The following is a 56,015-nucleotide window of genomic DNA, read 5'->3' as shown; positions in this document are numbered from 1 at the left end:
GCGCGCGCTCTTACTTCGGGGGAATATTTATTTGATTTGTTCATGGCTCCATCTTCTCAGATAGTGGAGCCTCCTCAAAACCCGGGGCGGTTCAATTGCGGATGCTGTTCGCCGCGCACGGCATCGGCTTGATCAAACTGGATGCCGAGAACCCGACAGAAAGTCAGGTCTTGATTCCGGCTCGCGAGCGCGACGAGATCGACTGGGATATGGCCAACCGGCTGGCAACCGAGAACCGGGACTTTCTGGATTACGTGAAGCTGGTGAAGCAGTTCTACCAGACTGGCGAGGCGCGCCCAATGGACTGGGATGTCCATGAGGAGAAGGATTGAAAGCCTATTCCAGATAATCGACGACGAGGGAGATTCATCATGCATCCAGCCAGTTATTCAGGGCAGATTAGGTATCCACCCCGAACAGAAGCTGCTGGCAACAGCAGTATTACCGCAGTGTTTTAAGCGCCTGCGCCCATTTGTACAGTTCATCCAGCAAGGTTGTCGCAGCACGGAGATGAGAATCAATTGGGATGAAGTGTTTGCTTTCATCAACGTGTGTGGAAACATTCTGGATGGTGACGGCTTCCACTATTGGCATGATTTTCAGGGTAGTCAGCGTTTGTTTCAGAATCTGGGCCGCACGCAATCCGCCTGATACACCGCCATAACTCACAATCCCAGCAGGTTTGTAATTCCATTCCTTGTAAACGTAGTTGAGCGCGTTGAGCAGTGAGGGCGGTGGGCCGAAATTGTATTCCGGAGTCACAAATACATAGGCATCAGCTGCGTGGACACTGACTGCCCAGTCTTTGGTATGCGCGTGCTGATATTGCTGGCGTACTGGGTGTTCCGGCTCGTTGTACACCGGCAGATTAAATTCCGCCAGGTCTACCGGTACCACGTCAAATTTGCCATGCTGGACAGCGGCTTCGCAGAACCATTGTGCGACATGAGGCCCGATGCGCCCGGGGCGAGTACTACAGGTGATAATGTTAAGTTTTAGAGCCATTGTTTTTCCTTGTTTTCAAACAGAAAATTCTGGAGATTTTCTGTCAGTCCTGCTCAATCCGGTAATTGGCAACCAACCGGAACTCACTGCCGGGCTGGATATGAACCCGGTCTGTCGCGGCATTGGTGGTTTCCACACAAATAAAACGCAGGTAATCATCATCTTCCAGATCTGCCATTTCTGTCGAGATCTTTGCCCAGGGATTCCACACAACGGCGGTTCTGTTCCCTTTAGAAGTGATGCGGATACGGCGTTTGCGAGCTGTATCGTGAATGATGAGATTGCTATCGACTGACTGGTAAATTCGGTCCACTTCCGCCTCAATGGTGACAGCACCGATCTGGTTTTTTTCCAGGTTATCGTGCACTTTATCAATATAGCGAGTGTTTTCCAGGCTGGATACATGTGTCTGCCGAATATCCCCCACGTTGAAGTAGGTATGAAAAGCCTGTGTGATCGTACATACTTGTGAGCCCGGATTGCGAGTGATCAGCTCCAGATTGAGCGTATCGCTAATGGTAATTTCCAGTCTCAAAATGAATGCGCGTGGCCAGATGGATCGTGTTTCTTCGGTATCGGTTGATCCCAGTACGATTCGAGTGCCGTTTTCCGGGGTTGTGGATGTTTCGATGACATCCCACATGCGATTGCGCATAAAACCATGTGCTGATCGCCCTTTACCTTCCGGATCCGGGCCAAACCATGGCCAGCAAATCGGCACACCGCCTTTGATTGCCTTGCCCTGTTGATAATAGGCGCGCTTGCTTAAAAACAGAAGATCGTCTTGCGCATGTATCGGCCGGAATGCAAGCACCTGTCCGCCGTAAATCGAGATCAGTGCATTGGCCTTTTCATTCTTGATATGAATAAAGGGTAAACCCCCTTCTCCCTCTTTAAAAACTACCTGCTCCCCAATTCCGTATTTTTGATTTAGTTGCTCGATATTCATTATTCTCCCGTTTAAAAATACAAAAAAGCTGTAACCATCGGTGTCAGGTCAAGTATTTGGTTGCAGCCAGTGGCGAATGATAAACTTAAACGGTTACTGCATAAATACAAAATGCCCGTCGTCTCTTATTCAAGGAACCATCATGGCCCACAATTTATTCAATAGCTTAAGTACGTTACCTCTATCTAACGGTGAAACAATCCAGTTTTATTCGCTTCCTGCGCTTGAAGCAGCCGGGCTGGGAACCATCTCGCGTTTGCCAGTTTCCATCCGGATCATACTGGAATCTATTTTGCGCAATTACGATGACAAGAAAATCACTGAGGCTCATGTCAAACAACTTGCTAGTTGGCAGCCAAGAGCAGAACGCACTCAGGAAATACCGTTTGTCGTGGCGCGTATCGTATTACAAGATTTCACCGGGATACCGTTGTTGGTTGATCTGGCCGCGATGCGCAGTGTAGCCAAGAGATTGGGAAAAAATCCGGAGTTGATCGAACCGCTAGTACCGGTAGATCTGGTGGTGGATCATTCAATTCAGATAGATTATTACGGTGATAGCCAAGCACTCGCACGGAACATGGAAATCGAATTCCAGCGCAATCGGGAACGCTACCAGTTCATTAAATGGGGTATGCAAGCATTCGATACATTCGGCGTGGTTCCTCCCGGAATTGGTATCGTGCATCAGGTCAATCTGGAATATCTTGCGCGTGGCGTACATCAAAAGGATGGATTTATTTATCCGGATACACTGGTTGGAACTGATTCACATACCACAATGATCAACGGTATTGGCGTGGTGGGATGGGGGGTGGGAGGAATCGAAGCCGAAGCGGGTATGCTTGGGCAACCGATCTATTTCCTGACGCCAGATGTAGTCGGCGTCAATCTAACAGGGCATCTGCAGGAGGGAGTTACCGCGACTGATCTAGTGCTGACAGTCACAGAAATGCTACGGAGAGCCAATGTAGTGGGCAAGTTTGTTGAATTTTTCGGTGAAGGTGTTACTTTGCTGAGTCTGCCGGATCGCGCCACGATTGCCAACATGGCTCCTGAATACGGTGCAACCATGGGCTTTTTTCCAGTAGATGATGCAACACTTGCCTATTTCCGATATACCGGTCGTACAGAAGAAGAAATCGATGCTTTCGAACGCTATTTCAAGGCGCAAGGGCTGTTCGGCATGCCACGCCATGGGGATATCGATTACAGCCAGGAGCTCGCCTTAGATCTAAGTACTATCACACCTTCATTGGCTGGGCCGAAGCGCCCGCAGGATCGCATTGCACTCAAAGATCTAAAATCTACTTTCACTGAATTATTCAGCAAACCTATCAAGGAAAATGGCTACGGCAAAGCGGCAGAAGTATTGGGAAATACTTATACCACCCGCGACAATCATGCACAATCCAACCTTTGCGTTGCACCCGACAGCAGTCAAAGTGAATCTGCATTACTACCTGGAAGTGCGCGCAATGTGGTCGAGATGGCCAATAACCGCCCTACCCCTCAAACTGCCACCAACGGCACACCGATCCAACCAATCGAGTTGCGCCACGGTGACATACTGATTGCTGCCATTACTTCCTGCACCAATACTTCCAATCCAAGTGTGCTAATTGCTGCCGGTTTACTGGCAAAAAAGGCAGTGGAAAAAGGCCTGGCAGTCAAAAAACATATCAAGACTTCACTTGCACCTGGATCACGTGTCGTTACAGAGTATCTTCGTACTGCCGGTTTGTTACCTTATCTTGAACAGCTCGGTTTTAACGTGGCCGGTTATGGTTGCACAACCTGTATCGGAAACTCAGGACCACTGCGAAAAGTGATCGAAGAAACCGTTGTCAAGGATGATCTGGTATGCGCAGCGGTATTATCCGGTAACCGCAATTTCGAGGCGAGGATTCACTCCAATATTCGCGCCAACTTTCTTGCATCTCCTCCACTGGTGGTGGCCTATGCTATTGCTGGAACGGTACTGAGGGATCCGACAAGCGAACCACTGGGAGAGGATAAAGATGGCAAACCTGTTTGGTTGCGCGATATCTGGCCAACTAACGTAGAAATCGAATCCATGATGAAATTTGCGACCCAGGCGGAAACTTTCCGTCGCTTATACAGTGATTTCACTCGGGATCATACACTTTGGAACGATATCACCTCGGCTACCGGTAAGTTGTATGACTGGCCGGATTCCACTTACATCGCCGAACCACCCTTTTTTGAAGATTTTTCCCTGGAAATAGATCAAACCAAGGCGCCAGATGCCATTCATGGCGCACGTACGCTGGCAATTCTCGGTAATTCAGTTACAACCGACCATATCAGCCCTGCCGGCGCCATCATGGAATCTTCGCCTGCAGGGCAATATTTACTGGCACATGGCGTTGCCCGGGCAGATTTCAATAGTTATGGCTCGCGTCGAGGGGATCATCGCGTCATGATGCGCGGCACATTTGCTAATGTGCGTATCAGAAATCTGATGGTGCCTGGCAGTGAAGGCAGCGTTACGTTGTACTATAACGATGGCGATCGTGACGGGAAGGAAATGAGTATCTTTGATGCAGCCATGCAGTATATTCAGGATGGCATACCAACCATAGTATTTGCCGGTAAAGAATATGGCGCTGGTTCAAGCCGTGATTGGGCAGCTAAAGGCCCACAATTGTTGGGCGTCAAAGCAGTAATCGCGGAGAGTTACGAACGTATCCACCGCAGCAACCTGATTGGCATGGGCGTGCTCCCGCTGCAATTCAAAGAAGGGGATAGCATGGCTTCTCTGGGTATTCAGGGCGATGAACGATTTGATATTCTGGGGCTGGGTGATCTTCAACCGCAACAAGAAATTACACTGGTCATTCACAGCCAGGATGGTTCGCGCCGGGAAGTCAGATTACGCAGCCGTATCGATACCGCGATTGAAGTGGATTACTACCGTCACGGCGGCATTTTGCAGTATGTGTTAAGAAAAACTTACGCGTAAATTGCTTTAAAACCAGTAGGTATCTCTACAGGATTTGATGTCCTGGGTATCCAGCCCTTTTTCCAGTGGGCCGGATACTTGATTCATGTACCAAGACATAAACCTATCCAATATTTAGAGCTACAAAACCAGAACAACCCGGTAGTCATTAACATTGGTGCGGGTTGGGCCGGTGACAATCAGATCATCCAGTTGGTCAAAGAAAGTCCAGGCATCATTGTCATCAAGCAATCTTACTGGATTAACGTCGGCCTGCTCTACTCGATTGAGGGTATCTGGTGTGATTACTGCACCGGCGTTGGTTCCGTTGCCGTCGATTCCGTCAGTATCGCAAGCCAATGCGTAAACTTCTTCCAGTCCATTGAGTGCGATGGCGAGCGAGAGCAGAAACTCGGCATTGCGCCCGCCCCTGCCAGAACCTGTTACCGTTACCGTGGTTTCTCCACCGGAAATCAAGGCTACAGGCGGTTTAAACGGGTTGCTGTAATGGCGTACTTCCCGTGCGATGGCCGCATGCATTTTGGCGATTTCCTTTGCCTCCCCGGTTACGGTGTCACCGAGAATCAGCGGTGTAATGCCTTGTGCACGAAAAAACTGTGCAGCCGCCGCGAGTGATTGCCGCGCCGTAGCGATTATCCGGTTTTTCACGTTCCTGAAAACCGGATCGCCTAGTTTGGGGGTTTCGTTACTGCCTGTATTGACATTTTTCTGCAGGATTCCCATGGTTTGCGGAGCAATGTTAATTGCATAACGCTCTATCAGTGCCAGCACATCCTGCCAGGTGGAGGGATCTGGCGCACAGGGTCCGGATGCGATGGAGGAAGGATCGTTATCGGTGACATCCGAGATGATCAGACTGTGTACCGATGCCCGGCTGGCGGCTGCCAATCTGCCACCCAGTACGACAGATAAATGCTTGCGCACGATATTGATTTCCTGGATTGCCGCGCCACAACGCAATAACTGGCGGGTAATTGATTTCAGTTCATCCAGCGTTACTCCGGGAATGGGCGCAGACAGCAGACTGGACCCCCCGCCACTGAACAGTCCCAGCAGCAGATCATTTGGCGTGAGTATGCGTGCCGATTCCAGCATGGCGCGGGCTGCCATTTCACCTTGTGTATCCGGTACCGGATGACTGGCCTCAATCACCATGATGTTGTTCGTCGCCAGACCATGACCATAAGGCGTCACCACAATCCCTTCCAGGGGATGATCTGCTGGCCAGTTCTCTTCCACTGCGCGCGCCATGGCGGCAGCCGCTTTGCCAGCACCAACCACCAGCGTGTTCCCGCGTGGCGGTTCAGGCAGATGACAAGGCACAATTTTCAGCGGATCAGCTGCATTAACAGCAGCATGAAAACTATCAAGCAGAAGTTCGCGCGGATTCATGAAGAGGTTTGGGTAGTACTGGAAAGCAATGGCTGGAGAAACTGTCCGGTAAAACTGCCAGGCATCGCTGCCACGGCTTCCGGTGTGCCCTCGGCGATGATTCTACCGCCTCCGGCACCACCTTCCGGACCAAGATCAATAATCCAGTCAGCCGTTTTAATAACGTCCAGATTATGTTCGATAATAACCACAGTATTCCCGTTATCACGCAGGCGGTGTAGCACTTTGAGCAACAGATCGATATCCTGAAAATGCAGACCAGTCGTCGGCTCATCCAGAATATAGAGTGTGCGGCCAGTATCACGTTTGGATAATTCCAGAGAAAGTTTAACGCGCTGCGCCTCACCACCAGATAGCGTGGTGGCAGATTGTCCCAGCGTGATATATCCCAGTCCCACATCCAGCAAGGTTTGCAGCTTGCGGGCAATCACCGGCACTGCTTCAAAAAATATATGTGCGTTTTCAACGGTCATTTGCAGAATTTCGTGGATATTTTTACCTTTGTATTGAATCTCCAATGTTTCCCGGTTGTAACGCTGTCCATGACACACATCGCAGGCAACATAAATATCCGGCAAAAAATGCATTTCCACCTTAATGACACCATCCCCCTGGCAGGCTTCACAGCGTCCGCCTTTGACATTAAACGAAAATCGGCCTGGCAGATAACCGCGTTCTCTGGCTTGCGGCACACCGGCGAATAATTCACGCACCGGGGTGAACAGGCCGGTGTAGGTGGCGGGATTGGAACGGGGAGTACGTCCGATCGGGCTTTGGTTGATATCAATCACCTTATCGAAAAAGCCCAGCCCATCAATTTCCCGGTAAGCCGCCGGGTCAGTCAAGCTGCCGTACAAATGCCGCGCCACAGCGCGATACAGCGTATCGTTAATCAAAGTGGATTTTCCCGAGCCTGAAACACCCGTCACACACACCAGCAGTCCGACCGGTAAATCAAGCGCAACCTGTTTGAGATTGTTACCACTTGCTCCGCGTATGATCAGTATTCTTTCCGGATCAGGAGGTGTACGCGCAGCTGGGATAGCAATGGCTAACTTTCCGGAAAGATACTGCCCGGTCAATGAGGCAGGATTTTCCTGAATCGCTGCGGGCGTGCCTTCTGCAACCACACGTCCACCATGTTCACCGGCGCCGGGGCCCATATCGACGACATGATCTGCCAGCAGGATGGCGTCCTGATCATGCTCCACCACGATAACGCTATTGCCGAGATCGCGTAGATGTTTGAGGGTTTCCAGTAAACGTTCATTATCACGCTGATGCAGACCAATCGAAGGTTCATCCAGCACATACATGACACCGGTCAAGCCAGAGCCGATCTGGCTGGCAAGGCGAATACGCTGCGCCTCTCCGCCGGAAAGCGTATCGGCGGATCGATTAAGTGAAAGATAGTCCAGCCCGACATTGTTGAGAAACTGCAGACGGCTGGATATTTCCTTGACAATACGCTCTGCGATGGCCTGCTTATGGCCTTCCAGCTTCATTTCATCAAAAAACTGTTTGGCCTGCCGCAGTGGCCAGGCACTGATTGCAAAAATTGTCTCACCATTCACTGTAACGTGGCGGGCTTCACGGCGCAGGCGTGTACCTTCACATTCCGGACAGACGCGCGCATTGATAAATTTGGCCAGCTCTTCGCGTACAGTTTGTGATTCAGTTTCCCGATAACGGCGCTCCAGGCTGGGGATAATGCCCTCGAACACATGCGTTTGCTGATTGGCTTTGCCTTGCTCATTGAAGTAAGTAAAGGTGACTTTTTCCTTGCCGGAACCATACAACACAACCTGTTGTGCAGCCTCACTCAATTGCTCGAATGGAACTTCAAGATTGAAGTGGTAATGCGTTGCCACTGCCTGCAACATCTGGAAATAGAACTGATTACGCCGATCCCAACTTTTGATAGCGCCTGTGGCCAGTGATAAATACGGAAAAGCCACCACCCGCGCCGGATCGAAAAAAGTGATCTGCCCCAGCCCGTCACAGCGATGACACGCACCAGCAGGATTATTGAAGGAAAATAGACGCGGTTCAAGCTCGGATAAGGCATAGCTACATACCGGACAACTGAATCTGGCAGAGAATAGGTATTCCTTACCGGTATCCATTTCTACCGCTATTGCCTTGCCTTCAGCATAGTGCAAGGCTGTTTCAAAAGATTCTGCTAAGCGCTGTTTGATCTCCAGTGAAATCTTGAGACGATCTATCACCACTTCGATCGTATGCTTCCTATTTTTCTGCAACTTCGGCAGGGCGTCGATATCATGCACTTCCCCATCCAGCCGGACGCGCACGAATCCTTGCGAACGCAGCTGATCAAACAATTCCAGCTGTTCGCCCTTGCGCCCGGTTATTACTGGTGAAAGAATCATCAACCGGGTATCTGCCGGCAATGCCAGTACCTGATCAACCATTTGCGAAACACTTTGTGCCGCCAGCGCAATGCCATGCTCCGGGCAATGCGGTTCTCCCGTTCGGGCAAACAGCAAGCGCAGATAATCATGTATTTCGGTGACTGTCCCCACGGTGGAACGCGGGTTGTGCGAAGTGGCTTTTTGCTCAATGGAAATGGCGGGTGATAACCCTTCGATCAGATCGACATCCGGTTTTTCCATCAATTGCAAAAACTGCCGTGCATACGCAGAAAGTGATTCAACATAACGCCGCTGGCCTTCCGCATACAGCGTATCGAAAGCCAGCGAAGATTTGCCGGAGCCGGATAGCCCTGTGATCACAATCAGCCGGTTGCGCGGCAGATCAAGGTCTACGTTTTTAAGATTATGTGTCCGTGCACCACGGATCCTGATGAATTCCATCGGCTACCTAAGAAAGAGTCAACCTGATAATATACCCAACTTCCCGCTTTTATCACAATTCACAATTACGCTTCATGTCCGCAACACCTGCATCCAGAACAGCAACCAAACTTCCTGAAAAAATGTCCCGGGTGGAGCTGCGCGCATCCATCAGTCTGGCAGGCGTCTATGCACTTCGCATGTTCGGTCTGTTCATTATTCTTCCGGTTTTTACTTTTTTCGCCAAAGATCTGCCAGGAGGAGACAGTTACACGCTGATCGGTATCGCGCTGGGTGCTTACGGATTGACGCAGGCGATTCTGCAGATTCCATTCGGCTGGCTGTCTGATCGCATCGGGCGCAAGCCGGTGGTGTATCTCGGCCTGATCCTGTTTGCCGTGGGCAGTTTTGTCGCAGCATCAGCAACCGATATTTACTGGGTTATTTTCGGGCGCGTCATCCAGGGTGCCGGTGCTATTTCAGCCGCAGTCATGGCGCTGGCAGCTGATTTGACACGGGAAGAACATCGCACCAAGGCGATGGCAATGATTGGAGTCAGCATCGGCGCAGTATTCGCACTGTCACTGATATCTGCGCCTATCCTGAATCAATGGGTCGGCGTCCCGGGTATTTTCGCCATTACCGGCTGTCTGGCCATATTGGCAATGCTGGTCGTGTACAAGGTAGTACCTGATCCGGTTATCAGCCGTTTTCACTCGGACACCGAGGTTACTACCAGCCGCTTTGGTAACGTGTTACGTGATCCGCAACTGCTGCGATTGAACTATGGGATTTTTGCCCTGCATGCGGTCCTGATGGCACTCTGGCTGGTGGTACCAGTATCCCTGCGGGAAACCGGCCTGGCCGCTGCCCACCACTGGCAAGTTTATTTGCCCGTCATGGTAGGCGCGGTGATATTGATGGTGCCTGCCATTATTTATGCCGAGAAAAAAGCCCGGATGAAACCGGTTTTCATTGCTGCTGTGGCGTTATTGTTACTGGCACAGGTGTTACTGGCGATCTTCAACACTTCCTTTTGGGGACTGGTTTTCGCGTTACTGGTCTTTTTCACCGCGTTTAATCTGCTCGAAGCAACACTGCCCTCACTGATCTCTAAAATTGCACCCGTTGGTGCCAAGGGAACTGCCATTGGCGTTTACAGCAGCACCCAGTTTCTAGGTGCGTTTGTTGGCTCCGCCTTGGGCGGTTACTTGTTCCAGCATTTTGGCTTTTACGCCATGGCGATCATGTGCAGCGGGTTGTTGATTATTTGGTTGATACTGGCCACCACCATGCAGGCACCGGCAGCTGTCCGTTCCAAAATGTATCAGGTTGGAGAAATGAATTCCGAACAGGCCAATGCCTTATCACGCGAATTGGCAGCCCTGCCGGGAGTATATGAGGCGCTTGTACTGGCCAATGAACAGGTGGCTTATCTGAAGGTTGATCTCAAGGGTTTTGATGAAGAAAAAGTGGTTCAGTTATTGGAAGGAAATAGATAAATGGCTTCACTAAATAAAGTTATGTTGATTGGCAATCTTGGCCGCGATCCGGAAATCCGTTACATGCCCAGCGGCGATGCCATGGCAAATCTGAATATTGCCACTACCGATACCTGGAAAGACAAGGGGGGCGAGAAACAGGAGCGCACCGAATGGCACCGGATCGTTATGTTTGGCAAGCTGGCTGAGATTACTGGAGAATATCTGAAAAAAGGCTCACAGATTTATATCGAAGGTCGCTTACAAACGCGCAAATGGACTGATAAATCCAACGTGGAACGCTATACCACCGAAATCGTCGCCGACCGTATGCAAATGCTTGGTGGCCGCTCAGGTGGTGGCAGCGGTGGTAACTATGATCCACCAGCCGACCAAGGTAACGAATATTCAAGTAACACACCTGCTAAAACTGGCACTACAGGTAGCAGCACAGGTTTTGACGATATGGAAGACGATATCCCGTTTTAGCCAGTACCTATCAGGTAAATGCAAATAAACCCGGGCAAACTTATCGCTCGTCCGGGCTCCGGTTTTTATCTTCCACACACTGACCCTAACGTGTCAGTTGGTTTGATCACTGCATCTGTACATCGCCATCTTGCTTTGTCAGTTGTACAAGCCTCATATCTTATTACCATGAGGCCCAAATACTCTTTTCCTGTCGTTTCTGATGAATGAAACCCACTTTTCCCCGCATGCACCAGCGTTGCCGGGCGAACCGATTCCTTTTCTGCTGCATTTTTTCAGGCATTACACCGGCTGGTGTGCGCTGGTTGTGCTGTTGGAAATCGGTTCTTCGGCCAGCGGTATTCTGACGCCGTATGCCATCGGACAGATTGTCGGCGGGGTAACGGATGCGATCAATGTGCGGGAACAGATCTTTACCGCCGTTGCCTTCCCACTCGGGCTTTACATCGTGCTTAACCTGAGTGAAGTGCTGTTCAGCCGTGCCAGCGCCTCTTGCCGGATTGTTGTTGCTCCGCGTTTGCGCGCGCAGGTAACCAGCGAGCTGTACGCCTGGCTGCAACATCATTCGCATCGCTTTCTCAGCAATAATTTTGCCGGTGCGCTGGCCAGCCGCATTTCGGAAACTTCCACTAGCGTCAACATGACATTGTGGACACTGGTATTTGATTTTCTGCCGATTGTCGTCACGCTGACGGTATCAGTCGCTCTGCTGTGGTATGCCAGTATTCCGCTAGCCTTGTTCACGCTGGTATGGGCATTACTCTTTCTGAGTATTTCTTATCAGCTGGCACGACGTTGCCGGCCATTGGCGCATAAATCGGCCGAGGCACGCAGTATTACAATTGGCAAAGTGGTAGATGCTGTTACCAATCTTGCCAGTGTGCGGCTGTTTGCCATGCTGGGCTTTGAGCGCGATTACCTAAAAAATTTTCTGAATAATGAAATTACTGCGGCACGACGTTGGCTCTGGTCCAACGAGAGAATCCTCTGGTTTCAATATTCGCTAGCACTAATCCTCAAAGTGGGAACATTGCTGTTTGCGCTATGGCTATGGCAGCGGGATCGGATATCGGTCGCTGATTTTGTGATGAGCATCAGCCTTTCATTGCTGATCATCAATGAAGTGCGCAATATCAGCCGTCGTTTCATTGATCTGTTTGAATACATTGGCAATATCACCAATGGGGTGTACACCATCGTGCGTGAACACGAGATCACTGATTCCCCTGGAGCAAAACCGCTGCAAGTTACCCAGGGTTGTATTGAATTGCGTGATGTTACCTTCAGCTATGTTCCTGGCAGCCCGGTATTTGAAAATCTCAATCTGCGGATTGAAGGCGGGCAGCGTGTTGGGCTGGTAGGATATTCTGGTTCTGGTAAATCTACCTTGCTGAATCTGATTTTGCGGCTGTATGATCCCCAACAAGGCAGTATTCTGATTGATGGCCAGGATATCCGGAACATTACCCAGCAATCTCTGCATGCACAAATCAGCTTGATTCCGCAAGATCCGGGGCTGTTTCACCGCACACTGTTGGAAAACATCCGCTATGGCCGTCCTGATGCCAACCAGGAAGAAATCGAACTGGCGGCACGTGGCGCGGATGCGCATGAATTTATCGAGCGCATGCCCAGTCAGTATGAATCACTAGTGGGCGAGCGTGGTGTAAAGCTCTCTGGCGGCCAGCGGCAACGTATTTCCATCGCCCGGGTGATCGTAAAGAATGCGCCGATTCTGATCATGGATGAGGCTACTTCCAGCCTGGATTCCGTGACCGAACAAGCCATCCAGAACAGCCTGAATACACTTATGCAAAATAAAACTGTCATCGTAGTCGCTCACCGCCTTTCCACCATCGCACACCTGGATCGCATTCTGGTATTTAGCCACGGGCGTATTATTGAAGACGGCAGCCATGCCGAACTGCTGGCTGCCAATGGTGCCTACACTCAGCTGTGGACCCGGCAGACAAACGGATTTCTGGTTGAATAAATGGAACGAGATCAAAAACATTTTCTCAACTGGCATTGCAATCACCATAGTTGCATTACGCCTTATTGCAGATGCTTAATACTGAGTGTGTGTTTAATGATCGGCCTTATCCATCTGGCGCATGCACAAGCTGATGCAATGGATACTTTCATCAAATTCAAAAATCAGGATAACGTCGTCCAATTGCTAAAACCAGAGGAACTCAATACCTTTAGCAGGCAGACAATATTGAATATTTTTGAAGTGCACGAGCGCAGGGAGCGTCAATATAAGGCTTATCCTGTACAGCCCGTTTTGGATCGAATTTTTGGACAAGGCTGGAGAGCTGCAGACGAGATTGTCTTTAGCTGCAAAGATGGCTATCAGCCCAGTATCCCGGTGGCGAAATTTCTCGCTTACGACGCCTATCTTGCCGTTGCGAGCGCAGACGGCTCCCCTTTTATACTGGATAACACACTGCAAAATCATGAAGTGGTGGAATTAGGGCCGGTTTATCTGGTATGGGACAACCTGAAATTCCCCATCCTGCTTGCAGAAGGCGCCGCTGATATGCCGTATCAGATCATTGGCATTGAGCTCGCTGCTTTTGCCACCCGTTTCCCGGGAATGTTTCCTCCAGCGCGTGTTTCTGCTGAGGTCAAACGTGGTTTTCTACATTTCCGCAAATATTGCATGGCGTGCCATACCATCAACGGGCAAGGAGGAGGGAAAGCGCCTGAATTAAATTATCCTATCAGCGTAACCGAATACTTCAAACCAGAATACCTGAAACGCTGGATTGATGATCCGGCCAGTCTACGCTACAACACGACCATGCCGGCGCTAGCTGCAGAAATACCGGAGCGAGAGAAGGTTCTGGAAGAAATTATTGCTTACCTGACGGCTATGCAGAGGGTGAAGCACACTCCACCTGCGAAAAACAGCAAAAAATGATTTTGCTGCTGCCGCTGGTAACGATATACAGCACGTCCAGTATGTTCAGTCCGGGATGACGGTAACGCCAGGCAATGATTCGGGGTCGTTGATTCCTTCAAGTATTTCACCCCGGTGAATTAATTTAACCGGTCGCTGCAGGATCTCGCGTACAAAATTAGGTTGTGCGAGCAGGGCATGGTGAGTCGCTCCGTTGTAGAGCTGCAAATCCTGCAATCCCTGTTTATCTAGACGTGCATTAACTTCTTCTGAGCTCAGAAGAAGAGGATCAGTTGTATCGGAAGCCATGGCCATACACCATAACGTGCCGTAGAGCGGGACATACTGCAAATAGGGCCGAACGATGGCAAACACCTCCCGTAACGAAGCGGCAATTCTTGCCATGGGTATCTGCAAATGAATGGGCGATCCGATATGCAGCGAAATTACCCCACCGGGATTCAACAGCTTTTGGCAGGCACGATAAAATTCAACTGTGTAAAGATCGGTTGCTGGCCCGAACGGGTCGGTCAAGTCGAGAATGATCTGATCGAAGCGTTCAACGCTACTTTCAATAAAAGGCAGCGCATCGCCCAGGAGCAGCTCCAGGCGCGGATCATCAAATGCCCCGCGATGAATAGTTGGCAACCATTCTCGCGCCATCCGGATCACCTCACCATCCAGTTCAGCCAGTACCAGGCGCTGCACCCCGGGATATTTGAGTAACTCTTCTGCCGCGCCGCCATCGCCACCACCAACAATCAGGGCGTGGCGCGGTGCACCATGGCTGATGGCAGGCAAATGCACCATGGGTTCATGATAAAAAAATTCATCACGCTCCGAGGTCATGAAACAGCCATCGATGCGCATCACCCGGCCAAACAGTGGATTCTCAAAAATCTCAATTTTTTGCCAGGCTGAGTTTACCTTTGCCAGTTGTCGGCTTGCACGCAGATAAAAACCAAAATCCGGGCTCAGACGCTCTGCTACATAACGCGCTTTATAAGCATTGCCGGATTCTTCCATCACGCACGCTCAACCCGGTGCAGATGCGGATCAGCCGGATTGAAGGCTTCCAGAATGCTGTCGAACAGTTGCTGTGCTTTGGGGCGATTGTCGGATGAATAGTTACAGACATACACATCCAGGGTCACATAACCGGATTCCGGCCAGGTGTGAATGGATAAATGGGATTCTGCCAGTACCACTACACCAGTCACACCGCCTCCTTCGCCAAAACTGTGGAAAAGACTGCCAACGATGGTTAAACCAGCTGCAGTTACGCATTGCTTGCAGAACGTTTCCAGAAAATCAGCATCCAGCATCAAGCGTTCATCGCATGAACAACCGTATAAATCACCAATCAAATGCAAACCCATTGCACTGCGCTTAACGGTAGATGGCATGGATGTAACGGTAATCATAGTATTCATGGATATAACTCCCTTTTCTTTTACTTGGTCAGCAGAACCAGCAAGCTTTTTGCAGCACGAAATTCGTTATCCGCTTGCTATGTAATTTTTGTAGCATGTAAATAGACAGGAAGGCGTGTCGCCGGTCAAGTTGCCAAGCCTTCATTTCGTTGCTGTACAGCACTGTAAGCAAGCAACGCTGGCTGCACTCTGTCCGGCCAGGATTTTTTCAAGCCGCTGATTATAGCGCTCAAACAAGCTGAAACAAATAGCACTTGCCGGAAGAGCAGGTAGTACGGCCATAATTGGCCAGATATCTGTTGTTCATAGCATGATTCGCTATAAAACAGCTATATTCCCGACGATCCGGGCGTACCGCATAATGAAAGGATGATCTGTTTTATCAATAAATCTCTAACCAGGGCTTGTGCCTGGCTGCTGCACCCATTCGTGCAACAGTACATAATCGATTTTACCCGTCGCCAGTAACGGCAGTTTGTCAATGTACAAAATGTTCTGTGGGATTCCCAGTTCGCCCAGATCATTTTTGCTGAAATAAGTGATGATTTCACTTCGATCTGCTTGCTGGCGGGTGGTAATCAGCACAATCTGCTCACCTTTTTTCGCATCAGGACGCTGGATTACGGCATGACCATAACCTGGCCACAGCCGATTGATGGCTTCCTCCACCGCTGTCAACGAGATCATTTCTCCACCAATTTTGGCAAACCGTTTGGCGCGCCCCTTAATGAAAACATAACCTTCCTCGTTGATTTCAACGATGTCGCCTGTATCATGCCAGCCTTCGGCGGGCGGTACGATCATGCCGGGATTGGCGGCCAGATAATAGCCCAGCATCACATTCGGGCCAGATACCAGCAATCTGCCACCCTGGCTGATTCCCGCAACCGGTTCCAGTCTGCTGTGAATACCTGGCAACAGGCGACCCACTGAGCCGGGATGGTTATGCATCGGCGTATTTAAACTGAGGATAGGGGCAGTCTCCGTCGTGCCGTAGCCTTCAAAAATACGTACACCAAAATTTTCCGACCATAGTCTGCGTGTGCTTTCCCGCAATTTTTCAGCACCGGCGAATACATAACGAATGCTGTAAAAATCGTAAGCATTGGCATAGCGCGCATAGCCAGCAAGAAAGGTATCTGTGCCAAACATCAGGGTGGCGTTGGTATCGTAGATCAGCTCGGGAATGATCCGGTAATGCAGCGGTGATGGATACAAAAAGACCCGGATACCGGACAACACTGGCAGCAATGTGCCACCCGTCAAGCCAAAAGAATGAAAGATCGGCAAGGCATTGAATACCAGATCGCTCGGGCCGAAATCAATCCGGGCAGATACCTGAAAGCGATTTGCCTGTAGATTGGTATGGCTGAGTACAACCCCCTTGGGCGTATCTTCGGAGCCGGAAGTAAACAGAACCACAGCCGGTGCATCCGGATCGCGCCGGGAATCCGTCAGACGATAACTCATTCCGGGCAGCCAGCCTGCCACCAGCCCCATCAGCTTGTGCCACCAATGCGCCTGGTGCGGAAGATCTTCCAGATAAATCAGATGGATCTGCTGTGCTTTCAGACTGTCGATCTGCCCGCTCAGTTTTGCCGCTTCGATAAATTTGCGTGCAGTAATGACTGTCCGGATTTGTGCAATCCGACAAGCCATCACCAGATTTCTGGAGCTGGCAGAAAAATTCAGCATAGCGGGCACACGCCCGAAAGCATGTAGTGAGAAAAAGCAGATCAGGTTACTCACCATATTGGGCAGCATGATCCCCACGTTTTCTTGCGCATGCGTACGGTGGCGCAAAATAGCACCCAGTATGAAGCTGCGGGTGATCAGTTGCGAATAATTCAGCGGATGACGTTCAACATCTTCTGCAATGGTATGTTTTCCGCCATGTGTAGCAGCAGCGTCGAGCAGAGACTGAAATAGGGTTTGCTGCATGGCATTGCTCTGAAAGACAGTGGTGGCCATGATGTCGTATAGCTTTAGCCCGGTTGTTCGGCGGCGGCGCCTGCCACGGATTGAGTCCGGCAGATTAAAGTTTTCTGGCGGCATGACCGTCACTGTGATCCTGGGAAACCAGCGTATTCTCACTTTGCCTTTCAATCTGGAAAAAGGCGTGTATTGCGGGCCTGACAGGCTGACTGGAAGCAATTTTGCATCGACTTTATCTGCAATCATGGCTGGGCCTTCGTAGATTTTCATGAGCGCTCCAGTCATTGTCATTCGACCTTCCGGAAAAATCACCACTCTGTCACCGTTTCTGACTCGTTCGATCAGCAGGCGTGTGGAAAGGGGATTGATCGGATCCACCGTCACCGTATCCGCCAGAAACAGGAATGGTCGAACCCACCATTTCCGGGCAATATCAGAATTGATGGCAAAACACAGGCGCTCAGGAAAACATACGCTCAGCAGTGCGGCATCCAGGAATGACAGGTGATTGGCAACGATCAATACCCTTTCTCCCGCCTGCTGATAATGTTCCAGCCCATTGATCTTCAGACGGTAAAAGGTATGAAAGACCCAATGCAAAATGGATCTGGCCAATTCATACGGCAACAATTTTGCAATGTAGATTGCCACCAGACCATTGAGCAGCGCGATCGTCAGGAATACCTCGGGAACAGTAAAATCCAGTGCCAGCATCACACTGATTCCCAGTGCAGAAACCACCATGAATAGCGCATTCATGATGTTATTGGCAGCAATGGCGCGCGATCGCTGAGAAGCTTCTGCGTAGTTTTGTACAATGGCATACAGCGGCACAATGTAAAGCCCGCCACTGATTGAGATGACCAGCAAATCCAGCAGAATTCGCCAGTGGGCGAATGATTCCAGAAAACTCAGGGCACCGATGAATTCATGATCTGATGCGGGGACGACAGCAACACTGGCAAAATATAAATCGACGGTGAAGAACGTCATGCCCAGTACACCCAAAGGCACATAAGTGGCAGCCACTTTCCCCTTGAGCAACTTGTCGCACAGCAGTGCACCGATACCGATCCCCACTGAAAAAAGTGTCAAAAACAGCGTAACAACCTGTTCGTTTCCACCGATAATTTCCTTGGCGAAGGTGGGAAACTGCGACAAAAACGTAGCACCAAACAGCCAGAACCACGATATCCCGAGAATGGCGTGAAACACTGTGCTGTTCTGCCGAGCTTGCTGAATGATTGTGCGCGTGTCTTGGAGGAGATGCCAACTGACTGTTGTATCTGCAGCAGCCGGTTGAACCGGGGGAATAAACAGGCTGAATAACCAGCCTGCCAATGCCACGCTGATTACGATAGCCGATACAATCCATCCCCCTTGTTCAGCCAGAATAAGTAATCCCCCTATGATTGTACCGAGCAGGATGGCAATAAATGTTCCCGCACTAACCAGCGCATTACCGCCAATTAGCTCATCTTCACGCAACTGATCTGGCAGGATGCTGTATTTTAACGGACCGAAGAAAGCAGACTGAGCGCCCATCAGAAACAATATCCCCAGCAGAAACAGTACGCTGTCCAGATAAAATCCTGTAGCAGCCCCCCCCATCAGAATGATTTCGACGAATTTGACATAGCGGATCAGCCGCGCCTTGTCCCATTTATCCGCCAGTTGACCGGCAAGCGCAGAAAAAACAAAAAATGGCAGGATGAAAATACCGGCCGCCAGCGTAACCATGATCTGTGGGCTCAGGCCCGCGTTGTCCATAGCGGCATAGGTAATCAGGATCACCAGTGCATTCTTGAAAACATTGTCATTGAATGCACCCAGAAACTGGGTAACAAAAAAGGGTAAAAAACGTCTGCTTGAAAGCAGTTTCCACTGACTTGAATGCATGGCAAACCTTCTCGGATAGTGATCTTTTGATTATAGGGAACTCTTCTCGGAAACCATAGCCTCTAATACGGCATCATCTGCTGTTGACAATCGGCATGCACAACAGGTACCATTATTTAACCATTCATACCACAATATATTGTGGTTCAAGCTATTTGACGGTTATCGTCATTTTCATTGCAATTACTTGTTTTTAGTCATTTTTTCAATCAGCAGTACGCCCGGATTGAACAGGAGAAATTGATCATGCAGCTCGCTACAGACGCCCCTTCATCCTCCTCTATTCTCCAGAAAAATTTTCTGGGAGAGATGACCGATTCGCCAGCAACTCGGCAGGATTATTCCCAATATAAAGTGATCCGCCGCAATGGTGCTGTGGTGGCATTTGAGCCGGGCAAAATTTCCATCGCGATGACCAAGGCGTTTATTGCGGTACGAGGCGGACAAAGTGCGGCTTCCTCCAGTATGCGTGAGATCGTGGCGCAGCTGACCGGCGAAGTGGTGCATGCGCTGACTCGCCGCCGCCCGGGAGGAGGCACGTTTCATATCGAGGATATTCAGGATCAGGTAGAGCTGGCGCTGATGCGCTCGGGTGATCATGACGTTGCGCGCGCCTATGTGCTGTACCGTGAGGAGCGGGCGCGGGAACGGGCAAGGCAGCAGAAAGAGCCGCCGACTTCTACCCAGGCAGCGGTGTTGCATATTGTGGAAAATGGACAAAGAATTCCGCTGGATCCATCCCGACTGACAGCTCGCATTGAATCAGCCTGCCAGCATCTGGGGAATGTCGTTAATGCGGGGTTGATCGTCAAGGCAATGCTGAGAGATTTATATGATGGCGTGCCTGCGGAAGAAGTCAGGAAATCTGCCATTTTATCTGCGCGCGCCTTGATCGAAAAAGAGCCTGCCTATAGCTTTGTGACAGCCAGGCTGCTGCTGGACAACATTCGCCATGAAGTTCTGGGTGAAGATGTTTCCCATGAGGCCATGCAGTCACGCTATGCCGATTATTTTCCAGGTTTTATCCGACAGGGGATGGAGGCCGGGCTACTGGATGAGCGTCTGGGCCAATTTGATCTGGCACGGTTGTCAGAAACACTGATAGCGGATCGTGATCTGCAATTTGGCTACCTCGGCTTGCAAACCCTGTATGACCGGTATTTTTTGCATATTTCCGAACGGCGTATCGAGCTGCCCCAGGCATTCTTCATGCGTGTTGCCATGGGACTGGCGCTGAATGAAATTGATCGTGAGGCGCGTGCTATCGAGTTTTATCATCTGCTGTCGACATTTGATTTCATGAGTTCAACGCCAACATTGTTTAACTCTGGCACACGACGCTCGCAGCTATCCTCATGCTATCTGAGCACGGTGCCGGACAGTCTTGATGGTATCTACGAAGCCATCAAGGAGAATGCCTTGCTGTCCAAGTTCGCGGGCGGGCTGGGTAATGACTGGACACCGGTCCGGGCAATGGGGGCGCGCATCAAGGGCACTAACGGCAAATCGCAGGGCGTGGTACCTTTTCTCAAGGTGGTTTCGGATACAGCAGTGGCCGTTAATCAAGGCGGCAAGCGCAAAGGCGCAGTCTGTGCCTACCTGGAAACCTGGCATCTTGATATCGAAGAATTTCTGGAGTTACGCAAAAATACTGGTGATGATCGACGGCGGACGCATGACATGAATACCGCTGTCTGGGTACCGGATCTGTTCATGAAGCGTATGCTGGAAGATCAGGAATGGACGCTGTTTTCACCTTCCGACACACCGGATCTGCACGAGAAATATGGCAAGGCATTTGAAGAAGCCTATATTGCCTATGAAGAGCAGGCGACGCAGGGCAGATTGGCGCTGCATAAACGTATCCCGGCCCGGCAACTGTGGCGCAAGATGCTGACGATGCTGTTTGAAACCGGCCATCCGTGGATCACGTTCAAGGATCCATGCAATATCCGCTCGCCACAAAATCATGTTGGCGTCGTACACAGCTCCAACCTGTGTACCGAGATTACGCTGAATACCAATGAAAAGGAAATTGCCGTATGCAACCTGGGATCGATTAATTTGCCGGCACATATTGTGGATGGCAAACTGGATCTGACTAAGCTCAAGCAGACAGTCGCCACGGCCATGCGCATGCTGGACAATGTGATCGATATCAATTTTTACGCAGTAGCAAAAGCGCGCAATGCCAATTTACGCCATCGGCCGGTCGGGCTGGGCATCATGGGATTTCAGGATTGCCTGCATAAACTAGGGATTTCCTATGCATCCCGCGAAGCGGTTGAATTTGCTGATAGTTCAATGGAAGCAGTTGCCTATCACACCTACTGGGCATCTACTGAACTGGCTGAAGAGCGCGGCACCTATGCCACCTATCACGGCAGTTTGTGGGAGCGCGGCATCCTGCCACAGGATTCGCTGGCGTTGTTGCAGGAGGAACGTGGTGGCCATGTGGAGGTTGATACCTCATCCACGCTAGATTGGACCCCGTTACGTGAGCGGATCAAGCAATACGGCATGCGCAATTCCAATTGCCTGGCGATTGCACCCACTGCGACAATCTCCAATATTATTGGTGTTTCGGCCAGCATCGAACCCACCTACCAGAATCTATATGTTAAATCCAATCTTTCCGGCGAATTTACGGTCGTCAATCAATCGCTGGTTAATGACCTCAAGAAGCAGGATTTATGGGATGAAGTCATGATCGCAGATCTCAAACACTACGATGGCGCTGCCAGCAAGATCGACCGGATTCCTGAAAATCTGCGTGCTCTTTACGCTACCGCATTTGAGATCGATCCCCGATGGCTGGTTGAAGCAGCTGCCAGAAGACAAAAATGGATTGATCAGGCGCAATCCCTCAATCTTTATATGTCAGGTGCTTCCGGTAAGAAAATGGATGATTTATATCGATTGGCTTGGTTGCGTGGTCTCAAGACAACCTATTATCTGCGCGCCATGGGGGCGACCACTGCAGAAAAATCAACAGTGCATACCGGCACGCTGAACGCGGTCCCTGCACAGCAAAATGGGCATACGGACAGCTCAGGGCAAATCCATTCCGCCACAAAACAGTGCGCGATCGACGATCCTGAATGTGAAGCGTGTCAGTAAGTATTGAAAAATTTCCCCAGATAATTCAAAAATATAAAGAGGAATAAAAGGATGTTGAATTTTGAAGATGAAGTATTTCAGCCGAGAAATATCCCAGCAAGCGTCCCCACACAAAAAACAACTGCTGAACAGCAAGGGCTGCACGAAGAAATATCAGCAGAAAATCATCGCCGGGTTTCCGTAGAAGACAAGCGCATTATTAATTGCAAGGCGGATGTTAATCAGCTGGTGCCATTTAAATACAAATGGGCATGGGAAAAATATCTGTCAGCCTGTGCCAACCACTGGATGCCGCAAGAAATCAACATGACGCGTGATATTGCCCTGTGGAAAGATCCCAATGGGTTGACTGAGGACGAGCGCCGTATCGTCAAGCGTAACCTCGGTTTTTTCGTCACGGCTGATTCACTGGCGGCCAACAATATCGTGCTGGGAACCTACCGGCACATTACCAATCCCGAATGCCGCCAGTATTTATTGCGTCAGGCTTTTGAGGAAGCAATCCACACGCACGCTTATCAATATATTGTCGAATCGATTGGCCTGGATGAAGGCGAAATCTTTAATGCCTATCATGAAATCAAATCGATTCGTGACAAGGACGAATTTCTGATTCCCTTCATCGACACATTGACGAATCCCACGTTTCAGACAGGCACGCTGGAAACTGATCAGCAGCTGCTAAAAAGTCTGATTGTGTTTGCCTGCATTATGGAAGGGCTGTTTTTCTATGTTGGATTTGTGCAGATTCTGTCCCTTGGCCGGCAAAACAAGATGACCGGGGCTGCTGAGCAGTATCAGTACATCCTGCGTGATGAATCCATGCATTGTAATTTTGGCATTGATGTTATCAACCAGATAAAGCTGGAAAATCCACATTTATGGACGCGCGAGTTTCGGGAAGAAATCAGTGCACTCATGCGCAAGGCGGTGGAGCTGGAGTACCGTTACGCGGAAGATACCATGCCGCGCGGCGTACTGGGATTGAATGCACCCATGTTCAAGGAATATCTGCGCTTCATTATCAATCGCCGTAGCCATCAGATCGGGCTTGATCCATTATTTCCCGAAGCAGGCAATCCTTTTCCGTGGATGTCAGAAATGGTTGATTTGAAAAAAGAAAAAAACTTCTTTGAAACTCGTGTAATTGAATACCAGACGGGAGGCGTATTAAGCTGGGATTGAAATACTGATCAATCGATTGCTGATTGAAAAATGGTGTAGAATATTGGACGGGCCGGCTGGTTCACTTTAAAATTCAAAAATAGAGGTGACCAGCCTTTTTTATTTTCAGAAAAAAATTATGCGAGTGAACCGTTCGTTTTATTCCGGATGAAGACAAAATCGAATACCTTACTGGCATTGATTGCCGCAATAGTATTAACGTTTTCTCCTGTTACGGCGCAAGCCGATAGATCTTTAGAAAAAAATAACGGTATTACCGTTCTGGAAACAAAGCCGTATCAGGCACCATTACACAAACAGCAAGATGATCTATGGATGCGCGTACGGGCTGGATTCTCTCTGACCAATACACAAAGCCAGGAAGTTCGACTCCACGAAAGTAATTTCAGTAAAAACCAGCGGTTTATAGATCATGTCGTTGAACGCAGTCAGCGCTATCTGTTTTATATCATCGAAGAAGTGGAGCGACGACATATGCCGGCCGAGATTGCGTTACTGCCGATCATTGAAAGCGCTTTTGACCCGGACGCCTACTCCCACAGACATGCAGCAGGATTGTGGCAATTTATCCCCTCGACAGCAAAAGCATTTGGGCTGGAACAAAACTGGTGGCATGACGAACGACGCGATATTATCGCCGCCACTCAGGCGGCGCTGGATTACCTGCAGATGCTCCACAAAATGTTTGGTAACTGGAAGTTGGCGCTGGCCGCATACAATTGGGGCCAGGGGTCTCTGAAAAAAGCGATTGACGAAAATCATGGTGGGAATAAATCAATCAGCTACCAGCAGATCGACCTTCCCTCCGAAACCAGAAACTATGTCTCCAAGCTGATTGCCATCAGAAATATCATTGCCCATCCTAACCGTTACGGCATCAAGCTGAAACCCATCCCGAACCGGCCTTACTTCGAGCAAATTACAATCACCCAGCAGATCGACGTTCAACTGGCCGCCAGGCTTGCCGGAATTTCAGAAAATGAATTTAATGCCTTGAATCCGGCGTATCACCGGCCCGTCATCAAGGCAGAAGGATCTCCACGCGCCTTGCTGTTGCCCATCACCAAGGTCAAAACTTTTGTAGATAATCTTGAAAATTATGATAAAGCGCTGGTTTCGTGGCGTGTTTATCAGGCTCAGCCAGCAGATACCTTGCAGGATTTATCCAATCGGTATCGCATCCCGGTTGCGAAACTGGCCGAGACCAATGGTATCTCCGAGCGAGCAGTGCTGAAAAAAGGGCAGACACTGCTGGTGCCACGTGACGGCAACAGCATCAGGGAAAGAACCTATCTGGCGCATAACCTACTCAAGACATCAGCGCAGTCTCCCCGGCCAGAACACTTCGTATACACCGTCAGAAAGGGAGATACACTTCAGGCGATTGCCAGACGCTACGGAATTGATATCAACACCGTTCGTTCGTGGAACAAGGGAAGCGACCGGCTTTCTATTGGACAGAAATTGACGCTCAAGCTGACTGCACCCTTCAATAGCCCTTATTCCTCCTGAACAATCAGCAACAGCTGACCGGAACATACATAATCTCCCTGCTTGCAGCTGACTTGTTGCACGATCCCGCTGACAGGCGCACTCAGGGTGATTTCCATCTTCATGGATTCAATGACGATAATCGGATCTCCAATATTGACTGATTGCCTGGTTTCAATCAACAGCTTCCACACGGTGCCAGTCACATCCGAACTGACAGCGTGCGCACCATCCGACAAGCTGACCTCGTTTTCTGTGTGAGTGCTATCGAGCATATTTTCGCCAATATCATCCTTTATATTCTCTGTCTGCCAGCATTCACGCTCGGCCTCAAACGCTTTTTGCTGCCGGGATTTGAATGTCTTGATACTATCTGCATGCTGCTGGAGAAATGCCTGATAAGCGCGCAGACTGAAGACCGTATCCTCTGTGCGCAGCGTGAAGCGACCCGTAATAAAATCTTGACGTAATTCAAGCAGCTCATGCTCGGAAACAGGATAAAACCGGATCTGGTCAAAAAAACGCAGCAACCACGGTTTGCCAGCAGTAAAATCGAGCGTTTGACGATAACGGTTCCACATCTGCACCGTTCTCCCGACAAACTGATATCCACCCGGGCCCTCCATGCCATAAATACACAAATAGGCTCCTCCGATTCCAACTGCATTTTCCGGCGTCCAGGTACGTGCCGGGTTGTATTTGGTGGTGACGAGACGATGACGTGGATCGACCGGTGTGGCAACCGGGGCACCCAGATAAACATCTCCTAGCCCCAGGACCAGATAGCTGGCATCAAAAACAATACGTTTGACCTCATCAATATTCTCCAGTCCGTTGATGCGTCGGATAAATTCAATATTGCTCGGACACCAGGGCGCATCTTGCCGGACTGATTGCATGTACTTTTCAATCGCAAGTCTTGTAGCAGCGTCATCCCAGGAGAGTGGCAGATGTACGATACGCGAGGGGATTTCCATATCGTCAATGGCCGGCAAATCTTGTTCGGCAGCAATGAGCCTGTCCAGGAGCTGGTCACGCGCCAGTAGTCGCGAATCAAAATGGATCTGTAAAGAGCGAATACCGGGCGTAATATCAAGAATTCCGGACAAATTCCCTTGATCGATATGCTGTTGCAGCCAGGTCATCAAGGCGTGTGCGCGGAGATGCAATGTGATATCGAGTACCGCTTCACCATATTCAATCAACAGATATTTGTCTCCTGATTGTCGGTAAACAACCTGCACCTGCCTGTCAGTTGCAGGAATCCGGTGTAATATAGGATTCCCTTGATCAACCGGGAGCATAGGCATATTAGACGCCGCGAGTGCAAAGGCATCCGGTTCCTGAATCATCTTGTCCTGTTGCTGTTCCAGCAGCAGTGCATATTCCACTGTCAGCGGATAAAAGCGCACACTATCACCTGGTTTGAGTTGGCCGATTTTCCATAATTCCGCCTGTACAATCACGGCAGGACAGACAAATCCACCTAAACTAGGGCCATCCAGACCAAGAATGATGGGCATATCACCAGTAAAATCAATCGTGCCGACCGCGTAGGCATTGTCATGGATATTCGATGGATGCAGTCCGGCTTCCCCTCCATCCTTGCGCGCCCATTGTGGCTTGGGACCAATCAGACGCACGCCGGTGCGGCTGGAATTGTGGTGCACCTTCCAGTCCGTCGTAAAAAACATATCAATATCTGCTTCCGTAAAGAAATCCGGTGCGCCATGCGGGCCGTACAACACGCCAATTTCCCAATAGTTGGTGTAATGTGGAATACACTCGACAGGCAATATGCTGGGTTCAGCTTCTTCTGCAAACCGAATATGCAGCACATCCCCGGTGCGTAGCGCACGCCCGGCATGTCCGCCGAACTGTCCCAGCGTAAAGGTAGACTTACTACCTAGGTAATCCGGCACCTGAATTCCGCCTTGAATAGCCAGGTAGGAGCGGCTACCAGCCTGGCGGATCTTGCCAAACTTTAACAGTGAGCCCGCTTTGATGAAGTGTGACTGCCATTGCGCCAGAGGTTTGCCATCCAAGCAAACATTGATAGGAGCGCCGCATACTGCAATGAGGCTGTTACAGTTGAAGCGCAGTGTGGGCCCGGACAGGGTGATTTCCAGTCCTGCAGTACCATCCGGATTTCCGACCAGCCGATTAGCCAAACGAAAAGCCAGGCTGTCCATCGGTCCGGAAGGCGGCACACCTACGTTCCAATAACCCGTTCTGCCGGGATAATCCTGTACCGTCGTTTGCACACCAGCGTTCAGCACATCCATGGAATGAGGCTGGTAGCGAAACCCGGCAAGGTATTGCGTGCTGACTTGTCCGCTGCGAAATGCTGTTCCGGATAACACCTGTCTGAGGTAATCCAGATTGGTTTCAATGCCATAAAGGGTGGTTTTATCCAGTGCGGTGACTAAACGATCAATGGCCTGATCGCGATCTGCAGCATGCACGATGATTTTGGCCAGCATCGGATCATAGAACGCCGATACTTCGCAGCCTGCGGCCACCCAGGTCTCAATCCGTGCAGTTGCCGGAAATTCGACTGCACTCAACAAACCACTGGAAGGCTGAAAATCTTTCGCCGGGTTTTCCGCATATACACGCGCCTGAATGGAAGTCCCCTGTGGTTGAATATTGAATGATTCCAGCGACGGTAATACATTAGCACCAAGCAGAATCATCCATTCAACCAGATCAATGCCGGTCACCATCTCGGTCACACCGTGTTCCACCTGCAGCCGGGTATTAACCTCCAGGAAATAAAACTGATCGGCAGCGGCGTCGTAAACATACTCCACTGTGCCAGCAGACTGGTATTGAACCGATTCACCCAAGCGCACGGCCGTTTCCTGCAGCGCTGTGCGAGTTACTGGCGACAGGCCTGGCGCAGGGGTTTCTTCGATTACCTTCTGGTTACGCCGCTGCATGGAGCAATCGCGCTCTCCCAGCGCAACCACTTTCCCCCGGCCATCACCAAAAATCTGCACTTCAACATGACGGGCCTGATCAATATATTTTTCCAGAAACAAACCGGCATTGCTAAAGTTGCTTTGTGCCAGATTCCTGACGGATTCGTATGCATCAACCAGTTCCGGTTGGCTGTGGCACAAGCGCATGCCAATACCACCTCCCCCCGCCGTACTCTTCAGCATAACCGGGTAGCCAATCCGAAGTGCTTCCTGACAGGCTATTTTGATACTTTCCAGTAATCCGGTACCCGGCAGCATAGGCACATCAAGCTGCTGTGCAAGCATGCGGGCAGTATGCTTCAGGCCAAAGATACGCATCTGCTCGGGTGTGGGGCCCAGAAAACAAATTCCTTGCGTCGCACATTGTTCTGCAAACCGGGCATTTTCGCTTAGAAACCCATACCCGGGATGGATCGCCTGGGCACCTGTCCGATACGCAGCATCCAGTATTTTATCGGCACGCAGATAGCTTTCACTGGCCAGTCCTTCGCCGATGAAAATACTCTCATCGGCATCCAGCACATGTTGTGATAACGCATCAGCTTTGGTAAAAACCACCACGCTACTGATTCCCATTCGGCGTAATGTGCGGATAATACGGCAGGTGATAGCGCCACGATTGGCAATCAGAATTTTTGTAAACATAGGTTCTCCTACTGTAGGCTCCATATGATTAAACAAGCCATATCATGGTACATGCTGACTATGTCAGCAAAAATAAATACCGGTGCTATAAAGGCAATCTAAAAGCACCTGATCATCAAGTAAATGGACGAGTTATTGGAAAGAAAACAGGAAGTGTGGAATAAAGCTGGAAAGAAAGGTAAAAAAAAGCAGGCGATACATATAACAAATCTCCAGACGGTCGGAAAATAACTAGAACCAATAATGCACCTGGCATTATGTAATCTCCCGGGCTTTTATCCCTCCGTGGCGCTTCGTTATGGAGAAGCCTCGGGCCCTCGGACCAGTCACTTCCCTTGGAAAGCCGGAACCCTAGCCCAAAGTAATTTCAAGTAGCTGGCAACAAATTCATGGCAGCAACCTTGTCCTGCTCGTCGAAACAAAAATACAACGTCAAGAGTAGCGAATCTTTGCTGAAATCACAATATTTCTCTTGTATTTCAAAAATCTTGATGTATATAATGAGATTGTGTTCTTGTTTGTCAAGATTGAATCCAATCAGGATTCTCACGGTAAACAAAATAATTAGAGGTACAGTTGCTTTACGAAACTAGGGTTCCGGCTTTCCAAGGGAAGTGACTGGTCCAAGGGTTTCGGGCCCTTTCAAGGGGTTCCACGGAGGGATAAAAGCCCGGGAGGTTATGTTTTTACATGAACTCCCGGAGCCCCCAATGGAAAAGTTATCGCACGCATGTACTTCTGTTCAATATTCAAATCCTTCATTCATTTATCCTTTTGCATCAACCGCTGGCTATTATTTAGCAGTTGGGGCGCTGTTACATATCCGTTTTCCCTGTTCAGATACTCCCAGGTTGCGGGCTTCCGCAGCTGCAATTAATTTCCCAGCAGTAAATTTTGTTGTTTCCAGCAGCACAAAATGCCCTTAACCTTCAAGAGAAGAACTATATGACAGCAGTAGAAAAGAAAGACTTATTTTCTGCAGCAGATAGCAGGTCGGCTGACGGAACTGAAACAGAATACGGAAACACCCGTGAAACAGGACAGCTTCGTCGCTGTATGAGTGTCTGGAACTGTTGCACCCTGGGATTCTCGGTCGTATCACCGGTAGTAGGGCTATACGCTATTTTTGGTGTCGAGAATCTGGTAACAGGCGGAGGATGGATTGCCGCACTTATTCTGAGTCTATTCATGCAGCTTACGGTAGCAACTGTCTATGCCGAGCTTTCATCACAATTTCCCATTGCCGGTGGCGCCTACAAATGGTCCATACATTTGATAGGGCCAAAGACAGGCCAGTATGCGGGAATCATTTATGTCAGCTCGGTAATTGCCATGTTGACCACGACTGCCTATACAGGAGGGATATGGCTTTCTGCAGTAGTCATGGGTGGAGACACACAAGGTGCCTCAGCAGTTATCTGGGGCGGTGTGTTCCTATTGATTTGTACACTGGTTAATATCGTTAACCAGCGAATTTACAAAATAATCAACTTACTCGGGGTCAGTGCTGAAGTATTGGGCTCGATATGTGTCGCACTGATCCTGTTTTTCTTCTTCCGTATCAATCCCGTTTCCGAATTGTTCCAGCATTTGGGAACGGGGCTGGCGCCTACCAGCATAACTGCTTTCCTGGCGGCATTAGCCATTGCAGGCTGGGCATTTATCGGATTCGATTCCTGCTCCACTATTGCTGAAGAGGCTCATAACCCCGAGAGAATTATTCCACGTGCAATCTTCCTGTCCCTGCTGGCGGTAGGCAGCGTGGTGCTTTTCAATTCTTCCGCATTGATGTTGTCGGTTAGTCACGCTATGTTAATCGAGTCCAGTGCTACTTCTGACCCCATTTCACCGATTATTGCCAGCACCATCGGCGTCTGGGCTGCCAAGCCATTTCTGATAATTGTGATGACAGCTTTTCTTTCCTGTGGATCATCGGTAGTTAATTACGCTGCACGCATCGTTTTCTCGATGGCGCGCGAAGGGAATCTGCCTACCTTCTTTTCGCATGTCACAAGAAAAACGCAACTGCCGCGCAATGCAATCGCCGGAACCGTGCTTATGGCCAGTCTCGGACTGCTTTTTGGGCTGAATGATGGCGCAGTTGCAACCATTATTGCTTTCGGAACAGGCGGGTTATATGCCATGTTTTCCATGACGACAGGCGTTGGTCTGTATGCACGGCTAACTGGCCGGTGGAATCCCACATTGGGCGCGCTTCGACTGGGGAAATGGGGATTGGCAATCAATATCATAGCTTTTGTCTGGGCACTATTCGAGCTGATCAACATTGGTTGGCCACGCGACTATATAGCCGCCCCGGGGGCAAGCTGGTGGCAGCTCTGGGCGGTACCACTTGTGTTGGGCACCCTGTTGATTCTAACAACATTGCATGTGCAAACAGGTTACAAGCGCGCGATAAAAAAGGTTTTGGACATTACTGCTCCGGGAGATATCCGGAAGCAGGTTGATAAAAACACACTGTAACGAGGAGTGAAGGTATGAATCAGATTGTTCAGTATCTTTGGGAAACACATATTCCCGGCGGGTGTCACTGGTCGGGAATTGTACGTCGAGGAACCACGTTGCGCCTGACAGACGCGGCAGGAGGCGCCAATGCCGCCGTTCTGTTTTACAACATGGAAGAAAAACTGGAGCGTTACAACATGGCAGATACGCTTAAAACACAGCATACATTCCACTTAACCAAAGGCCATGCCTGCCATTCCGATATGGGACGGGTTTTTTGTTGCATCACTGAAGATACGGCAGGCTGGAACGATACGGTTTGTGGTCTGAGTGACGCCGGGCTGATACGCCAGAAATTTGGCCTGGGCCGGTATCAGGAACTGCGTAACGATATGTATCGCAGCGGACTCGATGGCATGCTGATTGAGCTGGGAAAATGGGGGTTGGGCAGGCGTGACGTAGTACCCAACATCAATTTTTTCAGCAAGGTGACTGCTGGCCTGTCTGGAGAATTGCAATTTCATGTAAATCACAGCAAAGCAGGAGGCCATGTGGATCTGGCTTTTGTAATGGATACACTGATCGTGCTATCCGCAGCCTCGCATCCACTGGATCCGGCGGAAACCTATCACCCCGGTGCGATTGATCTGGCGGTATTCCCATCGTCCTCTACCGCAGAGAATGCATGTGCCCACATTGCGGAGAATGCACGCGCACTGGAAAACACCCGACGTCTTTATGCTTATGGAGGTGAAAAATGAGCACAAAAAATCTGGTTAAAAGCACACTAAATCCCGATCTTGCCGTTATCAATGAAATTTGTGCTGCAGGTGAGCCATGGGTCAAGGAAATAAAAAAGGGGCAAACATTCCGCATCGTTGATCTTGAAGGCAATCAGGCAGTCGATACGCTTTTTTACAATGCACAGGATGCAATGGAGCGTTACAGCGCATCCGACACCATATGCCGGCAACATAGTCTGTATCTGACAACCGGCAGCAAACTGTATTCCAATTTCGGTAATGTCATGCTCACCATTACAGCGGATACCTGTGGGCGACATGATACGGTAGGCGGTGCCTGCGCGGCCGAAAGCAATACCACTCGCTATGCGCTGGATAAATACCCGATGCACAGCTGTCGGGATAATTTTCTGCATGCCTTGGCGCATGATCCGGTGTGTGAACGACTCGGTATGAGCAAGCGCGATATCCCCGCCAACATCAATTTCTTCATGAATGTTCCAGTAACTGAAGAAGGTAACCTGGAGTTTGCCGATGGTGTATCAGCGCCCGGCAAATATGTGGAAATGCACGCCGAAATGGATGTGGTGGTACTGATTTCAAATTGTCCGCAATTGAATAATCCGTGTAATGCCTACAACCCCACCCCTATCCGTCTGCTGATCTGGCCAAGAATGTAACAATAGCCGAACCCTGCCCCCTGAGCCAGACATTACCGAGCATGGAGAACAGAATGTCCGATAAAACGTTAAGTACGAGTAAAGCCGCCAAACCTGTTATTGAAGTAGTCACACCTGGAATACAAACTACGATACAGGACTACCCTGGAAGACGAGGTTACTGGAATATCGGTGTACCACCTTCCGGGCCGATGGACAGCCTGGCATTCAGGCTCGCTAATCGCCTGGTGGGAAATGAGGAAGGGCAGGCTGCTATTGAAATCACTTTTTCGGGGCCGACTCTGCGCATTCATTACGACAGTGTCATCGCAGTGACGGGCGCTCCCGTCGAAGTAACCTTGAACGGAAAGCCATTAGCGCAATGGAAATCGCACAAGGTTAAAGCAGGGACATTACTTGTTTTTGGCGATGTGCTGGATCAGGGCAGCCGGGTTTATCTGGCAATACAGGGCGGTATTGACGTCCCGGATTATCTCGGCAGCAAATCCACCTTCATGCTGGGCCAGTTCGGCGGGCATGAAGGTCGCATCCTACAGGCAGGCGATATGTTGAACATCGCAGCAGACCTCTATGCAGAGTATGTTCCGCATGAACTGCCGCAAGCAGCTGTACCGCAATATACCCATCACTGGAAAATCGCAGTGCTATATGGCCCGCATGGCGCGCCAGATTTCTTTACAGAAAAAAGCGTCACGGGTTTCTTTGCTGCCGAATGGGTCGTGCACCATAACTCTGATCGTACCGGCGTGCGTCTGATCGGCCCGAAACCAGAATGGGCAAGGACAGATGGTGGAGAGGCTGGACTGCATCCTTCCAATGTGCACGATGTTCCCTATTCAATTGGCGCGGTGGACTTTACTGGAGATCTGCCGGTTATTCTTGGGCCGGATGGTCCCAGCCTGGGTGGGTTCGTCTGTCTGGTAACAGTTGCGTATGCTGAGCAGTGGAAAATGGGGCAACTCCAGCCTGGTGATCGCATTACCTTTCAGCGCATCACAGCCGATGATGCAACAGCACTAGAGGCATCTCAAGATGCATTCGTCCGCAGTTTGCATCTCCCGGAAACAATATCGGCGCCAACTACGATAAAGACAGCGACGTCAACATCACCCGATACTCCCATCTTGCATACCATTCCAGAAGCAGGCGAACAGGTGCAGGTTGTGTATCGGCAGGCGGGAGATAAAAACCTGCTGGTAGAATATGGCTCGATGACGCTTGATTTCAACCTGCGTTTTCGTATCCATGCGCTGATGGAATGGTTGCAGCAGGCTGTGGATGGCGGTGATCTGCCGGGAATCGTGGATTTGACGCCCGGCATCCGCTCACTGCATATCCGCTTTGATTCCAGAATATTGCCACGCAGCAGATTGCTGGACACGCTGATTTCTGCAGAGCAAAAACTACCTTCCGTTGAAAATATGGAAGTACCGACACGGATCGTGCATCTGCCGCTTTCCTGGAACGATTCATCCGTTCAGCTGGCTATGAAAAAATATATGCAATCTGTGCGTAAGGATGCACCATGGAATCCGGACAATATCGAATTTATACGACGAATCAATGGATTGAACGGTATTGATGAAGTCAGGAACATTATTTTTGATGCCAGCTATCTAGTGATGGGATTAGGGGATGTCTATCTGGGTGCGCCACTGGGCACGCCTGTGGATCCAAGACATCGCTTGGTCACGACCAAATACAATCCAGCCCGTACCTGGACACCAGAGAATGCGGTAGGGATTGGCGGCGCCTATATGTGTGTGTACGGTATGGAGAGCCCGGGTGGTTATCAGCTGGTGGGACGTACCATACAGATGTGGAACAGCCATATTCAGACAAAAGATTTTAAAGAGGGCAAACCTTGGTTGCTCCGTTTCTTTGATCAGGTGCGCTTCTACCCTGTGACAGAGGCAGAGCTGGCCAAGATACGCAAAGATTTTCCGAATGGAAGATTTAGTCCGTACATTGAAGAAGATCGTTTCAATCTCAAACAATACAACAACTTTCTGAAAGAACATGCTGTATCGATTGATGCCTTCAAAACAAAGCAGAAAGCTGCCTACATAGCTGAGCGTGAACGCTGGAAAGCGGATGGGCAGGAAAATTATACGACCAGTGAACCCCCGGAAAACAACTGCGTACCGTACAATATCACCATACCTACAGGAACTTGTGTGGTAAACACACATTTAACCGGTATTGTATGGAAATTGCTGGTAAGTGAAGGACAGCATGTGAACACGGGTGATGCTTTAGCGGTATTGGAATCAATGAAGATGGAATTTACGATCAAGGCACCTGTCAGCGGCGTAGTACACCAGATATTCAGCCCGGCGGGAAGCAAGGTCTCCGCCAGACAGATATTATTCCTAATCAGAGAATGAGCGCAGAATAATGCCTGTTGAGCTATCTGTTTTAATTCTAATGAAACATAATATCGCTAGTTTTGAAAATTAATGATGGTTATTGGTACGGAGATTCCTTAACTCTGCTTTATTAACTTGTCAGGAAAATCATGTCTGTTTACCAACATATTTTACTTGCCGTGGATTTTTCACCACAGGACAGCCAGGTTGCGCAGAAAGCTAGGAGTTTGGCGCTGCAAACTGGGGCAAAGCTCAGTCTTATTCATGTTCTGGATAATATTCCCATGCCTGATACGCCTTACGGCACCGTGATTCTGTTGGATACCAAAATATCTTATGCAATGCTGGAGACAGAGAAACAAAAATTGAATGAAATAGGTGATGAGTTGGAAATCAATCCTGGTTGCCGCTGGCTGATTTGGGGAGAGCCCAGACAGGAAATTATTCGTATCGCTGAGCAGGAAAGGATTGATCTGATCGTGGTTGGTTCGCGTGGAAGACACGGACTCGCATTGTTATTGGGTTCCACTGCGAACAGGGTGCTTTATCATGCAAAATGTGATGTGCTTGCGGTACGCTTACAGGACGATTAATCGTCGCCAGTGAGACTATCATCTTGGGCACCGCCTCGAAGGGTCTATTTGATGGTTATCAACCTGCTGGCTATGAAGATCTGGCAACGCGAATTGCTCTGGCCAGCTCAAAAACGGACATGGCATAAAAAGTGCTGCGGTTGTAGCGTGTGATTGCATAAAAATTTCTGAATCCCAGCCAGAACTGGCGGTTATCTTGGCTGTTCAATTCCAGCAAGGCTGACAGAGTGTCATCTGTAATTGAATCGAGTGGGATGATGCCGGCTTCGCGTAATTTTTTAACTGAATGTAACGGTTCTATGCCCGCATCCAGAAACTTCTGAAAGTTTTCTGATCTGATCCGCGCACGAACAGCAATCGGCTTGCCTGCTTCCCATCCATATTCCTTCAGATAATTGCCTATACTGCCAATCGCATCGGCAGCACTCCCGGATAAATCAATTTTCCCATCATGATTAAAATCAACTGCGTAGCGCCTGTAGCTTCCGGGCATAAATTGAGGGATGCCAATTGCCCCGGCATAAGAGCCTTTGATGTCCAGCAAACCAAATTTTTGCTCCCTTGCCAGCAATAAATACTGCTCCAGCTCTTCACGAAAATAGTCTGCTCTTCTGGGGAAATCGAAAGCTAGTGTTGTCAATGCATCCATGATGCGGTAGGTGCCGGTTGATGAGCCATAAGCAGTCTCAATACCGATAATCGCGACGATGATTTCCTCAGGAATACCGTAGATTTTTCTTGCCTGTTCCAATTCGCTGGCGTGCTTGTTCCAGAAATTAATTCCACCTCTAATGCGCTGCATATTGACAAATCGTTTCCGATATTCATCCCAGGTAATTGCTGAGGCCGGGGTAGAGATCAGCTTGAGAATATCGGGCCGGAAATTTGTCTGAGAAAATATTTTTTCTAATTCGTCTATTTCATATTGATGGTGGTTCACCATATACGTTATAAAATTTCTGACTTCTGAGCGCGAAATGGGAGTTGGTTGTGCGGCTAGACAAACTGAAGAATAAACAATCAGGATTATTGGCATAAATAAAAGCAGGCGATCCGGAAAATAACTGGAATTTATCAGCCTGAATAGATTTTTAACCAAGAAGTTCAGGAATGCCGGACGAGTTGAGCAGAAATCGTAGTTCATTTGTAAAAATCCTGATAAATGTTTCAGAGTGCTGCGAATCAGTTCGAAGTATTTGCTTTGATCAGGTAAAGAGAGGTGTTTCATTGAAAGTTGTCAGCTTAAAATCAGGTTTTCATATGGGTTAATCTAAGTGCGCAAACATAATGAATAAAGGAGTAATTTACAGACTTGCAGTATTATTGGACTTATTACAAGATGATTCAAAGTCTGCTTGTGCCGATAATCACCGGGATTGTCCTGCTGGAATACTTGCAAAAAATTCAAAAATGTTGACAAATTTATTGATTTGAATGTTATTGTAAGTATAATATATAAAATATTCAGATCTTTTAGTTTTGCCTCACAGTTACGGTAAAAGCTACATTTTTAAAAAACAAAAACACTGCATAGTTTACTTATTACCCGCCCGTTCTTTCTGTAGTATACAAATATAGAGTCATTTTAGAATTCAAGTTGTCTTTAGTGGCTGTTTAGGACACTATCATTTGAATTCAGTTAATTGGTCAGTTGCAACAGACTGCAACTGCCGTCAGCGTTCACTTTGATCCAGCAAACTTTAAAAGAGGATTTCATGAGCCAACACATCCATTATGTTACAGATGCAACTTTTGAGGCAGAGGTATTGCAATGTCCCCTCCCGGTACTTGTCGATTATTGGGCTGAATGGTGTGGACCATGCAGAATGATTGCACCCATTCTGGATGAAATTGCAAATGAATATAATGGTCGCCTTAAAGTAGCTAAACTTAATATTGATGAAAATCAATCAACTCCACAGAAATACGGTATTCGTGGAATTCCGACCTTGATGCTGTTCAAGAACGGGAATATTGAGGCCACAAAGGTTGGGGCCTTATCAAAATCGCAGTTGATAGCGTTTGTTGATGACCATCTGTAAAACCAGATTTTAAGTACTGATACAGGCCGAGTGAGTTACGTGCAATTTTACATTCGGCTGACTCTATTTCATTAGAGCTTGAGCGGTCTTTACAAATCGCGATTTTATTATCCGATATTGAGTAAGCCGGCAATAATTTCATACATCTCATAGCACGCTCTGAATATTCCCTCCATTCACCTGCACTTTTTTTGATCTTCAAGAGTCACTTTCATGCGTTTATCTGATTTAAAGAGCATTCATGTTTCAGAGTTGGTAAAAATGGCTATCGCGAATGATATTGAGGGTGCCAACCGAATGCGCAAGCAAGACCTGGTTTTTGCCCTCCTGAAAAACCAGGCACGTAAAGGTGAGAGCATATTCGGAGAGGGTACATTGGAGATCCTGCAGGATGGCTTCGGGTTTTTACGCTCTCCAGACACATCCTACCTTGCCGGGCCTGACGATATTTACATCTCCCCCAGTCAGATCCGTCGTTTTAATTTGCATACGGGGGATTCAGTCGATGGTGAAATACGACCCCCGAAAGAAGGAGAGCGTTATTTTGCACTGGTCAAGATAGACAAGGTTAATAATGAGCCACCTGAAAACTCCAAGCGCAAAATACTATTTGAAAATCTGACGCCACTTTTTCCAACTGAGCGTCTGACGTTGGAGCGCGATAATAAATCCGAGGAAAATATTACGGGTCGGATTATTGATTTAATTGCACCCATTGGGAAAGGTCAGCGTGGGTTATTGGTGGCCAGTCCAAAATCAGGTAAAACGGTGATGCTTCAGCACATCGCACATTCTATTGCAGCCAATCATCCGGATGTGGTGTTAATGGTGCTCTTGATTGACGAGCGCCCTGAGGAAGTTACAGAAATGGTACGTTCCGTGAGGGGGGAAGTCATATCATCAACTTTTGATGAATCGGCTGCTCGTCATGTTCAGGTAGCCGATATGGTGATCGAAAAGGCTAAACGATTGGTTGAGCACAAGAAAGATGTCGTCATCCTGCTTGATTCAATTACCCGCCTGGCGCGTGCATATAACATGATCGTACCTGCCTCCGGCAAGGTGCTGACCGGTGGGGTGGATGCAAACGCATTACAACGTCCCAAACGCTTCTTTGGTGCTGCACGCAATATTGAAGAAGGGGGGTCACTTACCATTATCGCCACTGCGCTGGTGGATACCGGTTCACGTATGGATGATGTGATCTATGAGGAGTTCAAAGGAACTGGTAACATGGAAATTCATCTTGATCGGCGCATGGCAGAAAAGCGTATTTACCCTGCCATCAATGTGAATCGTTCAGGAACTCGTCGAGAGGAACTCTTGATATCCTCGGAAATCCTGCAAAAAATATGGATTCTGCGTAAATTGCTTTACCCGATGGACGAGATGGATGCAATGTCATTTCTGCTGGATAAAATTAAGGCCACAAAAAATAACGCTGATTTTTTTGATTCCATGCGGCGCGTGTAATACCGCGAAGACCACGTTGGCCAATTCAATTTGGGTGGAAATTTAATACCTTACTACTTGTGGGGAGGTTTTTATTTCAGTTAACGCAGCTGTAGTTAGTTGCAGCCATACTTATCTTAAGTGATAATAGCTGCCTTTTATTTAGCTCTTACAAGATAAAATAAGGATATCAAATGAAGGAAGGCATCCACCCGGAGTACCATGAAATAATCGTAACATGCAGCTGCGGCAGCGAATTCAAGACACGATCCGTTTTGAGCAGGCCTTTGCATATTGAGGTTTGTTCGTCCTGCCATCCGTTTTACACAGGTAAACAGAAAATCGTAGATACAGCAGGCAGGGTTGAGAAATTCAATCAGAAATACGGAAGATATTTACAGAAGTAATATCAGGGGAAATCAGCAAAGCATTTTTTATGCCGGGCTGAGAGTTTCTCTGTTGCAAATACCGTACCGGCTAAATATTATTAGCCGGGAGCAGCATTTCTAGTTGTTGTCTGTACTGGAGTACATTACCCATATATCAGAAACATCATTGATCTGCTTGAGTTTCAGATCATGAATTCCCCTGTCTTTTTCTACTTGTGACAAGACCTGGATTGTAAATATAATTGACGGTGCTCCACACAACAGAAATGCTGACCATCCCCAATAATACCTTCGCTCTCTGGAAGGTGTACACCGCAATACGTACAACGCACCATATCTTCAATTGCTCCTGGGGTTGTATCCACTGAGTGTTTTTGTTTCCCTCGGAATGGTTTGAGCAACCAGAAAACTAAAAAACCAAGAGCGATTAGAATTATCCATTTGAAGATCATGAATCTTCACCTTCAAGCTGTTTTACTGCGATAAATACCAAGTTATTATGACGAGATGTTTATTTATTCTCGTACTCTACTACATGAAAAAACAGTTCATTCCTGCGAATCATTCCCAGCTCACTTCTTGCAAGCTCTTCGATCGCATCAAGCCCTTTTTTTAAATTATTAACTTCTGCTTCCAACACTGTGTTTCTATTCTGAAGGCTCTGGTTGGTTTCATGCAATGCAATGATTTGTTCATGCATTTCCATAATTTCCAACCAGCCACCCTTGCCGAACCATAATGGGTATTGCGTCAACGCAATCATAAGAACCAATAGTCCGGTTGTGATTTTCATGGTTTTAACTGGTAAAACGCTGACCTTCCAGCGTATTGTGCGACATCACCCAAATCTTCCTCAATACGTAACAGCTGGTTGTACTTGGCCAGTCGATCCGAGCGCGAAAGTGAGCCTGTTTTGATCTGTAAGGCGTTAGTGCCTACTGCTATATCAGCAATCATTGTATCCTCAGTTTCGCCGGAACGATGAGAGACTACGGCAGTATAGCCTGCGCACTTTGCCATTTCGATGGCATTCAGCGTTTCAGTAAGCGTACCAATCTGATTGATCTTGATCAGGATAGAGTTGGCGATATTGCGATTGATACCTTTCTTCAAAATTTTTGTATTGGTGGCAAATATATCATCACCGACTAGCTGAACCGTTTGTCCAAGTCTTTCAGTCAGCAGTTTCCAACCGTCCCAATCTTGTTCGCTTATGCCATCTTCAATGCTGATGATCGGATATTTTTCCACCCAGGACGCCAGATAATCTATGAATTGAGCCGAAGTAAGACTGAGGCCGTCTACAGCAAGGTGATATTTACCATCCCGGAAAAATTCTGAACTGGCACAATCCACTCCGATTGCCACCTCTGAACCAGGCTGATAACCCGCTTCGTCTATGGCCTGTACAATCAAGCCCAATGCTTCTTCATTGTGTGCGAAACCAGGGGCAAATCCACCTTCATCACCAACCGTCGTTGGCAAGTTTTTTTTGTGGAGCAATGTTCTGAGTTTGCCGAATACCTCTGCACCACAACGCACAGCTTCCCGCAGGCTTGGCAAACCCAGCGGTATAATCATAAATTCCTGCATATCCAGGCGATTATTTGCGTGTACACCACCATTAATCAGGTTCATCATTGGAACAGGCAACCACTTGGAGTTAGTCCCACCCAGATAACGATAAAGGGGAAGGCTGGATTCTTCTGCTGCTGCCTTTGCTACTGCGAGTGAAACGGCAAGGATCGCGTTGGCACCAAGTCTGGATTTATTTTCACTGCCATCAAGTTCAATTAACGTTTTATCAATGAAACATTGTTCTGTGGCGTCCAGCCCCATGATTTCTTCAGAAATTTCACCGTTGACGTTTTCAACCGCTTTTAGTACACCTTTTCCATAATAGCGTTGTGTATCGCCATCACGCAGCTCGACAGCCTCTCGTGTCCCGACAGATGCACCGGATGGCACTGAAGCACGCCCGAGCACACCCGATTCTAGCAATACATCGGCCTCTATGGTCGGGTTGCCGCGAGAATCGATAATTTCACGGGCGATTACATCTACGATTGCACTCATGCTGCTTTCCTTGTGTTATTCATTAGTGATGGGAGAATTTTTAGAATATACAAACTACCTTGCTGCTATATGTTCCGGGAGCATTGTTATTATGACGTACTTCATGATTTTTTGAGATTTCACAAAATGACAGCGTAATTGCGCTTATTTTACTTATCTTGTTTACTGTCGGAAACAGGCTGTTTCATTCAACTGGAGAATAAGGTTGATAGGTTATTGCTGCTTATCTATTTAAGATAAAAGGGGTTGTCAAAATAAAATATTCATGCAGCCATTTTCTTTGATGAATCAGTGTGTACTGTCTGTTGCGACATTTTTCTGCATGTTATGGTCACGAAGTTTTGCGTGGCCGGATTTATCGGCAAAACTGATGGCAGCCCGGACATAGTCGTTAAATAGAGGGTGGCCGTTTCTGGGGGTAGAGGTGAACTCCGGGTGAAACTGACAAGCAACAAACCAAGGGTGTCTGGATTGTGGTAACTCAATCATCTCACAAAGATTTTCAGCAGCAGATAGGCCGCTTACCTGCAGGCCGGCTTGTTCCAGCTGCGGAATAAACTCGGCATTAACCTCATAGCGATGCCGGTGACGCTCAATAATTTTATCTGTTCCATAGATTTTGCGCGCCAGGGTGTGTGGTTTCAGCAGACATTCCTGCCCTCCCAGGCGCATGGTTCCTCCCAGATCCGTCTGGGGAGAACGTTTCTCGATTTGCCCGCGACGATCACGCCATTCAGTGATCAAACCGAGAACAGGATAGGGTGTATCCGGGTTGAATTCAGTGCTGTGAGCATTTTCAAGCTGCAGGCAATTGCGGGCAAATTCAATGACTGCAAGCTGCATTCCGAGGCAGATGCCTAGATAAGGAATCTGATGATTGCGGGCATGGCTGATTGCCATGATTTTACCTTCCACCCCGCGTTTACCAAATCCCCCGGGCACCAGGATTGCATCCATGTTTGCCAGGCAGCCGGTTCCATGTCGTTCGATATTTTCCGAATCGATGTAATGAATATTTATTTTGCAGCGTGTATGGATCCCCGCATGGATCAATGCTTCCGACAGCGACTTATACGATTCGGTCAGATCAACATATTTTCCGACTAACGCTATAGAAACTTCATGTTCCGGATGTTCCAGTGCGTGGATCAATTTTTTCCAGGTTGTCAGATTGGCTGGTTTTGCCAGGATACCCAGTCTGTGACACACAATTTCATCCAGCATTTGTTCGTGTAATAGTGCCGGAATTTTGTAGATATTATCCACATCAATGGCGGAAATAACCGATTCCTCGCGAACATTGGTAAACAGTGCGATTTTTCGCCGCTCGTCCAGTGGAAGCGGGCGATCGGAGCGGCAAAGCAACACATCCGGCTGAATGCCGATTTCACGGAGCTCCTTGACCGAGTGCTGAGTAGGTTTGGTTTTAAGTTCGCCGGCCGAGCTGATGTAAGGCAGGAGTGTCAGGTGAATGAAGCAGGTATCGTGATGCGGGAGCTGGACTGACATTTGCCGGATTGCTTCCAGAAACGGCAAAGACTCAATGTCGCCAACTGTGCCGCCAATTTCTACAATTGCAACTTGTGCATCGGAAACACCATTGCGAATAAACAGTTTGATTTCATCCGTAATGTGCGGAATCACCTGCACAGTCCCGCCAAGATAATCTCCGCGACGTTCCTTGCGAATTACACTTTCATAAATCTGCCCGGTAGTGAAATTATTGCGCCGGGTCATTTTGGTACTAATGAAACGTTCGTAATGTCCCAGATCCAGATCGGTTTCAGCACCATCGTCTGTTACAAATACCTCTCCGTGCTGAAACGGGTTCATAGTCCCGGGGTCAACATTGATATAAGGATCCAGCTTGAGTATGGTTACCCGGATACCACGGGTTTCAAGCAAGGCTGCCAGAGAAGCGGCAGCAATTCCCTTGCCCAGGGAAGACACCACGCCACCAGTCACAAAGACAAATTTAGTCATGGGAGGTGATTTTAACAGTATTGATATATCGAAACAATGCGCACACCAGCTCTGGCAAAGGTAAATTTCCAGCTGACAGGTTAAGTTGTCTGCTGGCATGGAACGGATTAAACTAGAAAACTTGAGTAGCTGCTGGGGTTATCCACCCACCGATAAATTTATCTGGTCTGATTGATTATTTATGGAAACTCAATATCCGGGGAGACGACGCCCCAAGTATCTGAATCTGTTTAAAATCAGAGAACCTCTTCCCGCCATCGTTTCCATTCTGCATCGCATTAGCGGCGTATTGCTTTTTTTTCCGGGAATCCCGTTATTTCTCTGCGGGCTGCAAATGATGTTGGAATCACCGGAGAGTTTTGCCCGCTTGCAATCAATTCTAATTCATCCGCTGAGCAGGCTGTTTCTGCTGTTCGCAACCTGGTTTTTCCTACATCATCTGTTTGCCGGTATTCGTCATCTGGGGCTTGATATGCATTACGGCTTGCAATTACAGCACGCTCGCCTGAGTAGCAAACTGGTGCTGATTTTCGGGGCGATTTTAACAGTATTGGCGGGAATATGGTTATGGTAAAACCTGTAAACCGTATTATAACCGGGGCACATTATGGTTTAAGGGACTGGCTTGTGCAGCGAGTGACCGCTGTAATAATGGCGGTCTATACCGGATTACTGATTGTACTTGTGGTTGTTTACCAACCTGAAGGTTACGAAGAATTTAAATCGCTATTTTCCATTCAGTGGGTAAAAATTGCTTCATTGCTTTGTTTTGCCGGTCTATGCTGGCATGCTTGGGTGGGCGTGCGCAATGTCCTGATGGATTATGTTCACCCGATGTTTATTCGTCTGACACTGCAAGTCATGTGTATCGTGGCATTATTGGGCTATCTGATATGGTTCTTGGATATTTTGTGGGGCTGACGTGAAAGTTAAACAAAGGAAATTTGATGTGGTCATTGTCGGCGCGGGCGGAGCAGGTATGCGTGCCGCATTGCAGTTGTCCGAGGCTGGATTCAAGGTTGCGGTTTTATCCAAGGTTTTCCCGACCCGGTCACATACCGTGGCAGCACAAGGGGGGATTGCTGCAGCATTGGGCAATATAACTGAAGATGACTGGCGGTGGCACATGTATGATACCGTCAAGGGTTCGGATTATCTCGGCGACCAGGATGCGATTGAATTTATGTGTCGCCACGCTTCCGAAGTTGTATATGAGCTGGAACATTTCGGAATGCCATTTGACAGATTGGCGAATGGTAAAATTTATCAACGCCCGTTTGGCGGGCAATCCCTACACTTTGGTGAAGAGCAGGCCAGCCGTTCCTGTGCAGTTGCTGATCGTACCGGCCATGCCATGCTGCATACTCTGTATCAGCGTAATGTCAGCTCCAACACCCAGTTTTTCGTGGAATGGTTGGGGCTGGATTTGATCCGCGATCATGAAGGCGAAGTGCTGGGAATCACGGCACTGGAAATGGAAACTGGTGAAGTCATGATCTTGCAGGCTCGTGCAACGCTACTGGCCACGGGAGGAGCTTGTCGCATTTTTGAGGCCAGTACCAATGCGCTCATTAATACGGGCGATGGCTTGGGAATGGCTGCGCGAGCAGGTATTCCACTGGAAGACATGGAATTCTGGCAGTTTCACCCAACAGGCGTGTATGGTGCAGGCATGCTGATCAGTGAGGCAGTGCGCGGAGAAGGTGGCTATCTGCTGAATGCTGAGGGTGAACGTTTTATGGAGCGTTATGCACCCCATGCCAAGGATCTGGCCAGCCGGGATGTTGTATCGCGTGCGCTGGTTACGGAGATTATGCAAGGCAGAGGGTGCGGCCCGGACGGTGATCACTTGCTGTTAAAGCTGGATCATCTAGGTGCAGAAACCATCCAATCCAAACTTCCCGGCATCCGGGAAATCTCGCTCAGATTTGCGCATATCGATCCTATTGAGGCACCCATTCCGGTTGTCCCGACTGCGCACTACATGATGGGGGGTATTCCCACTAATTATCATGGCCAGGTGGTCGCTCCCTATAAAACCAGTCCGGAAGAAGCCGTGCCGGGGCTTTATGCGGTCGGCGAATGCGCCTGTGTGTCAGTACATGGTGCAAACCGGCTGGGTACGAATTCGCTGCTGGATATTGTCGTGTTTGGACGTGCTGCCGGTAATCAAATTATTGAAGATCTGACCAAAAATAGTCATCACAAATCATTGCCACAGGATGTAGCAGAACAAACACTGACAAGGCTTTCACGTCTGGAAACCCAGAAGAATGGAGAAAGTGTTGCTGCAACGAATGCGGCACTGCGTAAAACCATGCAGACGCATTGTGGTGTCTTCCGCTTTTCTGACGTATTGAAAGAGGGTGTGGAAAAAATTAACGAAATCGCCGAACGGGTTAAGTACACTGAAATTCAGGACAAAAGCAGGGTGTTCAATACCGCCAGAGTGGAAGCGCTTGAGTTGGATAACTTGATTGAAGTAGCTGTAGCTACCATGATTTCAGCGGAAGCACGCCATGAAAGTCGGGGAGCGCATGCTCGTGATGATTTTCCCGAGCGGGATGACCAGAAATGGCTCAAGCACTCTCTGTTTTTCAGCAAGGATAAACACCTGGATTATAAACCGGTACGACTAAAGCCGCTGACCGTTGAATCTTTCCCGCCCAAAGCGAGAACCTATTGAACAACCATCCTCTGAAAAGCAACCTTGGCTTATTTATCAACAGAACCTATTTCTTTATAAAAAATACCAACATTCAAATGAAATCAACGGAAAGCATATTATTTTTTGCCGTATTGAAACAATCCTGCTTGGCAGGCATTGCAGCTTTATTCCTTCTCCTGTTAATCCCGCATGCGTATGCTGATACTGACAAGGATGTAGAGTTTCTTAAGGCGGCCTTGACGGGAGATGTCGCAGGTGTGGAGAAGATGTTGAGCGAAGGCATCAAAATAGATCTGCAATCCCCCGAGGGCTTTACTGCATTATCAGTTGCGGCACAGAATGGCCATCAGGATGTCGTCAAGCTACTGCTGGAACGAAAGGCTGGAGTTGACCTGGCCAATGTCCAGGGAGGAACTGCTCTGCTACTGGCCAGTAAAAATAATCACCAGGAGATTGTTGATTTGTTGCTGGCAAAGGGTGCCAATCCCAATTTGCAGGATAAAAGTGGACTGACGCCTCTGATGTTAGCGGCCGTGAAAGGTTATGCCGGTATAGCCAAATCCCTGCTTGATCACCAGGCTCAACCAGATTTGCAAAACGACGCCAAGACTACGGCATTACATATGGCTGCAATGAACGATTATGCGGATATCGTTGACATGCTGCTGGCAAAGGGCGCCAAAATTGACCTGCAGGATGCCAACGGGGCTTCTGCATTGATTCTGGCTTCATTATCCGGTCATTTAGCAATTGTCCAGAAATTGCTCGATCAGGGTGCGCGACCGGATCTGAAAGCTTCCAATGACTTTACCGCACTGATCTTGGCGGCGCAGAATGGTCAAAATCAGGTTATCGAAGCGCTGTTGGATAAAGGTGCTCATATCGATTTTCAAAACAAGGATGGAATGACTGCACTGATGTCGGCCGTATTGAATGAAAATATCGATACAGTCAAATTGCTGCTGGAAAAAGGGGCAGATACACAACTTAAAACTGCCACCGACAAAACTGCGTTGGATATTGCTAAACTTCCTGACATCATTGAATTGCTCAAGGCTGCCAAAAATTAATTTTTTGTATTCGGAATTGAATAAACCTTGATCCGATCCCCAGGAGCAGATGGTATACAGACAAGTCATAAAACCACTCACGATCATCTATACTGGTGCCGCTGTTAAAACATTCAGAAAATCGTTCTCATAGCGGCGTAGTTTTTTCTGTGGCACATAAAAGCACAGCTGGTTTTGTGAACCGGCCTGAATTTTGAAGTTAAAGATGATGTATACATGAGTTTCACGGACAAACCGATGGCGAAAAAAATTGCCAGCAATCCTTTGCCACCCAGAACCAGCCGATTGTTACGTGAAGCAGTTTCTCTGGTGTTGGGTGGAATCGCACTTTACCTCACCCTGATTTTAATCAGCTTTGATCGTACCGATCCAGGCTGGTCGCATAGCGGCACATTCCAGCAGATCAGTAATGCAGGGGGTAGTGCCGGTGCGTGGCTGGCAGATATGATGCTTTATTTTTTCGGTATTTCAGCATGGTGGTGGGTAATATTTTTTTTCGCCACTGTCTGGTGGGGTTATCGACGCATTGATATTGCCAGCGTATATGATCCACGTGTACTCATGCTGTCTTTTACAGGATTTATCACTTTACTGACCGCCAGCAGTGGAATTGAGGCGCTGCGTTTCCATACGTTGCGCCTATCACTTCCGCTGGCTCCCGGTGGCCTGCTGGGAGAAATGCTCAGCAAACAGCTATCGTTATTGCTCGGTTTTACCGGCGCGACACTGGCTCTGATGATTATTTTTGCAATCGGGCTCAGTTTGTTTTCCGGACTGTCATGGGTGCGCCTGTCCGAAAAAATCGGTGGTGCAGTCGAGGCCGCCTGTTTTTCTGTCAGGGATGCATGTGTGAGATGGCTGGATCAGCGGGCTGGAAGGGTTTTGTCCGGTGTGTCGGAGTTTCAGACTGGCGAGATCAGGAAGCAATCCCTTCCCTCCGTTCCGCTGCATATTGAAATGCCTGAAACTGCTATTCCCAAATCTCAGCGGGTCAGCAACAAGGAAAAACAGATTCCGTTGTTTTCCAATTCACCCGATGCGATTCTCCCCCCGCTTTATTTGCTGGATGAACCGCAGGATAACGTTGAAGTATTATCCAGTGATAAACTGGAATATACCTCGCGCCTAATTGAACGCAGGCTGATGGAGTTTGGTGTGGAAGTCAAGGTGGTAGCTGCCTACCCTGGCCCGGTCATTACACGTTATGAAATCGAACCGGCTGTTGGCGTCAAAGGTAATCAGATCGTCAATCTAGTCAGGGATCTGGCGCGTGCCTTGACGGTCGCCAGTATTCGTGTTGTGGAAACAATTCCGGGTAAAACCGTCATGGGACTGGAAATCCCCAATCCGAAACGCCAGATGGTTCGCCTGCATGAGATTCTTGCATCCAAAGTCTATGCGGATAACTCGTCTCCTCTGACCATTGCGCTTGGCAAGGATATCAGTGGGCGCCCTGTGGTGTCTGATCTGGCTAAAATGCCGCATGCCCTGGTGGCTGGCACGACCGGTTCCGGCAAATCTGTCGCGATCAACGCTGTCATTCTAAGCCTGGTCTACAAAGCTTCACCGGATAATATCCGCCTGATTTTGATTGACCCGAAAATGCTGGAATTATCCGTCTATGAAGGTATTCCGCATTTGTTGACCCCAGTAGTTACCGATATGCGTGATGCTGCCAGTGCGCTCAACTGGTGCGTTGCTGAAATGGAGCGACGCTACAAGTTGATGTCGGCTCTGGGCGTGCGCAACCTGGCCGGTTACAACCAGAAAGTGCGAGAAGCGGCAAAGAATGAGGAGCCGCTGACCAATCCGCTCAGCTCGGTACCCGATTCTCCCGAACTGCTGGAAGAAATGCCTTTGATCGTGGTGGTGATCGATGAGCTTGCTGATCTGATGATGATTGTGGGTAAGAAAGTCGAGAAGCTGATTGCACGGCTTGCCCAGAAAGCACGCGCTGCCGGTATCCATTTGCTGCTTGCGACACAACGCCCGTCGGTGGATGTGATTACGGGGTTGATCAAGGCCAATATCCCAACACGTATCGCATTCCAGGTTTCCAGTAAGATTGATTCCCGGACCATTCTTGATCAAATGGGGGCAGAAGCACTGCTTGGACAAGGTGACATGCTTTATCTTCCACCTGGCAGCGGCTACCCCCAGCGTGTACATGGTGCATTTGTGGCAGATCATGAAGTGCACAAGGTGGTGGAATACCTTAAACAGCATGGTGAGGCGAACTACGTTGAGGAAATTCTTCAGGCTGGTGAGGAGGGAGGAGGCACTGATGAAAATAGCAGTGATAACAGCAAATCTGCTGGTGGAGAAGCGGACCCGCTCTATGACGAAGCAGTCGGTATCGTGATCAAATCCCGTCGCGCCTCAATTTCACTGGTGCAACGGCAGTTGCGTATTGGGTACAACCGTGCTGCCCGGTTGATTGAAGAAATGGAGCGTACCGGTCTCGTTTCCAGCATGCAAAGTAATGGTAACCGGGAAGTACTGGTTCCCGAGCGAAATGAATAAGTAAAATCTGGTTCATACAGTTTCGTTTCCGATCAATCAACTTAAACAGATAATTTATCATGTCCCGTTTACTGTTCGTTTTCGCGTTATCAATCTGTCTGTTACCCGTGTCAGCAAAGGCAAGTGCCGTTGAAAGCCTGAAAGCTTTCGTCAATAAAGCGCTGACCTTCCGAGCCGATTTTTCACAGACACTACTCGACAAAAACTTCCAGGTCGTTAAAAAAGCCAGTGGCAGCATGATGTTTGAGCGCCCTGGTAAATTTCGCTGGGTATACGACCAGCCCTATCAGCAGCTGATTGTCGGTGATGGTAAGCAGGTGTGGTTTTATGATCAGGACCTTGCGCAGGTTACAGTACATCGGCTTGATCAAACTTTGGGTAGCACCCCGGCTGCACTGCTCGCAGGAGGTAATACCATCGAACGTGATTTTAATCTGCAGGAAATCGATGTGCAGGGCGAAACAGAATGGCTGGAGGCAATTCCCAAAAATCAGGAAAACGCATTTGAGCTGATCCGGCTGGGTTTCTCACAAACAGGCATGTTGCGTGAAATGATTTTGCGCGACAGTTTTGATCAGGTGACATGGTTAATTTTTTCCGGGACAGAACAAAATCCAGTACTCACGCCTGATTTATTCCAGTTTACGCCGCCTGAAGGGGTGGACGTGATCAGTGACTGATTTTTGTTCTACGCATAATCCAGCAGCTCCGCTGGCAGAAAGGTTGCGCCCGCAGACCTTGGATAATGTTATCGGACAACCTCATCTGTTGGGTTCCGGCAAGCCTCTGCGACTTGCTTTTATATCTGGCAAACCACATTCCATGATTCTCTGGGGGCCGCCTGGCAGTGGCAAAACTACGCTAGCGCGACTCATGGCACAGGCATTTGATACCGAGTTTATCGCTATTTCTGCAGTATTGTCGGGTGTTAAGGATATTCGGGAAGCAATTGAGCGTGCTCGGTTTGCGCTGCAGCATACTGGCAGATCGACATTGTTGTTTGTGGATGAAGTCCACCGATTCAACAAGGCTCAGCAGGATGCCTTTTTGCCCCATGTGGAACAGGGATTGATTACGTTCATCGGTGCAACCACCGAAAACCCTTCGTTTGAGGTCAACGGCGCGTTGTTGTCCCGTGCCCAGGTATACACACTGAATGCATTGACTGATCCGGAGTTGCATCAGCTGTTTGAACGAGCCTGCAAGATCGCGATCTCCAATTTACAGTTTGATCCAGACGCTGTTGAATTATTGGTTAAATTTGCAGATGGTGATGCGCGCCGCCTGCTGAACATGCTGGAGCAGGTAAAGCATGCCGCAGATACTGAAAAAACTGTAAAAATTGATATTGCTTATTTAAACAGAGTGCTGATGCGCAATGTACGCCAATTCGATAAAGGAGGGGATGCGTTTTACGATCAGATTTCGGCGCTACATAAATCTATTCGCGGCTCTTCTCCCGATGCTGCACTGTATTGGCTGTGCCGCATGCTCGATGGCGGTGCTGATCCACGCTATATTGGCAGAAGACTGGTTCGCACGGCTGCCGAAGATATCGGGCTGGCGGATCCGCGTGCATTAACGCTGGCACTGAATGCCTGTGAGGTATTTGAGCGGCTGGGCAGCCCCGAAGGTGAATTGGCATTGGCCGAAGCTGCACTTTATCTGGCTTGTGCGCCGAAAAGCAATGCTGCCTACACTGCTTATAAGCAGGCGCGGAGCTTCATAAAAGAGAATAGCTCTCATCCTGTTCCGGTCCACTTACGTAATGCGCCTGCCAAGTTAATGAAAGAGCTGGGTTATGGGCGTGAGTACCGCTATGCCCATGATGAACCGGAATCTTATGCTGCCGGTGAAAACTATTTCCCCGATGATATGTCCGCCGTTCGGTTCTACCGGCCTACTGCTCATGGTCTGGAAATCAGAATAAGCGAGAAGCTCTCTTATTTACGCTCACTCGACGAAAAAGCGAGGAAAACACAGGATTGACGTAAGAATTACCGCAGATTGATTCTATTATTGCAGCGTACCATCCATCAAATGTAATACTCGATCTGCCCGGCTAGCCAGTTGGGTATCATGGGTGACGATCACCAGTCCTGCATTGGCTTCGTGGTTAAGTTCCAGCATGAGATCAAATATCGCCCCGGCTGTGTGCCGATCGAGATTGCCAGTTGGTTCATCAGCCAGTACACAGGCCGGCCGGGTAACCAGTGCACGGGCAACAGCTGCTCGCTGGCGTTCGCCCCCAGACAATTCCCCGGGAGTATGGGTTAGCCGATGGCCCAGACCCACTCGCTGCAGTATCTCGGCTGCCTGTTCCATTGCTGCTTTTTTGTCCATGCGGCGGATGAACAGCGGCATGGCTACATTTTCCTGTGCGCTGAATTCGGGTAGCAGATGATGAAATTGATAAATGAAACCGAGTGCATGGTTGCGTAGCGTGCTTCGTTCTACTTCGCTAATCGCGGTGAATTCCCTGTCCAGCAAAAGTACTTCCCCGCGCGTTGGCTTATCCAGGCCGCCCAGCAAATGTAGCAAGGTACTCTTTCCCGAGCCGGAAGCACCAACAATGGCAACCATTTCACCTTCATTTACTTGTAGATTGATACCGTGCAGCACAGGTACTTCAAGATCACCCTGATAGTAACTTTTATACAAGTTGCGACAGGCAATGATAATTTTACTCATAGCGCAATGCCTCGGCCGGATTGACTTTTGATGCCCGGTAGCTGGGATAGAGCGTGGCCAGCAGGGTCAAAATCAGGGAAACAACCGCAACGGTTGCAATATCGGCCAATTGTGGATCAGAAGGAATCTTGCTGATGTAATAGACTTCCTGCGATAAAAACTGAGTGTTGGACATATGTTCGATGAATGCAACAACGTCCCCCACATTATAGGCCAGTAACACCCCCCCCAGTAATCCCAGCAAAGTTCCCAGAATACCGATCAGTGCACCCTGGATGATGAATATTTTCATGATGCTGCCAGAGCTTGCTCCCAGTGTACGCAAGATTGCGATATCCGATTGTTTATCAGTTACCGCCATCACCAGCGTGGAAACAATATTGAATGCTGCCACTGCGATGATTAACGCAAGAATCAGCGATAGCATACGTTTTTCAATCTGGATCGCCCGGAAATAGTTGGCGTGTTGTTGTGTCCAGTCGGTGAAATAGAGATCGGGGGGTAATATCTCGGCCAGATCCCGGATGACTTGTGGTGCGTCAAACATATCGTGCAGTTTGAGCCGGATGCCGGAAACCTGATTAGGTGCCATGCGGTAAAGCTTTTGTGCATCTGATAGATGGATCAATGCCAGCCCGGAATCGTATTCAAAGTGTCCGACTTCAAAAATACCTATGACAGTGAACTGTTTCAGGCGTGGGAGTATCCCGGCTGGTGTGATTTGCCCTTGGGGCGAGATCAGCACGATTTTGTCACCTGGAAAAACATTCAGATTGCGTGCCAGCTCCCGGCCAATAACGATACCGAACCCTCCTGGTACCAGCTGATCCAGTTTGCCCATGATCATTTTGTCGCCAAAATCAGCAACTTTGTTTTCATCATCCGGCAAAATACCTCGTACCATTACCCCGTGCACCATATTGTCGTGGGAAAGCATGCCCTGTGCATCAATGTAAGGCGCAGCCGCGACAATCTGCGGATTCCGAGTGACGATTTCCTCAATTTTTTCCCAATCGTACAGGCTCCCTTCATAGCTACTAATCTGGGCATGTGATGCAACGCCAAGAATTCGGGCACGCACTTCCTTATGGAAGCCATTCATGACCGACATGACGGTGATCAGTGCCGTCATACCCAGTGTCATCCCTAGTAATGAGATCAGTGAAATAAAGGAAATAAAATGATTGCGGCGCTTGGCGCGTGTGTAGCGTAAGCCGATCAGGAATTCATAGCTGGCCACGAAAAAACACTCCTCCGAAACAGAGTAAAGTAAAGAAGGAGTATGACATATCTTTCAAGCAGATTTGTGTCATTGACCCGGCAGATATGTCTGATGCATATCTACCGGTATTTGAATATTGGCACGGCTAAATCAGTTTCAGGTACTACGTCGGCGCGCCCATAGCAATATCATACTGCCCAGCCCGATCAGAAAAATGCTGACAGGCTCGGGGATAGGTCTAGCTGCAGTTTCGCCAACTTCTCCAGACATTCCTTTATCGATGTAACTCGGATGATCATTTCCTGCAGTGGGGGTGTGCGGCTGGGAGGGATCATACGGCTCATTGCCGGGAGGGCCATCGTAATATTTTGGAGTTTCTGTATCTGGCGAGCTGAAACCGATCGGCTTGTCATCGTGATCGTTGTCACTAGGCCTATCACCTTGTTCTGAATTATCCTTATCTTTGTGCTCTGGATTCAAATCCCTTATATTTGGCGGTGGATTGCCCTTGTTATTATTGGGCGCGCTACCTTGGTCAGAGTTGTTTTTATCTGCAGTATTGTCCTGATTCGGATTTGCACCGGTACTCGTGCCAGCAGCGTTACCAGAGTATTCTTTGTTGGCATTGTCATTGCTGCCCGTATTTTTTCCATCTTTCCCAGTATGGGGGGCAGCACCTCCACCTATACTACCCCTGCCTGGAAAAAAGCTGCCACCGCTTCCTGGAGGTGAATCTGCTGTTCTGCGGCCAATACCTGCTCCAATGCCCGCACTTGTGCCTGAACTGGCATGGTTAGAGTTATTGTTGTTGCGGCCGGAATGACCCGTAGTTTTTTCACCGGCTTCAGCGTGATATATGTTATTGGTATAATCGTTGCCGATAACGTCATCTTCATTCTTATGGACAGAATCTTCATCAGTACTAGTAAAGGCAGTAGTGTCACTTTCAACAGCAGAGCTGCCGATGCTGTCACCAATATTGGTTATTTCCACACTATTATGGGCACTCAACCTGTTTCTGCTATAGCCATCACCGATCTCACTGGCAGTGAGATCGGTGCGAGCGTCAGCCTGATTGCTAGCAGTGATTTGATTCTCCATAAACATTTTTTGTCCGAGGGCCAGTGCAGCAGCCAGAAATATTCCGGCACAGACTATTCTGGTAATTGTTTTCTTCATTTCAGAATTTCCATAAAAATACAATAAATATCGATAAAGCATTTTTAATGTCCTGCTGCTGGCCCTCCCGGTATTTGCCGGCAACCTGTCGGCTTCGACAGGCACCACAGCAACACTGAAATAACCTGGTAGTGTTCTGATGAGGTGCCTGGATTTGCCTTTGCTGCTATCGCAACAATATTGAGGAATTAATACCTCATGCATTAACGATGCAATTTTTGTGCCATTAATCGCATCTATCTGATTTAAATTAAGTAATAATGGAATGACCCTTACTACCTTGAGCGCCATGTAAGAAAAATCGACAAGCCGTCCAGATGATCTCAGAACCTGTTCGAAGTTTCGGGAAGTATGAGAAGCTTGCGGCATGAGAAAAATTATCCGAGCGACATCAGTCGTGAACAATTTGAAATTATCAAGCTGTTGCTGGAGCGCTTGTGCTGGAAGACCTATCCCAGACGCATAGACTTGTCTGAGGTATTTAGAGCGGTGCTCTGTATTTATTTAGGAGTGCCTGCCAATGGCGCATGCTGCTCGAAAAGTTTCCCAAATGGCGCAAGTACACCCGTACTTTTCCATCTGGAGCGAATTACGCGAAGGTGGCAGCTCTGCTAGAGCAGGCTTTAAAAAATCAGGTTGGCGTCGCTGGAGAGAAACTGGGTCGCACCGCTAGCAACATGTTCTTGATTGTGGACGCGCAAAGTGTCAAAAATACCGACACAGCACGGTTGAAAGGGTTATGACGCGGGTAAGAGAGTTTCGGGGATTCAACGCCACATTGCGGTAGATACCCAGCAGGAATTACCTCATGCAACCGCAGCAGTCACTATGACTGAGGTGACAGGCCGTAAGGGAGCTTTGCTGGCGGCTGCGTCGTTGCAAACAGGGGTTGCAGCAGCAGGTTCTCTAAGAACCTGTTCAAAGTCTAGGGGAGTATGAGAAACTCGGAAGATGAGAAGAAGTTACCCGAGCGACATCAGTCGTGAACAATTCGAGCTTATCAAGCCTTTGCTGGAGAGCGCGCGCAGGAAGACCAGCCCTCGACGAATAGATCTGTACGATGTTTTTTGTGCGGTGCTGTATTTGCTCAAGAGCGGCTGCCAGTGGCGAGCCCTGCCTAATGACTTTCCCAAGTGGCGCACTGTCCACTCATACTG

The 56,015-nt window shown here is 48.8% G+C and carries 42 protein-coding genes, 1 pseudogene and 2 riboswitches; of the genes and pseudogenes, 27 read left to right on the top strand and 16 right to left on the bottom strand.

The window, feature by feature from the left end; all coding sequences use genetic code 11:
* The first annotated feature begins 101 nt into the window (after positions 1 to 101).
* Positions 102 to 332, top strand: a complete 231-nt coding sequence (locus C8R14_RS07685) for an HrgA protein (protein ID WP_204987599.1) — start codon at positions 102 to 104, stop codon at positions 330 to 332.
* Between the two features lie 109 nt (positions 333 to 441).
* Here C8R14_RS07685 and C8R14_RS07680 read toward each other — a convergent pair whose 3' ends face one another.
* Both C8R14_RS07680 and C8R14_RS07675 read right to left on the bottom strand, forming a co-directional pair.
* Positions 442 to 1,005 (bottom strand): NADPH-dependent FMN reductase, encoded by a 564-nt coding sequence (locus tag C8R14_RS07680; protein WP_011635424.1) that lies wholly within the window; start codon positions 1,003 to 1,005, stop codon positions 442 to 444.
* Positions 1,006 to 1,048: 43 nt separating this feature from the next.
* Positions 1,049 to 1,954: a D-hexose-6-phosphate mutarotase gene (locus tag C8R14_RS07675; protein ID WP_011635425.1), complete on the bottom strand. Its 906-nt coding sequence runs from the start codon at positions 1,952 to 1,954 to the stop codon at positions 1,049 to 1,051.
* 142 nt (positions 1,955 to 2,096) lie between these two features.
* On the opposite strand from C8R14_RS07675, the gene C8R14_RS07670 reads away from it, so the two are divergent.
* Positions 2,097 to 4,940, top strand: coding sequence for an aconitate hydratase (locus C8R14_RS07670; protein WP_011635426.1), 2,844 nt, complete (start codon positions 2,097 to 2,099; stop codon positions 4,938 to 4,940).
* A 120-nt stretch (positions 4,941 to 5,060) separates the two neighbouring features.
* On the opposite strand, the gene C8R14_RS07665 is transcribed toward C8R14_RS07670, so the two are convergent.
* Both C8R14_RS07665 and uvrA read right to left on the bottom strand, forming a co-directional pair.
* Positions 5,061 to 6,332: a glycerate kinase type-2 family protein gene (locus C8R14_RS07665; protein WP_011635427.1), complete on the bottom strand. Its 1,272-nt coding sequence runs from the start codon at positions 6,330 to 6,332 to the stop codon at positions 5,061 to 5,063.
* On the bottom strand, positions 6,329 to 9,166 hold the full coding sequence (uvrA, locus tag C8R14_RS07660) for an excinuclease ABC subunit UvrA (RefSeq protein ID WP_011635428.1): 2,838 nt from the start codon (positions 9,164 to 9,166) through the stop codon (positions 6,329 to 6,331). Before uvrA ends, C8R14_RS07665 begins: the two co-directional genes overlap by 4 nt.
* A gap of 74 nt (positions 9,167 to 9,240) precedes the next feature.
* Between uvrA and C8R14_RS07655 the strand changes: the two genes are divergently transcribed.
* The 4 genes from C8R14_RS07655 to C8R14_RS07640 all read left to right on the top strand — a co-directional run bounded on the left by C8R14_RS07655 (position 9,241) and on the right by C8R14_RS07640 (position 14,041).
* The gene (locus C8R14_RS07655; protein WP_011635429.1) at positions 9,241 to 10,647 is read left to right on the top strand and encodes an MFS transporter; all 1,407 of its coding nucleotides are present in this window, start codon (positions 9,241 to 9,243) and stop codon (positions 10,645 to 10,647) included.
* A complete protein-coding gene (locus tag C8R14_RS07650; protein ID WP_011635430.1) occupies positions 10,648 to 11,115 on the top strand; it encodes a single-stranded DNA-binding protein in 468 nt (155 codons plus the stop codon).
* A gap of 202 nt (positions 11,116 to 11,317) precedes the next feature.
* The gene (locus tag C8R14_RS07645; protein ID WP_011635431.1) at positions 11,318 to 13,108 is read left to right on the top strand and encodes an ABC transporter ATP-binding protein; all 1,791 of its coding nucleotides are present in this window, start codon (positions 11,318 to 11,320) and stop codon (positions 13,106 to 13,108) included.
* A gap of 96 nt (positions 13,109 to 13,204) precedes the next feature.
* Positions 13,205 to 14,041, top strand: coding sequence for a c-type cytochrome (locus C8R14_RS07640; RefSeq protein ID WP_242500179.1), 837 nt, complete (start codon positions 13,205 to 13,207; stop codon positions 14,039 to 14,041).
* A 45-nt stretch (positions 14,042 to 14,086) separates the two neighbouring features.
* Here C8R14_RS07640 and speE read toward each other — a convergent pair whose 3' ends face one another.
* The 3 genes from speE to C8R14_RS07625 form a co-directional block, all read right to left on the bottom strand.
* Complete coding sequence (gene speE, locus C8R14_RS07635) at positions 14,087 to 15,046, bottom strand: polyamine aminopropyltransferase (protein WP_011635433.1); 960 nt, start codon at positions 15,044 to 15,046, stop codon at positions 14,087 to 14,089.
* On the bottom strand, positions 15,046 to 15,453 hold the full coding sequence (gene speD / locus C8R14_RS07630; RefSeq protein WP_011635434.1) for an adenosylmethionine decarboxylase: 408 nt from the start codon (positions 15,451 to 15,453) through the stop codon (positions 15,046 to 15,048). The genes speE and speD overlap by 1 nt, the downstream gene beginning before the upstream one ends.
* Positions 15,454 to 15,846: 393 nt before the next feature.
* Positions 15,847 to 19,287, bottom strand: coding sequence for an acyl-[ACP]--phospholipid O-acyltransferase (locus C8R14_RS07625; protein WP_011635435.1), 3,441 nt, complete (start codon positions 19,285 to 19,287; stop codon positions 15,847 to 15,849).
* Positions 19,288 to 19,533: 246 nt separating this feature from the next.
* Between C8R14_RS07625 and C8R14_RS07620 the strand changes: the two genes are divergently transcribed.
* The 3 genes from C8R14_RS07620 to C8R14_RS07610 all read left to right on the top strand — a co-directional run bounded on the left by C8R14_RS07620 (position 19,534) and on the right by C8R14_RS07610 (position 25,104).
* Complete coding sequence (locus tag C8R14_RS07620; RefSeq protein WP_011635436.1) at positions 19,534 to 22,407, top strand: ribonucleoside-diphosphate reductase subunit alpha; 2,874 nt, start codon at positions 19,534 to 19,536, stop codon at positions 22,405 to 22,407.
* Between the two features lie 51 nt (positions 22,408 to 22,458).
* On the top strand, positions 22,459 to 23,592 hold the full coding sequence (locus tag C8R14_RS07615) for a ribonucleotide-diphosphate reductase subunit beta (protein WP_011635437.1): 1,134 nt from the start codon (positions 22,459 to 22,461) through the stop codon (positions 23,590 to 23,592).
* A 147-nt stretch (positions 23,593 to 23,739) separates the two neighbouring features.
* Positions 23,740 to 25,104, top strand: a complete 1,365-nt coding sequence (locus C8R14_RS07610; protein WP_011635438.1) for a transglycosylase SLT domain-containing protein — start codon at positions 23,740 to 23,742, stop codon at positions 25,102 to 25,104.
* Here C8R14_RS07610 and uca read toward each other — a convergent pair.
* Complete coding sequence (gene uca, locus C8R14_RS07605) at positions 25,092 to 28,712, bottom strand: urea carboxylase (protein ID WP_011635439.1); 3,621 nt, start codon at positions 28,710 to 28,712, stop codon at positions 25,092 to 25,094. The genes C8R14_RS07610 and uca overlap by 13 nt on opposite strands.
* Before the next feature lie 262 nt (positions 28,713 to 28,974).
* A riboswitch (guanidine-I (ykkC/yxkD leader) is annotated at positions 28,975 to 29,078 on the bottom strand.
* A gap of 212 nt (positions 29,079 to 29,290) precedes the next feature.
* Positions 29,291 to 29,391: riboswitch (guanidine-I (ykkC/yxkD leader) on the top strand.
* A 31-nt stretch (positions 29,392 to 29,422) separates the two neighbouring features.
* On the opposite strand from uca, the gene C8R14_RS13520 reads away from it, so the two are divergent.
* From C8R14_RS13520 to C8R14_RS07570, 6 genes are all read left to right on the top strand, one after another.
* A complete protein-coding gene (locus tag C8R14_RS13520) occupies positions 29,423 to 29,638 on the top strand; it encodes a hypothetical protein (RefSeq protein ID WP_041353599.1) in 216 nt (71 codons plus the stop codon).
* Positions 29,639 to 29,657: 19 nt separating this feature from the next.
* Positions 29,658 to 31,196 (top strand): APC family permease, encoded by a 1,539-nt coding sequence (locus C8R14_RS07590; RefSeq protein WP_011635441.1) that lies wholly within the window; start codon positions 29,658 to 29,660, stop codon positions 31,194 to 31,196.
* Between the two features lie 14 nt (positions 31,197 to 31,210).
* Complete coding sequence (locus C8R14_RS07585; RefSeq protein ID WP_011635442.1) at positions 31,211 to 31,939, top strand: urea amidolyase associated protein UAAP1; 729 nt, start codon at positions 31,211 to 31,213, stop codon at positions 31,937 to 31,939.
* Complete coding sequence (locus tag C8R14_RS07580) at positions 31,936 to 32,601, top strand: urea amidolyase associated protein UAAP2 (RefSeq protein ID WP_011635443.1); 666 nt, start codon at positions 31,936 to 31,938, stop codon at positions 32,599 to 32,601. Before C8R14_RS07585 ends, C8R14_RS07580 begins: the two co-directional genes overlap by 4 nt.
* A gap of 53 nt (positions 32,602 to 32,654) precedes the next feature.
* Positions 32,655 to 34,988, top strand: coding sequence for a 5-oxoprolinase/urea amidolyase family protein (locus tag C8R14_RS07575; RefSeq protein ID WP_011635444.1), 2,334 nt, complete (start codon positions 32,655 to 32,657; stop codon positions 34,986 to 34,988).
* 131 nt (positions 34,989 to 35,119) lie between these two features.
* Positions 35,120 to 35,563 (top strand): universal stress protein, encoded by a 444-nt coding sequence (locus C8R14_RS07570; protein ID WP_011635445.1) that lies wholly within the window; start codon positions 35,120 to 35,122, stop codon positions 35,561 to 35,563.
* Between the two features lie 70 nt (positions 35,564 to 35,633).
* Here the strand turns inward: C8R14_RS07570 and mltB are convergent, their stop codons facing one another.
* Positions 35,634 to 36,707, bottom strand: a complete 1,074-nt coding sequence (gene mltB / locus C8R14_RS07565) for a lytic murein transglycosylase B (RefSeq protein ID WP_011635446.1) — start codon at positions 36,705 to 36,707, stop codon at positions 35,634 to 35,636.
* Positions 36,708 to 37,278: 571 nt separating this feature from the next.
* Here mltB and trxA point away from each other — a divergent pair.
* The 3 genes from trxA (at position 37,279) to rpmE (ending at position 39,464) form a co-directional block, all read left to right on the top strand.
* Positions 37,279 to 37,605, top strand: coding sequence for a thioredoxin TrxA (gene trxA, locus C8R14_RS07560; RefSeq protein ID WP_011635447.1), 327 nt, complete (start codon positions 37,279 to 37,281; stop codon positions 37,603 to 37,605).
* A 213-nt stretch (positions 37,606 to 37,818) separates the two neighbouring features.
* Positions 37,819 to 39,078 (top strand): transcription termination factor Rho, encoded by a 1,260-nt coding sequence (rho, locus tag C8R14_RS07555; RefSeq protein WP_011635448.1) that lies wholly within the window; start codon positions 37,819 to 37,821, stop codon positions 39,076 to 39,078.
* Positions 39,079 to 39,251: 173 nt separating this feature from the next.
* On the top strand, positions 39,252 to 39,464 hold the full coding sequence (rpmE, locus tag C8R14_RS07550) for a 50S ribosomal protein L31 (RefSeq protein WP_041353600.1): 213 nt from the start codon (positions 39,252 to 39,254) through the stop codon (positions 39,462 to 39,464).
* Positions 39,465 to 39,655: 191 nt separating this feature from the next.
* Here rpmE and C8R14_RS14065 read toward each other — a convergent pair whose 3' ends face one another.
* The 4 genes from C8R14_RS14065 to pyrG form a co-directional block, all read right to left on the bottom strand.
* Positions 39,656 to 39,898 (bottom strand): PP0621 family protein, encoded by a 243-nt coding sequence (locus C8R14_RS14065; protein WP_074456064.1) that lies wholly within the window; start codon positions 39,896 to 39,898, stop codon positions 39,656 to 39,658.
* 59 nt (positions 39,899 to 39,957) lie between these two features.
* The gene (ftsB, locus tag C8R14_RS07540) at positions 39,958 to 40,239 is read right to left on the bottom strand and encodes a cell division protein FtsB (RefSeq protein ID WP_011635449.1); all 282 of its coding nucleotides are present in this window, start codon (positions 40,237 to 40,239) and stop codon (positions 39,958 to 39,960) included.
* Positions 40,236 to 41,522, bottom strand: coding sequence for a phosphopyruvate hydratase (eno, locus tag C8R14_RS07535; RefSeq protein ID WP_011635450.1), 1,287 nt, complete (start codon positions 41,520 to 41,522; stop codon positions 40,236 to 40,238). Before eno ends, ftsB begins: the two co-directional genes overlap by 4 nt.
* 288 nt (positions 41,523 to 41,810) lie before the next feature.
* Entirely contained in the window at positions 41,811 to 43,505 is a 1,695-nt protein-coding gene (gene pyrG / locus C8R14_RS07530) for a CTP synthase (protein ID WP_011635451.1), read from the bottom strand.
* A gap of 181 nt (positions 43,506 to 43,686) precedes the next feature.
* Here pyrG and sdhC point away from each other — a divergent pair, with 181 nt between their 5' ends.
* The 7 genes from sdhC to C8R14_RS07495 all read left to right on the top strand — a co-directional run bounded on the left by sdhC (position 43,687) and on the right by C8R14_RS07495 (position 51,755).
* Positions 43,687 to 44,079 carry a succinate dehydrogenase, cytochrome b556 subunit gene (sdhC, locus tag C8R14_RS07525; RefSeq protein WP_011635452.1) on the top strand — a complete coding sequence of 131 codons (393 nt, stop codon included), beginning with the start codon at positions 43,687 to 43,689 and terminating at the stop codon, positions 44,077 to 44,079.
* Positions 44,073 to 44,426 (top strand): succinate dehydrogenase, hydrophobic membrane anchor protein, encoded by a 354-nt coding sequence (gene sdhD / locus C8R14_RS07520; protein WP_011635453.1) that lies wholly within the window; start codon positions 44,073 to 44,075, stop codon positions 44,424 to 44,426. The genes sdhC and sdhD overlap by 7 nt, the downstream gene beginning before the upstream one ends.
* Position 44,427: 1 nt before the next feature.
* On the top strand, positions 44,428 to 46,191 hold the full coding sequence (gene sdhA / locus C8R14_RS07515) for a succinate dehydrogenase flavoprotein subunit (protein ID WP_011635454.1): 1,764 nt from the start codon (positions 44,428 to 44,430) through the stop codon (positions 46,189 to 46,191).
* Positions 46,192 to 46,268: 77 nt separating this feature from the next.
* Complete coding sequence (locus tag C8R14_RS07510; RefSeq protein WP_011635455.1) at positions 46,269 to 47,243, top strand: ankyrin repeat domain-containing protein; 975 nt, start codon at positions 46,269 to 46,271, stop codon at positions 47,241 to 47,243.
* Between the two features lie 216 nt (positions 47,244 to 47,459).
* Positions 47,460 to 49,766 (top strand): DNA translocase FtsK, encoded by a 2,307-nt coding sequence (locus tag C8R14_RS07505; RefSeq protein WP_011635456.1) that lies wholly within the window; start codon positions 47,460 to 47,462, stop codon positions 49,764 to 49,766.
* 59 nt (positions 49,767 to 49,825) lie between these two features.
* Positions 49,826 to 50,446 (top strand): outer membrane lipoprotein periplasmic chaperone LolA, encoded by a 621-nt coding sequence (gene lolA, locus C8R14_RS07500; protein WP_011635457.1) that lies wholly within the window; start codon positions 49,826 to 49,828, stop codon positions 50,444 to 50,446.
* Positions 50,439 to 51,755, top strand: coding sequence for a replication-associated recombination protein A (locus tag C8R14_RS07495; protein ID WP_011635458.1), 1,317 nt, complete (start codon positions 50,439 to 50,441; stop codon positions 51,753 to 51,755). Before lolA ends, C8R14_RS07495 begins: the two co-directional genes overlap by 8 nt.
* 27 nt (positions 51,756 to 51,782) lie before the next feature.
* Here C8R14_RS07495 and lolD read toward each other — a convergent pair whose 3' ends face one another.
* The 3 genes from lolD to C8R14_RS07480 form a co-directional block, all read right to left on the bottom strand.
* A complete protein-coding gene (gene lolD / locus C8R14_RS07490) occupies positions 51,783 to 52,457 on the bottom strand; it encodes a lipoprotein-releasing ABC transporter ATP-binding protein LolD (protein WP_011635459.1) in 675 nt (224 codons plus the stop codon).
* Positions 52,450 to 53,697: a lipoprotein-releasing ABC transporter permease subunit gene (locus C8R14_RS07485; protein ID WP_011635460.1), complete on the bottom strand. Its 1,248-nt coding sequence runs from the start codon at positions 53,695 to 53,697 to the stop codon at positions 52,450 to 52,452. The genes lolD and C8R14_RS07485 overlap by 8 nt, the downstream gene beginning before the upstream one ends.
* A 138-nt stretch (positions 53,698 to 53,835) precedes the next feature.
* Positions 53,836 to 55,227, bottom strand: a complete 1,392-nt coding sequence (locus C8R14_RS07480; protein ID WP_107818407.1) for a PEP-CTERM sorting domain-containing protein — start codon at positions 55,225 to 55,227, stop codon at positions 53,836 to 53,838.
* Between C8R14_RS07480 and C8R14_RS07475 the strand changes: the two are divergent.
* Together C8R14_RS07475 and C8R14_RS07470 are read left to right on the top strand one after the other, a co-directional pair.
* Positions 55,210 to 55,756: pseudogene (locus tag C8R14_RS07475) on the top strand (transposase); the annotation flags it as partial. The gene C8R14_RS07480 and the pseudogene C8R14_RS07475 overlap by 18 nt on opposite strands.
* 53 nt (positions 55,757 to 55,809) lie before the next feature.
* Positions 55,810 to 56,015: transposase (locus tag C8R14_RS07470; protein ID WP_143000361.1), on the top strand; the 206-nt coding region annotated here is incomplete at its 3' end.

It is taken from the genome of Nitrosomonas eutropha, assembly GCF_003201195.1.
In the GTDB taxonomy this organism is placed as follows: Bacteria; Pseudomonadota; Gammaproteobacteria; order Burkholderiales; family Nitrosomonadaceae; genus Nitrosomonas; species Nitrosomonas eutropha.
This window is presented reverse-complemented; position numbering and strand designations above follow the sequence as displayed.

Coding starts and splice junctions, on each gene's coding strand:
- C8R14_RS07505 (WP_011635456.1), top strand. CDS start 47,460: ATGAGTTTCACGGACAAACCGATGGCGAAAAAAATTGCCAGCAATCCT.
- speD (WP_011635434.1), bottom strand. CDS start 15,453: ATGAATACTATGATTACCGTTACATCCATGCCATCTACCGTTAAGCGC.
- C8R14_RS07620 (WP_011635436.1), top strand. CDS start 19,534: ATGCAGCTCGCTACAGACGCCCCTTCATCCTCCTCTATTCTCCAGAAA.
- rho (WP_011635448.1), top strand. CDS start 37,819: ATGCGTTTATCTGATTTAAAGAGCATTCATGTTTCAGAGTTGGTAAAA.
- C8R14_RS07510 (WP_011635455.1), top strand. CDS start 46,269: ATGAAATCAACGGAAAGCATATTATTTTTTGCCGTATTGAAACAATCC.
- C8R14_RS07570 (WP_011635445.1), top strand. CDS start 35,120: ATGTCTGTTTACCAACATATTTTACTTGCCGTGGATTTTTCACCACAG.
- C8R14_RS07640 (WP_242500179.1), top strand. CDS start 13,205: ATGATCGGCCTTATCCATCTGGCGCATGCACAAGCTGATGCAATGGAT.
- speE (WP_011635433.1), bottom strand. CDS start 15,046: ATGGAAGAATCCGGCAATGCTTATAAAGCGCGTTATGTAGCAGAGCGT.
- lolA (WP_011635457.1), top strand. CDS start 49,826: ATGTCCCGTTTACTGTTCGTTTTCGCGTTATCAATCTGTCTGTTACCC.
- C8R14_RS07650 (WP_011635430.1), top strand. CDS start 10,648: ATGGCTTCACTAAATAAAGTTATGTTGATTGGCAATCTTGGCCGCGAT.
- uvrA (WP_011635428.1), bottom strand. CDS start 9,166: ATGGAATTCATCAGGATCCGTGGTGCACGGACACATAATCTTAAAAAC.
- mltB (WP_011635446.1), bottom strand. CDS start 36,707: ATGAACTACGATTTCTGCTCAACTCGTCCGGCATTCCTGAACTTCTTG.
- sdhD (WP_011635453.1), top strand. CDS start 44,073: ATGGTAAAACCTGTAAACCGTATTATAACCGGGGCACATTATGGTTTA.
- sdhC (WP_011635452.1), top strand. CDS start 43,687: ATGGAAACTCAATATCCGGGGAGACGACGCCCCAAGTATCTGAATCTG.
- C8R14_RS07580 (WP_011635443.1), top strand. CDS start 31,936: ATGAGCACAAAAAATCTGGTTAAAAGCACACTAAATCCCGATCTTGCC.
- C8R14_RS07670 (WP_011635426.1), top strand. CDS start 2,097: ATGGCCCACAATTTATTCAATAGCTTAAGTACGTTACCTCTATCTAAC.
- C8R14_RS07590 (WP_011635441.1), top strand. CDS start 29,658: ATGACAGCAGTAGAAAAGAAAGACTTATTTTCTGCAGCAGATAGCAGG.
- C8R14_RS07655 (WP_011635429.1), top strand. CDS start 9,241: ATGTCCGCAACACCTGCATCCAGAACAGCAACCAAACTTCCTGAAAAA.
- C8R14_RS07645 (WP_011635431.1), top strand. CDS start 11,318: ATGAATGAAACCCACTTTTCCCCGCATGCACCAGCGTTGCCGGGCGAA.
- C8R14_RS07665 (WP_011635427.1), bottom strand. CDS start 6,332: ATGAATCCGCGCGAACTTCTGCTTGATAGTTTTCATGCTGCTGTTAAT.
- rpmE (WP_041353600.1), top strand. CDS start 39,252: ATGAAGGAAGGCATCCACCCGGAGTACCATGAAATAATCGTAACATGC.
- C8R14_RS07575 (WP_011635444.1), top strand. CDS start 32,655: ATGTCCGATAAAACGTTAAGTACGAGTAAAGCCGCCAAACCTGTTATT.
- lolD (WP_011635459.1), bottom strand. CDS start 52,457: ATGAGTAAAATTATCATTGCCTGTCGCAACTTGTATAAAAGTTACTAT.
- C8R14_RS07680 (WP_011635424.1), bottom strand. CDS start 1,005: ATGGCTCTAAAACTTAACATTATCACCTGTAGTACTCGCCCCGGGCGC.
- C8R14_RS13520 (WP_041353599.1), top strand. CDS start 29,423: ATGGAAAAGTTATCGCACGCATGTACTTCTGTTCAATATTCAAATCCT.
- C8R14_RS07480 (WP_107818407.1), bottom strand. CDS start 55,227: ATGCCGCAAGCTTCTCATACTTCCCGAAACTTCGAACAGGTTCTGAGA.
- eno (WP_011635450.1), bottom strand. CDS start 41,522: ATGAGTGCAATCGTAGATGTAATCGCCCGTGAAATTATCGATTCTCGC.
- C8R14_RS07685 (WP_204987599.1), top strand. CDS start 102: ATGCTGTTCGCCGCGCACGGCATCGGCTTGATCAAACTGGATGCCGAG.
- ftsB (WP_011635449.1), bottom strand. CDS start 40,239: ATGAAAATCACAACCGGACTATTGGTTCTTATGATTGCGTTGACGCAA.
- C8R14_RS07625 (WP_011635435.1), bottom strand. CDS start 19,287: ATGCATTCAAGTCAGTGGAAACTGCTTTCAAGCAGACGTTTTTTACCC.
- C8R14_RS07585 (WP_011635442.1), top strand. CDS start 31,211: ATGAATCAGATTGTTCAGTATCTTTGGGAAACACATATTCCCGGCGGG.
- C8R14_RS14065 (WP_074456064.1), bottom strand. CDS start 39,898: ATGATCTTCAAATGGATAATTCTAATCGCTCTTGGTTTTTTAGTTTTC.
- pyrG (WP_011635451.1), bottom strand. CDS start 43,505: ATGACTAAATTTGTCTTTGTGACTGGTGGCGTGGTGTCTTCCCTGGGC.
- uca (WP_011635439.1), bottom strand. CDS start 28,712: ATGTTTACAAAAATTCTGATTGCCAATCGTGGCGCTATCACCTGCCGT.
- C8R14_RS07675 (WP_011635425.1), bottom strand. CDS start 1,954: ATGAATATCGAGCAACTAAATCAAAAATACGGAATTGGGGAGCAGGTA.
- C8R14_RS07610 (WP_011635438.1), top strand. CDS start 23,740: ATGAAGACAAAATCGAATACCTTACTGGCATTGATTGCCGCAATAGTA.
- C8R14_RS07615 (WP_011635437.1), top strand. CDS start 22,459: ATGTTGAATTTTGAAGATGAAGTATTTCAGCCGAGAAATATCCCAGCA.
- trxA (WP_011635447.1), top strand. CDS start 37,279: ATGAGCCAACACATCCATTATGTTACAGATGCAACTTTTGAGGCAGAG.